The organism is Tamlana crocina (assembly GCF_012037625.1).
Map to the genome: position 1 here is coordinate 1 of NZ_JAAVJS010000021.1, position 57,310 is coordinate 57,310.

The following is a 57,310-nucleotide window of genomic DNA, read 5'->3' on the forward strand; positions in this document are numbered from 1 at the left end:
TTGCCATAATCCTTTAGCTCCTTACGCCAGCGGTAAAGTACTGATGGAAATATATCCAGGTCTTCACATACTTGTTTTACATTGCCTCTGGCATAACTCAACTCGACGGCTTTTTGTTTAAATTCTAGGGTGTAATGTTTAGATTTTCTTCTCATAATTGCTAAAATAAAAACTAGCAAACATATGCTCTCATCTTTATGTCCAGTCTAATGTAGTAATTCCAGTAATTAATTGCTTAATTTTTAGTCAACCTATTTCAGGAAAGTTCATTGGGTTAATGCAGTACAACGTTGATGTATAAGATTAGTTGCGTGTTTTAAGCACTAAAATTAGCAAATAAATCACGGATAGAAAGTCCGCAAGGACTTTCGTAAATTGGCTACAACCAGCAATTAATTTTATACGGTGTTGTAAAACGTTTTTATAGATTTATTTTATTCAATAATTTCCCTTAAAACTTGTTCAGTTTCTAATCTGTTCAATCCTGATTTCATTTTTTTATTGTACAATAGTTTTATTAATTCCTTATCAAATTCTGAAAAATCCAACACAGTCTTTTTTGTGTCGTACTTAGCTTGATAGAAAACACTATTTGAGTATAAACCAGAGTCATTTCCAAAACCAAGTGATTGAGTTATTTCTTCGATAATTGCAGTTTTTTGAAATTCAATAGGTTTTGATGTATTAATAAAAATAGATGTGTTATAAATAATATTGTTCCTAAAATTATAGTTGAAAAAGCCAAAATTATTTATATCCACATTGTTAAATATTTTCTTGAAAGGTTCAGGGTAAGTTTTGAGTTTTTCATCTGAACATAAGAATAAATGACCATTTGCGTTTATAGAATCATTAGATATTGAAATTTTAAAATTATCAGAAACTAATTCATTTATTTTTTCAACTGACTCTCTTATAAAATTAATTTGTTCTTTATAATTTTTATCTTTTACGATATATAAATTTAGAGGTGTTTTCCATTTTCGAGTAATCTTTTTCGAATTTCCATATTCTGCTCCTAAACAAATATCATTGAAGTATAGTATTAATTCTTCTTTTGATTTATCTACAAATACTATTTTTTTATCAAATTGATATTTATAATAATTGTTTCCTAAAAAGATTAGTAATAAAAAGGAAATTATAAAATAGACATTTCGGAATATTTTCATTCAGTTAAATGTTTTACAACTTGTTTATATCTGTGATTGAAAAACCTATAAAATTCCAAAAGGGAAGGATAAGGATGTTTCTTAGCATAATTTCCATGTTTATCCCCAGGATTTTTTCAATCAGCACTAATATAAAAATAATTCTTACAAACTATTTGGGCAACGGACTAATAATCTTCACATCCTGAAAAGCAATAGCTCCACGTATAATCCCTGAAATAACATCTTGTAAGGCTTCGATAATCTGCATTTTCAGTTCGCTTTTGTGGTAAATAATACTTACTTCGCGGGCAGGCGAAGGCTCTGTGAAATAGTGTAGATTGGCTTGTTCATTTTCTTTAATATCTAGAGTATGCAGGTAGGGCAGTAGCGTCATGCCCAAACCTTCGTTAGAGAGTTTTATTAAAGTTTCAATACTGCCACTTTCCAACTGGAATTGCTCATCTGATTGGTTTTTAAACGCTTTGCACAGGTTTATCACGCCATCTCGGAAACAATGGCCGTCTTCGAGCAAAAGCATATCATCAATTTCGAGGTCGGTGACCTCAATTTTTTTGTTGGTGTGTAAGCGGTGCCCTTTTGGGATGTAGCTTACAAAAGGCTCGTAGTATAATACGCGTTCCTTTATGTTCTCCTGTTCTAAAGGGGTAGCGGCAATGGCGGCATCTAAATGCCCGTCTTTTATTCGAGCAATAATTTCTTCGGTGGTAAGTTCCTCTATTTTAAGCTTTACCTTGGGGTGTTTTTTTATAAAAGTTTTTAGGAACATGGGCAACAAAGTGGGCATTACCGTGGGGATAACGCCTAGTTTAAACTCGCCACCAATAAATCCCTTTTGTTGGTCTACAATATCTTGGATGCGGTACGATTCGTTAACTATATTTCGGGCTTGATTAACTATTTTTTTTCCTACTTCGGTAAGTTCGATGGGTTTTTTACTACGGTCGAAAATTTGAATATCCAATTCGTCTTCCAGCTTTTGTATTTGCATGCTTAACGTAGGTTGGGTAACAAAGCATTTTTCGGCGGCCTTGGTGAAATTCTGGTTTTCGGCAACGGCCAATACATAATATAATTGGGTAATCGTCATACATATAAATTTAGGCTATAAAAATATAAAAAGTATCAATAAAACTTATTGAATCAAAGGTTAATTATAAATTAAATTTGTAGTAAACAAAAAAACATAGTAAACATGACACTTAACAGTATAGGATTAGACTCGCAAAAAACAAAAGTTTTAGCCAACGATTTGAACACATTATTGGCCAATTTTCAGATTTATTATCAAAATTTACGAGGCATCCATTGGAATATAAAAGGAAAGCGTTTTTTCGATTTACACGAAAAATTTGAAGAACTGTATACCGATGCCAACGCTAAAGTAGATGAAATTGCCGAGCGTGTACTTACCCTGGGCGAAACACCGCTTCATACTTTTGAGGATTATGCTGCCAAAGCACAAGTGCCCGTTGGAAAGAATATTTCTGAAGACGAAAAAGCAGTAAAGCTGATTGTAGATTCTTTAACAGAACTTTTGAAAATTGAAAGACAGATTCTGGATGAATCGGATGATGCGAATGATGAAGGTACCAACTCGATGATGAGCGATTTTATAACGGAACAGGAAAAAACGGTTTGGATGATGAAAGCTTGGTTGGGCGAAACCGTTTAACCCAAGTGGGATTGATTGATAGCGATGAAAGGCGGCCTGGTTGGGTCGTCTTTTTTGTTTTACAACAACCCCCGCGCCTTGATTTCCAAATATTTGTTTATCGTATCAATGGTTAAATTTTCGGGCGTGGTTAATATGGAATGGATGCCGTGCTTTTTCAGTTCGTTGACGATAAGGCGCTTTTCAAAATCGAATTTTTCGGCAATAACCTTATCATAAACCTGCTGGATGGTTTTGGCGTCATCATGAATCAACGCATCCAATTCGGTATTTTTAAAGAAAATAACCACCAACAAATGACTTTTGGAAATGGCTTGCAAATACGCAAGCTGCCGTTCCAAACCATCTAAAGTTTCAAAGTTGGTGTACATTAAAATGAGGCTGCGTTGGGTAATGTGCCGCTTTACGTTGGCGTACAATCGGCTGAAATCGCTTTCAAAAAAATCGGTTTTCACGTTGTAAAGCGACTCTAAAATCAACTGCATTTGCGAACTTCGGCGTTCGGCAACTACTACATTTTCAATCTTTTTGGAGAAGGATAGCATCCCGGCTTTGTCGTGTTTTTTCAATACTACATTGCTGATTACCAATGCAGAATTTATAGCATAATCCAACAGGCTTAAACCTTCAAAGGGCATTTTCATGACACGCCCCTTATCGATGACCGAATACACGGGTTGCGATTTTTCATCCTGAAATTGATTTACCATCAATTGGTTTTTCTTGGCTGTGGCTTTCCAGTTTATGGTGCGGAGGTCGTCGCCCAAAACATAATCCTTTATTTGCTCAAATTCCATGGAGTGCCCCAAACGACGCACTTTTTTCAAACCATATTCCAAAGAATTTTGATTAATGTTTAAAAGCTCGAACTTTTTCAGTTGCTTAAAACTAGGGTAGGTGGGCACTATAGCTTTGTCGCTGAACGTGTAGCGCTTGGCGACAATGTTCAATACCGAATGGGCGTAAACGTTCAAGCTGCCAAAATAATATTCGCCGCGTTCGGTGGGGCGCAAATTATAGGTGATGGTTTTTTCTTTTCGTGGCGCAATACTGTTTTTCAATTTAAAATCCCGCTCTTGGAATTGTTCCGGTATTTCGTCAATGATTTCCAAATGAATGGTGAACGGGTAACGGTTTTCAATTTGTAAAGTCACCGCGTTTTTATCGCCGTTAGAAAATTTATCGGGCACTATCCGTTTGGCCTGTATTTTGTTTTTTCCGAGGAAAACAATTAATACGTCCAAAATAAAAAGCACCATCAAAATCAAGATGGAAAGTTGCGCCACATTAAACAACAACGGAATAAAATAACTTATGGCAAACAGCACCACAATGCCAATTCCAGCATGGAAAAAACGGGGCTGTATGTAAAACGGTTTAAGGAATTTCAATCTTTGTTAGAAGTTAGAAGTTGCCACGAATTCACGAATATTTTTGTTTTTTTACTGAATACTGTTGACTGCCTACTGCCAACTGAGTACTGCGACTACCTCGGAATTTCCACAGTTTCAATAATCTGTTTAATGATTTGTTTGCTGGTAACCCCTTCCATTTCACGCTCTGGCGTAACAATAACGCGGTGATGCAACACGGGGATCGCGGCTCGTTTGATGTCTTCTGGCGTTACGAAATCGCGTCCGCCCATAGCGGCAAAGGCCTTGCTGGCTTTTAAAATAGCAATGGAAGCCCGTGGCGAAGCTCCCAAATACAAAAACGGATTACTTCGTGTAGCAACTATAATTTGTGCAATGTATTTTAGTAAGTGCTCCTCTACCAAAACTTGAGTGACCAACTGTTGGTATTCGGCTATTTGTTCGGCCGTTAAAAATGCTGTGATTGCATCGGTTTTGGCTTTATCTCTCAGTTGGTGCTCTCGGGTTAATATTTCAATTTCATCGACTAAATTGGGGTAATCCACATCAATTTTAAACAGAAAACGGTCTAATTGTGCTTCGGGCAAGCGGTAGGTGCCTTCTTGTTCAATGGGGTTTTGGGTGGCCAAAACCATAAATGGCGCGTCCAATATATATTTATGGCCGTCAATGGTAATTTGTTGCTCTTCCATCACCTCAAACAGTGCTGCTTGGGTTTTGGCGGGTGCCCGGTTTATTTCGTCAATTAAAATCATATTCGAAAAAATGGGGCCTTTTTTAAACTCGAATTCTGAATCTTTAAGGTTGAAAACCGAAGTTCCCAAAATATCGCTCGGCATTAAATCGGGGGTAAACTGAATGCGACTAAAACCCACGCTCAACGACTTCGCCAAAAGTTTGGCCGTAATGGTTTTCGCCACGCCGGGGACACCTTCAATAAGCGAGTGCCCCTTGGCCAATAGCGAGGCAATCAGCATATCGACCATGTCTTTTTGGCCCACAATCACTTTGCCGACTTCCTGCTTGATTTGGTTAACACTCTGTTGCAGTCCAGACAAGTCCAATCGGTTTTTAAATTCTAAAGTGCTGTTGTCGTTCAAGGCACTGCTGTCGATAGAATCGATGGTGTTTTCCTGTGTGTCTTCGGTGGCTGGATTTGGGTTTTGGGGTGCTTTATTGTCGTCCATAATTATGCGGTATAAAATGCTTCAATGTGGCGGTTTAGATTAATAAGGTTGTCTTCAAAAAATTCGTTTTTGCTTCGTAACCAATTAATATATCCGATGGTTTTTTTTACCAACTCTTTTTTTCTTCCGGATTTTGAACTCAGTTTTTCAATGAATTCATCGTTTAAATCCGAAGTGTCCAAATGGTAATCGGTTCTAATTTTTTCCAAAAAGTACGTTATTTTTTTATCAATGAGGTTTTTGTGGTCTTGCGTTTCAAAATACAGGTTCGAAACTGTCTTAACAAAATCTACCGTAGTATTGGGCAGTGGCTTGATAATTTTAATGATGCGCTGTCGGCGTTTGGCATTAAAAATCATAAAAAGAATACCGAAAATAATGGCGGTGTACCAAGCCCATCGGAACGGCAGTTGCTCTAAAAACCACCCGAGATTCGATTCTTTTTCAACATTGCCATCATAGCCCGTTTGAATTTTGGTGAACGAGTCAAAATACACATCGTTTTCTGGTAAATACGACAGCGCGCCTTCTACATATTGGTAGCGGTTTTCCTTTAAAATATTGTAATTGGTAAAGGCTTTGGGTTCGGTATGCAGGTAAATTTTGCCGCCTCCGAAAGGGATTTCAAGAAAATTAACATGCCAGTAATCGATTCTTGAATGCCCTAAAACGCGATAGTTTATCGAGTCGAAACGAGAAAAATAATTGTCGCCTTCATTGCGGTCAATTTCAATGGTGTTAATGTTGAAGTCTTCCAGTTTTTGAGTTGAAATGCTATCGGTTTTATTCGCGATATATTTTACGTCTATATGCAGGGTGTCGTGCAATTTCTGCGGAAAGGTGTAATCTGAAATAAACAAGGCGTTGCCTTTGTCCACAAAATTCAATAGTTCATCCACCGAGTCGTCTTCCAGGTAATTGGAATTGCCAATAATAATGTAACTCCCCACGGCCACATGGTCGCCGAAACCATCTTCGGAATGCGCCTGTAAATAACTGGCCGGTTGGTGGTAAACGGTTCGGATTTTATGGTTACTGAACAATTTGGGCAGTTCTTTGTAAAGCACACTAACGCCGTAAGGCTTGCTACTTTTTTCGTTGAACGATTCTTCCCAATCAACCGTTTTGGTGTGTTTGATGCCCACAAATATAGAGGCGGTTACCACCAAGGCAACGAGAATGAGCAGTATGGGCAAAACCTTTTTCATGCTTAACCGACCTGCTTTAAAAGGGTTGAAAAATGGGTTTTTGCCGTTTGGTACTGCTGTTGGTTTATGGCAAATTCGCCGTACCAAATGTAGTTGTAAAGGTAGGCCGTGTATTCAAAATTTTTGTTGAATGGTTTGTCGATTATTTCATTGAGGTACTCGCTGTTGGTTTTGTCTTCCTCAACTTTTATATAATTTTTTAGGCTTAAATGTTTTAAAACCAGTAAATAATAATAACGAATGGCGAGGCGATAATCTCCAGATTTTTCAGCATTTAAAATGAAGGTGTCGATGTCGGATTGTTCGATGTTTTCAGCTGTGATGTCTTCGTGTTTGCCAATGTTTCGGTGGTGGTTTCGCGAAAATAATCCGGAGCTGCCTTCGTTGATTAAAATATAGGCCAGAAATATTACTGCGCCAATAATAGCGATATAAAATAGCCAACTAATCGGTCTTAAATCCATGGAGAGGAACCCCTCGTTGTTGTCCTCTTTGCTTTTGATTTTGTCGTTTTTTTTATAGTCTTCGTAATTGCCCGAACCCATGGGTGTTTCACCAACGATGTCGTGCCCTTCGTAATTGTATTTGTTTCCGCTGTAGCGTTCCTTGAAATCGTCGTCGAACTGCCTGATGTTCTGTGGAACTTCAGAAAATGAAAGCGCCAATGAAGATTGAAAAAGAAAGCACATCAACAGCACGAAAGGGATAATATGTATTTTGGGGTTTTTCAAAGTTGTGACGGACTTAACACCGGCTGCTGCGTAATTTGCTTTTGGATTTTAAACGGATATATCAAATAGTAATAACTAATGATGCCTAAAGTAATTAAAATAATGCTCACCGAAAGCCAATGCGGCATAATGTTGGAATAGCGGGTTACAAAGCCCTCCAAAAAACCGGCGGCAAAGGTAAACGGCATGGTGCTGATTAAAATTTTAATACCCGTTTTAGCGCCCATTTTAAATGAGGTATATCGCGAATGGGTGCCCGGAAACAGAATGCTGGCTCCTAAAATGAGTCCGGCGGCACACTCGATAACAATGGCGAAGATTTCCATGCTACCGTGAATCCAAATACCACGAACGCTTTCCCAAAACACATTTTTTTCATAAAAGAAATACTGGAACGAGCCCAGCATAATACAGTTGTTGAACATGATGTAGAGCGTGCCAACCCCCAAAAATACGCCCATAACAAAAGCGATGATGCCCACCCGTAAATTGTTGATGGTAATGCCAATAAAACTGCCCCAATTGCTGCCGCTTTTATAAACAGCCACGGGGTCGCCTTTTTCAATGTTTTCCAACGACATGTTTACATAATTATCGCCCAAAACGGAGCGCACGAACTCGCCATCGTTGGCAGCAGAAATCACACCAATAAAAGTAAAGGCGAAAAAAATGATAAAGGCCACATAAATAAACTTTCGGAATTGATAGCAGATTAGTGGCACTTCGGTTTTCCAAAAACCTACCAATCGGTTGGTGTCGTGACGCTTCGTTTTATAAATTTTTTGAAAGGCTTTGGCGGCCAATTGGTTTAAATAAGTAATAACCTTGCTTTTGGGGTAGTAGGTTTGGGCATAAGCCAAATCGTTTATTAAATGGATGTACTGAGAGGCTAACTCATCGGGGTTTTTAAAATCGTTATTGAAAATGGCCTTTTCAAAACTCAGCCATTTTTCCTTATTTTGTTTGATGAATGAAACTTCCCTCATGTATTTTTCATAAATTTCAACCCGTGGTGCATTATGCACATTAATTTTGTTCAAACGTCAGTTCGAGTGATTTTGAGTGGTTGCTGAGCGTAGCCGAAGCGGAACGATAAATCGTATCGAGAACCTTTCTTTGGATTAAAATTCCTTTTCTCGATACAAATTTCACTCATTCTGTCGTGAAATTCACTCGAAATGACGAATTTTATCAAAATGTACGACAGGTAAATTAAAATATAAAATGTCAGAGTTACAAATTAACACGACCCAAAATGTAAAAATTGCCTTCCGTGCCAGTGGAGCGGGAGAGCGGTTATTGGCATTTCTAATTGATATGGCCATTAAAATTGGGTATTTAATGTTGATGAGTTATGGCTTTGGGGCTTTTGATAACATGGACCAATGGTCGCAAATCGCGATTAATACGGTGTTGAGTTTCCCGGTGATGTTTTACACTTTGGCATTAGAGTCACTTTTTGAAGGCCAAACCATTGGGAAACGGGTACTGAAAATTAAAGTGGTGAAAATTGATGGCTATCAAGCGTCGTTTGCCGATTATGTAGTGCGCTGGTTTTTCAGGATTGTGGATGTGTATATTTTCGGAATGGGCTTTTTCGTGATGTTATTCAGTAAGAAAACGCAGCGTATAGGGGATATGGCTGCCGGCACGGCTGTTATTGGGCTAAAGGACCGTGTTAACATCAGTCATACCATTCTTGAAAATTTACGCGACGATTACAAACCAACTTATCCGAATGTGATAAAGCTGTCGGATAACGATGCAAGAATTATAAAAGATACTTTTGGCGTAGCACGAGTGGCAAAAGATTACCAAACGCTAATAAAATTGAGAAGTAAAATTGTTGAAGTTGTGGGCATAAAAGAAGTGAAACAAAAAACAGATATGGAATTTATTGACGTGATTTTAAAAGATTATAATTATTACACCCAAGATATGTAAGCAGAGAACCGCCTTTTGCCGCGCAAAAGGTGTGTGAATCGCTTACCCTGAGCGGAGCCGAAGGGTCTTTTTAAAAGGTCGCCAAATTTTTCAAATGCAATGCAGAAAAATTTGTGCAGACTGCTTACCCTGAGCCTTTCGACTGCGCTCAAGGTAAACTATGGCCGAAGGGTCTTTTTTTAGTGAGCAAAACGTGTGTGAATCGCTTACCCTGAGCTTGACTCGGGGTCTCAAAAAAAAAAAGAAAAATTCTCTGAATCATTCATTCCGTCCCGATTGTTATCGGGATTGTCTCGAAATCTCAGAGAACCGTCATTGCTAAAGTAGTATAGCAATCTCATGAATTGAACCTAAAATTTAAACAGATTGCTTCGTCCCTCGCAATGACATATTAAAATTATAAGATGCTAAATTGTACTTCGACATTGCTCCTAACAATAGTTCAGCATGACGATTAACAAAGAAACGTATGTTCTATACCATAGATATTTTAGGGACCATAGCCTTTGCCATTTCGGGGGTGCTGGTAGCATTTAACAAACGGATGGATTTATTTGGCGTTTTGATTATCGCTTTTGTTACGGCCGTTGGTGGCGGTACGCTGCGCGATGTGCTTATTGGCGAAACCCCAGTGAGCTGGATGCGCGATATGACCTATACATACGTGATTTTGGCTTCGGCCATTTTTGCCATCATTTTTAGGAGTAAAATCAATTATTTGCGTACCTCCCTATTTTTATTCGATACCATTGGAATTGGGCTGTACACCCTAGTGGGAATTGAAAAAGGACTGAATGCTGGGTTAAACCCCATTATTTGTATTGCCTTGGGAACCATGACCGCCAGTTTTGGCGGGGTAACCCGCGATATTCTCTGCAATGAAATACCTGTTATTTTTAGAAAGGAAATTTATGCCACCGCCTGTATTTTGGGAGGTGTTATTTATTTCGTGCTCCGCGAATTCCCGATAAAGGACGATTTTGTTTTTGTCATTGCCGGACTCGTAGTCATCATCACCCGATTGCTGGCCGTAAAGTTTAAGATTGCCTTACCGAATATTTACAGGGGTGATGTGGATACCGATTAATACTCGGTAACCGACCCCCAATTTTCGCCCGTTTTTATGCGGTATAGCTGCATTTCCGAAATTCCAAACTGTTTAGCAATCATCTTTAATCGGGTCCGTCGGTTGGGGTCGTTAATTTTTCGTTTTATGAGTTTTACCTTAGTTTCCGTAAGTTTGGAATAAGTGCGCTTGCGGGGTTTATTCTTGTATTCGGGGTTGCTGAATTGATGCTGCTCCTTCTCGCGTTTTGTAGCCCATTTTAAGTTTTCTACGCGGTTGTTGGTTTTATCGTAATCCAAATGAATCACGAAAACCCCATCGTTTTGTTGTAAAAAATGCTGGGCGACCAGTTTGTGTACGTATCGGCTGGTCGATTTTCCGTTGTGTTTTTGTTTTACATGAAGGTTTCGGTAGCCGTTAATAAAAGATTCCTTTACTATAAATTCCTTTTCACCTTTGCAATTTATTATTCTACCGTAATTTGATATTTTGAATTTTTCGTTATCGGCAATGTTTTCATCAAATTTAATCCACTTCCATTCTTCATTCCTGTAATTCCTGATCATAATTAATTTTTTTGAGAGACTTTGTCAAATTACGAAAACTTGTGTTAAACCGCAAATGGCAGGGCGTGCCGTAATTTACAAGTGCAAAGATAATAGGTGCGTGGGATGTTTGGAAATGATTTTTAGTCACTTCTAGATAAGGTGAATGGAAGGATTTCCCGTTAGCTATAGTGAGAAGTCATCTGTTTAATGGCGCTATGGTTGACGTATGGCCGTCAAAAACAATAAACGCTCTTAAAATGGGGGTTTATATACCATGTTTTTAAAAAGTTATGGGGTTGTGTAACGGTTACCTTTGTTGTGTGTAGTAGTTTTAAACAACATATCCAGAAACATAATCATCAGGATAAACAATGGAATAATTACCAAAATTTAGATTATCGAATGAGTATATACAAATTTGTATAGCTGGTTTATAATCTAAATATTGTGGTTTCCCTAAATCAAATTTCAATTGATAGTTTGGTTTTAAATCTTTTGATTTTGAGTGAACACCATAAACACGAATAGCGTTATAATTAAATAATTTAAGAGTATTTTTCATATAGGACAGAACTCGTGCTACAGTTGTTTTTCTGTTCAACAACTTTTTTGACTTCATTAAATTAATACTTCTTTCAAAGTCAATCATATGTTCTGTTTTTCCCACAAGGTCGAAACAAGTGTCAGTGTGAAAATCAAAATTAGCCTCACAAATGACATAATTATCATTTAAACTTACTTTTCCCCACCAATGGGCATTGTCTACAAATGTATCCCAAAAGTAATATCCATTACCTAGCCAAGCATTATTTCTGGTACAAAGAAAAGGCCCTTCTTGTTCAATTTGGTCAGGGTTTTCTCTATCATCAAGAGTTTGATATATTGTTTTTCTATCCAAGAAAAGTCTCCTTTTTTAATTGCTTATTGAAGTATTTTCTTTTAAAGGTTGTTCTAATGAAATTAAGTTCATGGTAGGAAGAACTATAGGGGGAGTATTTGCTTGGTTGGTTACAATGCTTACGAACGCTCTTAAGTAAGGAAACAAAATAGCTATGCTATTGCGATAGAAGTAAGAAGGAATTTCCTCCAAAGAGTTTACATTTTCAAATTTGAAGAATCCGTTACATCTTATGTTTACAAAAGGTTGTGTGCCTTTTTGGTCATCTGTAAATGCCAAGAAGTCAAATGTTAACTTATATGTAGAGTCTTTGGAATCAAAAACGCCGGAAGGTTTAAAGTCAACGAAAAGTTTATCAGAAGTGTGGTTTTGTAAATCAATAATTACCTTGTCAAAATAATATCTTTGAATTGAAAAGCTTGCTTTTTGCATAAGTTTTGGTCAAAAAAAAATCCGAAGTAAAATTCGGATTTTTTATGTTATTAACAAAACTTTCTGGTTCTAATTCTGGTGGACTTTGGTCTAGCATAAAAAAACAGCTAGAATGCTCAATAAATTCCTCGATTGTAGGACTGTTAATATTATCTAATTCTGAAGTAGAATTCCAGTCTTTAGCAATCTGTTCATCAGAGGTATTATTGAAATAATCCTGCAATTTTTCAAAAATACTTTTCATCTTCTTATCCTTTCTTTTAATCATTTGGTCACTGCAAAAGTACAGTATTTGTTTATATCTTGTTTTTATTTCATCGAATAATCTATTATTTAGATTTGTTATAAATAACAAATTGAACTTTTCACATCGTTAAATATTAGACGAAATCACATGTTATAAGTTACAAAATTTGAGCCAAATTGTCTTATATTTATGTTAAAAGTTTGTTTTCCACTATTACGAACAACAATTGGCTAAATACAATTTAGTCCCATTATATTTATTTCCAAAAATTATTTCGCCAACTAAAATAGCAGAAATATTTTACAGGAGCAATTAAAGTGGTTATTGCGAATAGTTACTCAATAATCTCCACATTTCGGATGTAAATATTCCGTAATGGCCAATCGGCATCATCGGTTTCCACCTTGGCAATTTTGTCTATCACGTCCATACCGCGGGTAACATGGCCAAAAATGGTATAATCGCCATCTAAATAATGGGCGCCGCCGTGCTGTTGTACAATAAAAAACTCGTAGGGCGAGGCCAGTTTATGTGGGTTGTCAATTTCACTGCTGGGCATAGAAATCACGCCGCGGTCGTGCCTAAACCCGCGCTTGGTGTCGGGAGGCAACAGGTATTGCCCAATGGCATGGCGTTTGTCTAAAGTTTTTTGGTCGTCGCTATGGCCGGCTTGCACCATAAAATTATCAATTACGCGGTAAAATTGCGTGCCGTTAAAATACTTCTGTTTGGTAAGGAAAATAAAATTAGAGCGATGGAATTTGGTCTCATCATACAACAACACATCAAACGAGCCCATGTCGGTAGTAATGCGTACCTTATTTTCTTTGTGTTTTTTGTCGTATTGCAAGAAAAATTCCATAGCGTTTTTTTCGGTCAACAACGGAAATTCCCGCTCTGGCAATTCGTTCACTACCTTGGAATCTGATGCTGTTTTTAGTTCAGAACTATCTGCCTTTTCAGTTTTGGTTTTTGGGGTGCTTTTGTTTTTAGATTTTTTATCTTCACAATTCAAAAACACAGCAAACAAACAGAGTAATAAACACAGTCTCATTAATTAATATTTTAGTCGCCAATTAGGCTTTTTTATATGAATTTCGATTATATCCAATAGCTTACAATGGGTTGAACGTCTCTCTGAATTGTCACACTGAGCGGAGTCGAAGTGTTATTTCAGGGGGCACATTATAAGGTTTTGGTTTTTAGTTTTTTTTGAGATGCTGAAACAATCCCGATAATTATCGGGACAGCATGACGATAAAACTTTTTATGTTAAAAAAAACATTCCATGGATTTTGGTGAATTTCAGCAATCGCTTTCAAAAATAAAAAATATACCGCTTTTAGGCGAATCCTCGCATTTTAAAATGGTACCGCCTTTTAGGCAGGAGCTGGTAAAAAACCAGACGGAAGCCATAAAACGTGCCAAACATGCTGGGGTTATGGCTTTGTTTTACCCCAACGCCAACCAACAAACCCAATTGGTTTTAATATTGCGGAAAACCTACAAAGGGGTACATTCGGCGCAAGTTGGGTTTCCTGGAGGGAAGTTGGAAAAGCATGACCAATCGCTGGAAGAAGCGGCTTTACGCGAAACCGAAGAGGAAATTGGTGTGCCCGTTAAACAGATAAAGGTGATGAAAAAATTGTCGCAGGTGTATATTCCGCCAAGTAATTTTTATGTGCAGCCTTTTGTCGGAATTACCGCAACGACACCAAAATTCATAAAACAAGATGATGAAGTTGAGGATGTTATCGAGGTGGATTTGGAACATTTTTTAGATGATGCCGTTTTAATCACCAAACGATTGGCTACCTCGTACAGTGTTGAGGTTGAGGTGCCTGCGTTTAAACTGAACGGCCATGTGGTTTGGGGCGCTACCGCCATGATGCTCAGTGAGATTAAAGATATGCTGAAACAACTTTGGTAGTTTATTTTGTTTATTACATTTGTAGGCTCAATTTGGGCGGCTTTTGGCATATTTTGCTTAAATTGGTGTAGCTAACCAAACTATTTCAACTCGTATTCATGGGATTGTTTAAAAGAAATCCATTCGGACATATATTATTTGTTAAAAAATGGCTCATCAGAATTTTGGGGGCTTTAACGCATCAGCGGTTTCGTGGCTTCAACGAACTACAAATTGAAGGCTCTGAAATTATTAAGGACCTACCCGATACCAACGTGCTGTTCATTTCAAACCACCAAACTTATTTTGCCGATGTAGTGGCTATGTTCCACGTATTTAACGCCAGTTTAAGCGGGCGTGTAGATTCCATAAAAAATGTAGGTTACCTCTGGAATCCTAAATTGAATATTTATTACGTGGCCGCAAAGGAAACCATGAAAGCCGGATTGTTACCTAAAATTTTGGCCTACGTGGGGTCGGTGAGCATTGAACGGACGTGGCGCTCCGAAGGGAAAGATGTTAAGCGCCAGGTAAGAATGAGCGATATTTCCAATATTGGAAAAGCGTTGGACGATGGATGGGTTATAACTTTTCCACAGGGTACCACTACGCCTTTTAAGCCCATTAGAAAAGGAACCGCGCATATTATAAAAAAATACAAACCGGTTGTTATACCTATTGTTATTGATGGTTTCCGAAGGTCGTTCGATAAAAAGGGTTTGCGTATTAAAAAGAAAAATATTCTCCAAAGCATGGAGATTAAGGCGCCTTTAGAGATTGATTACGATAACGAAACCACCGCCGAAATTGTTAAGAAAATTGAATATGCCATAGAGCAGCATCCGTCATTCTTAAAGGTGATTCCTCAAAAAGAACTCGAAGCCCAAGAAGAGCTCAATAAGAAGCGGGAGTGGTAACGGATTTATTTCCCATGTATTTTCTAAATCTAATAAAAATCTGTATATTTAAGGTTTTGTGTTAATCAGTAAAACTTTTTTTATGAACGTCAAAAAATGTCTTGTTTTTTCAATATTAATGTTTGTATTGGCCGTTTGCCAAGGTCAAAATTCACGAAATTCCGAAGTCTCCATTAAGGGCGAGCAGTTTTTTGTAAACCACAGCATTACTTACAAAGACCGCTATTGGAACGGGAATAAAATTGAAGGCCTATTGTTCAATTCCCGAATGGTGCAGGGTGTTTTTGACGATTCGAACCCCGAAACCCGAAAAGGCTTTGTGTATCCCGATACCAAAACTTGGGATGCAGAACGAAATACACGGGAGTTCGTAGCGGCCATGCCCAGTTGGAAAGCGCACGGTTTGTTGGCTTTTACACTAAATCTTCAGGGCGGAAGCCCCATTGGTTACGGCAATAAAGATTGGATGAATTCTGCCTTTGATGCCAAAGGCAACCTAAAACCAGACTATATCAATCGGTTGGAACGGATATTGGATAAGGCCGACGAGCTCAACATGGTGGTGATATTGGGCTATTTCTATTTTGGACAGGACGAGGTTTTAGAAAACGAAACCGCTGTAATAAATGCGGTAGATAATATTACCAACTGGATCGTTTCAAAAGGCTATAAAAACATTTTAATCGAAATAAACAACGAATGCGATATTAAGTACGACCATGCCATATTAAACCCAGAGCGCGTGGATGAACTCATTAAACGCGTGCAAAAGTTGAGTAACCACTCCCTTTTGGTAAGCACCAGTTTTAAGGGCAATAAATTGCCAACGGATAATGTTATTGCAAGTTCAGATTTTGTGCTGCTCCACGGCAATGGCATAAAAGATCCTGAAAGAATAAAAATTTTGGTTGATGAGGTTCGGCAATCTGAAGCTTATACGCCAAAACCCATTGTGTATAACGAAGATGACCATTATGATTTTGATAAAGATTCGTACAATTTAAAGTATGCTGTTGAATCTTATGCCTCATGGGGCTATTTCGATTTTAGAAGAAAAGATGAGCCTTTCGAAGAGGGATTCCAAACTGTTCCCGTAAATTGGGAAATCAGTTCCAAACGGAAAAAAGCGTTTTTTGAAAAAATAAAGGAAATTACAGCTTATTGATTACTTTCAGTTTTTACCGTCTCCGAGATTTTAAATTCTCCATCGGTTACAATGGCTCTAAATACATAGGTTCCTTTTTTGGGTAAAGTAATTACGGGTGTTTTGGTATTAGGGTTGTTGTTTTCAAAAATGGCGATTTCTGGCCCTTTTTTCATTTCCCAAGTAATTTCGGGATAAATGTTGTCAGAATCATCATCAATAATTTCGGCAGTTAAATGCAGTGTCTTGCCATTTTTTGATAATTGATGCTTTACGGAAACTACGGGCGGTAAGTTAGTGCCTTTGTTTTGTGTGGATTCCTTTTTAATTAAATCATTGTTTTCCTTTCTAGCGGCCCAAAGCATGATGCGCTGCGTAAATTCTCGGTTGTTGGAATGCGAAAGCTGTGTGCCGTCGCCAGCATTCCAAAACATATTTCTGTCGAAAAGCCCCAAAATACGTCCTTCTTTAAAGTGGGCAATAGCCAAAGTGGCATCGGTTTCAAGATTTATTTCGCCATCAATTTTATTCACTTTTAGTTTGCCACCCAAGCCGTTGCTTTGCGCTTTTGCTAACACTTTTGCGGGTGCTGAGGTACGGACAAAACTAACACCCTCGCCCCTAAAAATAACGCCCCCGTTTTTGTTGTAATTGTTTATAAAATGGTCTTCAGTGTAATCTTTAATGAGGTAGTTGCCACCGCCATTATCGGTTAAAAAATACATGCCAAATGGTTCGGTAATCAGGTTGTTGGAGTCCCTGCCAGCCGTATTGTCCAGTCCCACGTGCTTGTAATGTCCGCCAAAAGCACTATCGGACCAAGCCACCAATCCGCCACCATTCGCTACCCAACTTTTAATGTTCGAAGCTTCCTCTTTTGAAAATGTTTTTTGGTTCGATGCTAATATCAAAACATCAATATTTTTCAAAAATGTATTGTTGAATTCGGTTTCAGCATCGTAAACTTCGGTGATTGTTAAGCCCGTTTCTTCAATCGCTGCCTTGAATTGGCTCATGCCGTACCGACCCGTATCGTTCAGTCGCATTTGGTGGAAGGCGGGTTTGTTTCCCGATGGAACATCGCCATCTGCTGATACGTCACCATACACATACACCACATTTTGGGCAGAGGTGATTACGATTGAAGTAAAAAATGTGATGATTAAAAACTGAAGTTTATTGTGGGTGTTCATATTGAAAGGCGATAAGTCCATTTGATTGTATTATCATCAAAAATACTAAAAATAGAATTTGATTTCAGTAAAAACCTAAAAGGTTAATAACTCCTAAAAACTTCGCTTCAGAAAACGCATCAGAATCTTTATTTTGCAGGACTTTTTTAAACCGTTTTAAATGAAGGTCTGTATTGCCGAAAAACCCAGTGTTGCCCGCGAAATTGCCTCTGTATTAGGAGCCAATACCAAACGTGATGGTTATTTTGAAGGCAATGGCTATGCGGTAACCTACACTTATGGGCATCTTTGTACATTAAAAGAACCCAACGATTACAAACCGTATTGGAAAAGTTGGGATTTAAACAATTTGCCCATGCTGCCCGAAAAGTTCGAAACCAAAGTGGTGGCCAATTCGGGCATTCAAAAACAATTTAAAATTGTAAAAAGTCTGTTCGATAAAGCCGAAGTTGTTATAAACTGCGGTGATGCCGGACAGGAGGGAGAGCTTATCCAGCGGTGGGTAATGAACGAGGCGCATTATAAAGGTGACGTAAAACGCTTATGGATTTCGTCATTAACGACCGAAGCCATAAAAGAAGGCTTTGAAAACCTAAAACCAGCCACTGATTACGATAATTTGTACTATGCTGGTTTTTCCCGTGCCATTGGCGATTGGCTCCTCGGTATGAATGCCACCCGATTGTACACGGTAAAGCACGGCGGTTATAAACAAGTGCTGTCGGTGGGGCGTGTGCAAACCCCCACTTTGGCGATGGTGGTGAACCGGTTTAAGGAAATCGAAAATTTTAAGCCACAACCCTATTGGGAACTTCAAACGCTATATCGCGAAACGCTTTTTAGTTACGAAGAAGGCCGTTTTTTAAAGAAGGAAGATGGAGAGGCTTTGGCCAATAAGGTAAAGGAAGCAGATTTTGAAATTACATCTATAAAAAAGAAAAAGGGCAAGGATTATGCGCCCAAATTGTTCGATTTAACAGGGCTGCAGGTGTATTGCAACACCAAGTTTGGGTTTTCGGCGGAAGAAACTTTAAAGATAGTCCAAACGCTATATGAACGGAAAGTGGTGACTTACCCCAGAGTGGATACTACCTTTTTACCAAACGATATGTATCCGAAAGTATCGGGCATTCTTCAAAAACTGACGCAATATTCGGGATTGACGCAACCGCTTTTAGGAAAGAAAATTAAAAAGTCGAAGCGTGTTTTTGACGATAAAAAAGTGACCGATCACCACGCCATTATTCCTACGGGTATGCAAACCCAGCTCAACCCCGCACAACAGCAGGTTTACGATATAGTTGTTCGCCGTTTTATAGCTGTGTTTTATGACGATTGTACGGTATCGAATACCACGGTTTTGGGTAGTGCAGCCGAAGTCACTTTTAAAGCCACTGGTAAAGAAATTTTAGATAAAGGTTGGCGCATCGTATTTGAAAATCCTAATAAAAAAGACAAGGAATCGGGTATTTTGCCCACCTTCGAAAAAGGCGAAAAAGGTCCACACGAACCCTCTTTTTTAGAAAAGGAAACCAAACCGCCCAACCAGTACACAGAAGCTTCGTTACTGCGAGCCATGGAAACAGCCGGAAAACAGGTAGACGACGAAGAGCTGCGTGATTTAATGAAAGAAAATGGTATTGGCCGTCCTTCAACACGTGCCAATATTATTGAAACGCTGTTTAAACGGAAATATATAAAACGGAATAAAAAGCAAGTACTGCCTACGGTTACGGGTATTCAGTTGATAGAAACCATTCAGAACGATTTGCTGAAATCGGCCGAGCTCACTGGAAAGTGGGAAAAGCAGTTAAAAGATATTGAAAAGGGCGAATATAGTGCTGCTGCCTTTATAAAAAATATGAAGCGCATGGTTGATGCCCTTGTGTACGAAGTGCGCAGTGAAACCAAACGAGCCAATATATCGCAGGCCAATGTGATAAAAAGTAGGCAGGCCAAAGCGGCCGAAAAAAAGCAAAAAGGCCTATTGGCTGAAACTTGCCCAAAGTGTAAAAAAGGCACTTTAATAAAAGGAAAATCGGCTTACGGCTGCAGTAATTTCAAGTCGGGATGCCGCTTTCTACTTCCGTTTAAGTTTGCTGAAAAGAAAATTTCAGAAAAGCAGTTTGTCCGTTTGTTGCAAAAGGGGAGTACCGTAAACTTAAAAGGATTTAAAACTGAAGCTGGGAAAGTAGAGGGACTGTTGCGTTTTGATGATGATTTCAATTTAAAACTGGAGCCTAAAAAAACGGCAGCCAAAACAAAGCCCGACGAACTGAAATGCCCAAAATGTAAAAAAGGCACCATTATAAAGGGCAAAACAGCTTACGGCTGCACCGAGTATAAGTCGGGCTGCGATTTTAAAGTGACTTTTGAAACGGTAAAAGCCAAAATAAACGGACAGAAACCAACAAAGGAATTAGTGTATAAAATATTAAGTGAAGATGCTTAGTTCGGAACACAAACACTTTGTCATTTTTAAACCATTTCGAGTTTTAAGTCAGTTTAAAAGCAATTCCACGAAACAGCAATCCAAACGGTTTTTGGGCGAGTTTTATGATTTTCCCGATGGAATTATGGCGATTGGGCGCTTGGACGAAACTTCGGAAGGTTTACTGCTGCTTACTACAGATGGCAAAACCAGTGCTTTTATAAACAGTCAAAAAGTTGAAAAGGAATATTATGCACAGGTGGATGGTGTTATCACCGAAGAAGCTGTTGAAAAGCTGAAAGCAGGGATTGAAATTAGTATCAACGGGAAACCATATACTACCAAACCGTGCCAAGTTTTTAAATTGGAAGACGAACCCCATTTGCCGGAACGTGCTAAAAAGATACGCGACGAACGCCACGGCCCCACCAGTTGGGTATCGATAACCTTAACCGAAGGGAAATTTAGGCAGGTACGAAAAATGACTTCGGCTGTTGGATTCCCGACGCTGCGTTTGGTGCGTGTTCAGATAGGGCCAATTAAAATGGGCTCTATGCAGCCCGGCGATGTTCTGGAGTTGGCGGATTTGTGCGTTAGGGATTGAAGTGGAAAGCCCACAGTAAGGCACGAGCGAGGACTTGAAACGTAAAGCTCGACCCGGTGGGCCTTGAGCGTGGCCGAAGGGAGGGTAACGCCCGAAATTATTCTTTAAACCACTGGAATAAAAAATAGTTAGGGCGTCAGTTCGAGTGATTTTGAGGCACGAAAAATTGTATCGAGAACTTTTTGGTTGCTAAAAATTCTAATTCTCGATACAAATTTTTCTCATTTCAATCAAAAAATCCACTCGAATTGACGAATTTTTTTCAAATGAACATCATGTTGTTTTACTGAAAACGAATGGCCTTTACCGGCGATATTTTAGTGATGATGTACGAGGGCACCAAAAGCATGAGCAGGCACAATACCAAAGTACCGATGTTGAGCGCCAAAATGTAGCCGAAATTGATGTAAACCGGGGCTTCTGTAACGTAATACACGCTGGGGTCGAGCGGGAATAATTTAAAATATTTTTGGGCAAAGAGTAGCCCCAAACCGATGAGGTTGCCCCAAAACAGCCCGAGTAAAATTAAATAGGAGGCGTTGAACAAAAACAGTTTACGAATGCTCCAATTGCTGCTGCCCAAGGCTTTTAAAATTCCGATCATTTGGGTGCGCTCCAAGATTAAAACGAGCAGGGCGGTAATCATGTTAATGCCCGCTACGAGTATCATGATGCCAATAATGCCGTAAATGTTTTTGTCGAAAATTTTAACCCATTCAAAAATGGAGTAGTATTTGTCGGTAACGGTTTGGGTATTAAAAGTAGATGGGGTGTTTTTGTAAATTTCACGCCCTTTTTGTTCCAGATCGTTGTAATTGTCAATAAACACCTCGAAGTTTCCAATTTGGTCGTCTTCCCAACGGTTGATACGTTGTAAATGCCTAATGTCGCCCAAAATATATTGTGCATCTAAATCTTGAAACCCGGAACTGTAAATGCCCACCACGTTGTAAGTAATCATATTGGGCAGTTTTTCAGGGTCGTCTTTGGCAAATACCATTTGGAATTTATCGCCTACCTTAAACTGCAAGCGGTTGGCCAAATATTCGGAAATTAAAACCTCTTCGTTACGTTTTTTCGAGTAATCGGGCAATCGGCCGTCGATTAAAAATTCCTTAAAATAATCCCAGTTATAATCACTGCCAACACCTTTTAAATATACGCCTTCAAAGTCAGTTTCAGTGCGTATCACTCCAAATTTTGAAGCCACGCCCTGAACGTGTTTTATGCCATCAACCGATTTGAATTCCGGATAAAATTCCTGATTATTCGAAATAGGAATAATGCTTTCCTGAGAATTGTTACTATCGTAATTGGTGATGGTAACGTGGCCGTTAAAAGCCACCACCTTATCGCGAATTTTTTGCTGAAGCCCAATACCCGTAGCAATAGCGACCATCATCACCACAATACCAATGGCAATCGCGGCAATGCCAATTTTTATTATTGGTGCTGAAACACTACTTTTATACGCTTTACTGCCAATAATGCGTTTAGCTATAAAAAACTCGTAATTCAATTTTTAAATGAGGTTTAGTGTGTTCAAAAATACAGTTTTATTCCCGATAGTTATCGGGATTGTTTTGTTAATTTCTTGTGGGAACTTGTCGAAGTCTGAAGTACGAAGCTTGAAGCCCGAAGTTTATGAAACAACGGAAAATAATCCTGTCATTGTTGGCGCCAACCAAACGGAACTGTATTTGCCGCTATTAAAAGGCAAACGCGTTGGTGTCGTGGCGAACCAAACTTCGGTGGTTTTTAAAGCTGGAAGTTTGGAGCCTGAAGCACGAAGTTTTTCGCATCTTGTTGATTCTTTATTGGCTCTTCAAGTTAATGTTAAAAAAGTATTCGCGCCCGAACACGGTTTCCGGGGTCAGGCTGATGCGGGCGAAGTGATAAAAGATGGTGTCGATACACGCACCAACTTGCCTATTGTATCGCTTTACGGCAATAACAAAAAGCCTTCAAAAGAGCAGTTGCAGGATTTGGATATTGTGGTTTTCGATATTCAGGATGTGGGCGCTCGGTTTTACACGTACATTTCTACGTTGCACTATGTGATGGAAGCTTGTGCTGAGCAAAACATTCCGGTATTGATTTTAGACCGACCCAATCCTAACGGACATTATATTGATGGCCCAATTTTGGAAATGGAGCACCAAAGTTTTGTGGGTATGCACCTGATTCCGATAGTACACGGCATGACCATTGGCGAATATGCAAAAATGATTAATGGTGAAAAGTGGTTGAAAAACGGCGTGCAATGTGAGTTGTCCGTAATTCCAATTAAAAATTACGACCATAAAAAAACTTACAGTTTGCCCATTAAACCGAGTCCGAATCTGCCCAACGATAAATCAATTAATCTGTATCCGAGTTTGTGTTTTTTTGAAGGCACCAATGTTAGTGCTGGACGTGGAACGGATTCACAATTTCAAATTTTCGGAAGTCCGTTTTTAAATGCTGAGGTGTTTCCTTATGAATTTACTCCGAAACCGAACGACGGCGCAAAACACCCAAAACACAAAAACCAATTGTGCTTCGGAAAAGATTTGCAGCAAACTAAAAATTTAAGCACACTAAACTTAAATTGGCTCATTGAAGCTTATAAAAACACAGCGGATAAGTCTCAATTTTTCAATAACTTTTTTGTGAAGCTCGCTGGGACACAAACGTTGCAACAGCAAATTGAGCAAGGCTTGACTGAAAAAGAAATTAAAGCTACTTGGAGTGAAGGTTTGGAGAAGTTTAAGGAAATCCGTGAAAAATACTTGGTTTATCCGTAATAGGTTAAATAGTATTGTTTTATAGAAGTTAAATACGGTGTTTCAGGTTGATCGGAGTCGAAACCAAATTGAAATCCCAGCTGCTTAAGGCCTTTCGACTCTAGTTTATCTTGAGCGAAGCCGAAAGGATTAGGGTGACAGTTGTCAACTTTATTTGAATACAGGCGTAACTACGGAATTCTTATATCTAATTTAATTAATCAAAGCAAAAAGCACCCAGTTGCAAGGTTGCAACCAAGTGCTTCATCAAACAAAAACCCAAAATCAAACACTTCAAACGGGTTTTTTAACCAAACAAACCATGTTATAGTGCTTTAACTTCCTTGGTCGTTAAGGGGCCGAGTTCAAAGCTGCTTTCCAGTAATTCTTTTTTTAGTTTTTTTACATTTTCCAGGTTGTTGTTGGCTTTATAGATTTTGGCCAAATGAAACAATACATCGGGTTCAGAAGTTTTACCAACCACATGTTCTTCCATAACTTTTAAAGCTTCTTTTGTGTCGCCATGGTTGTAATGTGTCCACGCCAACAAATCGTACGATTGTGGGGTAGGTCGGTTTTGAATTTCCTCAATTGCTATTTTTAAAGCTTCTGTAGTTTGGGTAGCGTTTTCGGCGTATAAAAGGGTGTTGTGCTTGTTGTACATATCGCCATAAAGCGGATTTTTCACAGCATCGAAATAACGGTCCAATTCTTCTTCTTTTAAGTTTTGATTACCCATAAAATCGGCAATTTCTGCTTTTAGTAAATGGTAATCTGGAGCATTGTATGTTTTCGAAATGGCATTCAAAATACGCATGGCTTCATTAGCATTATTTTCGTATGAATACACAATCCAGGCAATGCCCTTTTTTGCATAGGCATCAGTGGGTTCAAGTTCCAAAGCTTTTAAATAATGTTGATAGGAATCGTTTATTCTTCCGGCGTGACCGTAATAATCGGCCAAGTTAGTGTAAACCCATTGTTTGGTTGAAGGTATATTTGAAGACTCAGCAATGGCTTTGGCCTGTTCCATGTATTTTATGGCGGCCTCCAAATTTCCGCGATTGTCGGACCATTTTGACAAGCGGATTACATAATCGAAATCGCCTTCTTTTCTTGTTTTTTCCAAATAGGTTTTGGCTATTTCAAAATTTCCCAATTCCATATGGACGTCGAACAGCATTTTTTGTGTGCCTTTTAAATTTTCGCCATTGGTTTCTGCTTTTTCCAAAAGTGCCAAAGCGTCCTTAAAACGGTGTTGCGAAATGTAGTTTCTGGCTAAAGACCTCAGATATCCAGCATGGTTGTAATGGGTGCGTTTGTTGGCTTCAACCAAATAATTTTCGGCATCAATAAGTGTTTCAATTTGTCCGGTGTGTTGAAAAATTTGAGATTGAGAGGCAGCGGCTTTGGCAAAGTAGGGGAACTGATTGGGTTCTTTTTCTAGCTTTTTTTTCCAAAATGCATAATCAGATTTTACCAAATCCAGCCTCTCGTTCTCTGTGTTTTCTAAATAGGCATTATAGTCTTTCTTTTGGGTAATTTGTTTTTCGTTTTTGCCACAGCTTACAGTAATAATTAGTAAAAGCAAAATGGCTATAAGTTTAAATGGTTTCATGTTGTGTTGTTTTTTGAGTTTTTGTTTGGTAGTAACCCTAAAACAAGGCATAGCCAAGTTTTAGGGTTGTGTAGGTGTTCATTTTTACCAAGGCGAAGCTAGGTAAGGGAAGGAGCTCAAAAAGGCTTTGTCGTTGGCATCTACATTGTCGTTAGACAATCCAGGGTTTTCGCTAAAATCTTCACCGCCGAAAATGAGCAGTAATTCTACGGTAATGACATCGTCTGCCAAGGCTCTACCTGTTAAAACGTTGGTGCCATCGTAAAAGGTAGTGGTGCCGTCCAGCGATACGTTTAATACATCGGTAGCCAAAAGACCGGTAAACGTAGCAGCATCTAAACCTAAAGCGTTTTCGTCACCAGTATTGGCATAAGCTGGGCTCAGGGCTATTAGGTTGGCCTCAAATTTACTTTGAAATGCTGCATTTTGCGCCGTTGGTACGGTTACGTTAAACATATCTTTATCTTCACTGGCCACAAAAACCGTGTTTACGGCCGGCCTACCCATTTGGTCCTCTTGGGTGTAGGTTCCAGTAAAGTCCGGTCCCATGGGTTGCATGGTATTATCATCATCGTTTGAACAGTTGAAGGCCATTAAGGAAACGGCACATGCCACTGTAAATAGTTTTATATTTTTTATAGTTTTCATTTTCTTGATTTTTATTATGAACTCTTTGTTCAGTTATTTAATTGTCTTAATGGAGTATGCCCATTTTTTTGTCAATTGCCCATTATGGGCTTTCATAATTCTAAAAGTTTAAAAAGTTGCGTTGTTTTATTTTCTTTTTGAAGCTACCCAAGTATTGATGGTACCAGAGCCACCAATCATACTTTTGGGCACTTCTACGACGATAGACATCACATTAGTACCTGCAAAGGTGTCGGCACCAGGATTGTTAAAGCTGGTGGCATTACCGGCAATAATTTCTGAGTATTGCGCAAAATCCATAAAGAAGGGGTCGTCGCGTGGGCCAGCAAAAAAGCTCATGTCACCGTAAGAAGCTATTTTGGCATTTTCGCCATAAGCAGTAATATCTACCACGCCACCAACAGTAGCGTTGGTTTGAATGGTGCTGTTCAATCCGGTTTGCGATGGTGCTACAGGACCGAAAAAGTACATTTTACCATCTCTTGGAATAGCTTGAATGACTAAGTCCTCTACATTGTCGTTGGTAGTATCAATATTAAATTCAACCAACACGTTTTCGTTAAATGTGGCACTGCCCGTTGCACTGGGGCTAAGTAAGCCTTGCAGGTTGGCTACAAATACAATGTTGTCTGTGTTTTCACCTTGAAAGGCGTAAAAATCGGTAATATCACTATTACCACCTTGAACGGCTGGAGCATCGATATGATCGGCCGCGATAATAAAGAAACTAGCTACGGCTAAGATTCCAATTCCAAATACAATTGTTAATTTTTTCATGATTTTGAGATTTTGTTGTTAATATGTTTTTGACTCTCATCCATACCTACGCAAAAAAGGAAATAGCGGTTTTGTTAAAATTTTGTTAAAGCAAAAGTTGTGGTGATAAAGCGTTAAAAACACTATTTTTACACCCTAAATATTCAGTGGATAGTTATGAACCCATCTTCGGCAGGTTGGATAAAAAAGTTGGTTAGGGAGGTTGAAAAGAACAACCGTTTTTTGGTGTACGATGAAGAAAGCTTTTACGATGCTTTGCGCTCTTGCGGGTTTATTTATGGTAGCAATTTTAGTGTGGTGGCGCAGGTTTTTCCAAAAAAAGATTTTTCGGAAGAGGAACTGTGCAAAACCAATTTCTGTTTAGCTTTTTTGTACGCCCACGCCCAATCTAAAACCAGTGTACCCTTTGTAGAGAGTGTTATTACGTTTTACACGGCCATTAATGAAATAAAAACCTCGTTTTTTAAAGGGCTTTTAGGTGGGAAAAAATCGAATGAGCAATTGGAGGATATCATCCATAAACGTATTCAGATAGATGCTAATGTGCTCACAAAAAACTTCAATTATTTTATTATAAATGCCTTGTTGTACGTTGATGTTTTGGCGTATATGGAATATTTGAAAAATGAAAGCATCAGTATTGATTATATTAAAAATTTGGAAGCTTCGATAGTTGCCATTTCATTGGATGTTTTAAATTCAAAAGCCTTAAAAAATCAGTACGACGAAAGTTTGATGAGGTTGTTCGAATCGTCATTGCGCTACAGCGATAACAAAAACCAAACCTATAAAAAAGCTGTGAGACATTTAAAGTCGCCACTGGAGAAATATTATGTTTTGGATATTTCGTGCATGGCCACGTGGAGCGACCAAATGATAGATGTAAAGGAAGAACAGTTTTTGGAAAAATTGGGGCGCGATTTAGATTTGAGCCTTTCCCGAATACACCAATCCATAAAAACGGTCAACCATTTTTATACTGAACATAAAGACAATATTGCGCTTTTAAGTTCTAAAAATATGGTGAAGAGTTTTTACGATAATTCCAGTAAAATGGTGTACAAGCTCATTAGGAGAAATAGCAAGCGCTTGTATAGGGAACTAAAGGATAGCAAAGAGTTGATGGTGCTGCTAACCCAATCTACCGTTCGGGATTTAACCCCGGCCGAACAAAAAAAAGTACAGGAACAGCTTCTGGATATTTTTAAATCCATACCCAGTTTAGCTATTTTTTTATTGCCCGGAGGCGCCATACTGCTGCCTTTGGTAGTTAAATTTATTCCTAAATTATTGCCTTCGGCTTTCGACGAAAACAGAATTGAAGAATAAAAACGGTTGATATTTGTCTTTTTTCTAGTAGATTTACGCAACTACTAACTTAAAGACAACTATAATGGCATCATACACTGTTGAAGAAATTAATAACCTGTTAAAGGGTGAATTAGTCGGAAATACCACCCAAAAGATTGAAGGCCCTGAGCAGCTTCGAAAAGCAAAACCGCATCACATCACGTTTATTGGTAGTACCAAATACCTAAAATATTGGGATGAATCGGAAGCCAGTGCCGTGCTGGTTAACGATATTTTGTCGTTAGAACCTGGTGAAAACCGAGCCATCATAAAAGTAAAAAATGCCGATTTGGCCATGGCCCAAGTGTTGGAGCTTTTCAATCCGCCAGCACCTGTGTTTGAAAGTGATATCCACCCCACGGCGGTAATCCACGACACGGCAAAAATTGGCGAAGGCTGTAAAATTGGACCCAACTGTTACGTGGGTAAAGATGTTGTGCTTGGCAACGGCGTGGTGTTGTACCCCAATGTTTGCATTTTTGATGAAACCATCATTGGCGATCATACCGTAGCGTGGTCGGGAACCGTAATTCGTGAGCGTTGCATTATTGGCAGTCACTGTATTTTCCACACCAATGTAAGTATTGGGGCCGATGGTTTTGGCTACCGCCCAAGCGATGATGGCCAAGGTTTGGTGAAAATTCCCCAAATAGGAAATGTAATTATTGGTCACTATGTAGAAATCGGTGCTAATTCCTGTGTGGACCGGGCTAAGTTTAGCTCAACCATCATTGGCGATGGCAGTAAAATTGATAATTTGGTGCAAATAGGCCACAACAGCGTTATGGGTCGCTCGTGTATCATGGCGGGGCACAGCGGACTGGCCGGTTCGGTTACTTTGGGCGATGGCGTTATTATTGGTGGTGCCGCCTCAATAAAAGACCATACTACGATTCATTCGGGAGCTACCGTTGGAGCAGGCTCGGGAGTTGTTGGTGATGTGGAAGCCGGAAAAACCGTATTGGGTTACCCAGCGCAAGATTCGCGCGACATGCTAAAGCAGTGGGTGGCTATGCGCCGATTGACCAAGAAATAATTTTTTCACAGTGATTTGTTAAAAGGAATATTCATGAAAAGGGTGTTTTTCTTATTCGGATTTTTTGTTTGTTATATTAACACGGTTTTAAGTCAAAGTCACACTTTTCAAGCTGTAAAATATCCAGAAAATTACACCGCTAAATTAGATGAAGTTTATGTTGAGGTGCAGGGGTGGGAAGGCCGAATGGATATTTATGCAAACCTATCTGCAACCCAGCCTACACCCGTAGTTTTGAATATTCATGGCGGTGGATGGAACCATGGCGAAAAGGAATCGCAAACTGGTTTTGGGAGCTTTTTTAAAAATGGTTTTGCTGTGGCCAATGTAGAGTATCGGTTAGCCAATGTAGCAAAGGCTCCTGCTGCGATTGAAGACATTCGTTGCGCTTTTATTTACTTATTTAAACATGCCGAGGAATTGAATATTGATACCGATAAAGTGGTTTTAATGGGAAGCTCGGCAGGTGGACATTTAGCTTTAATGGCAGGGCTGTTAGAAAATAATAGGATGTTTGATGCCAACTGTAAAGCTTATGAAGGCGAAATAAAAGTTGCTGCCATTATCGATAAGTTTGGTCCGACAGATTTAACCATGGCCACTCAAAACAAAACCGTTATCCGTTGGGTTGGGCACCAAGTATCAAATAATCGTTTTATGAGAGCCATATCTCCTGTTTTTCAGGTTTCTGAAGATAGCCCTCCCGTGTTTATTGTGCATGGGGATAAAGATCCGATTGTGCCTTATTCGCAGTCGAAATTACTTTACAATAAATTAAAGGATTATGGAGTAAAAGTGAAGCTGGTTACCGTTGAAAATGGAAAACACGGCCGTTTTTCAGAAAAGGACAATTTGGTTGTTATGGATGAAATCTGGACCTTTTTAAAGGAGCTGGGGTTGTAAACGTAATGGTGTTATTGTTCCAACCATAATTTAAAATCCTTAACGCGTTCACGGGCAACAATAACCTCCTGTACATTAAACGAATTCAGTTTTATTTGTAAACGTGAGTTGGTGTAGCTTACCATATCTTTTATGGCATTGATGTTTACAAAGAATTTTCTGTTGATTCGGAAAAAAGTTTGGGGTTCCAGTTCGTTTTCCAAATGCTCTAAAGTGGTATCCAAAAGGTAATTCCGTCCCTCGGTGGTGTGCAGGTAAGTGCCTTTGTTTTCACTGTAAAAGCATTCAATGTCATCGATATTTATCAGTTTTAAATGCTGACCCACTTTTACCGAAAAACGCTTTTTGTATTCGCGGTCTATGGGGTTAACGAGCAACTTTTTTATATCGTTAAAATCTAAAGTGACGGCTTGGTTATGGTGGGTGCGCTCTTTGTATTTGTTTACTGAGGTAGCTAAATCTTCATCATCAATAGGTTTTAAAAGGTAATCGATGCTGTTCAGTTTAAAGGCTTGCAGGGCATATTCGTCGTAGGCCGTGGTGAAAATGACCGCCGATTTTATTTCGAGAGTTTCAAAAATTTCGAAGGATAGCCCATCGCTGAGTTGAATATCGAGGAAAATTAAATCGGGGTGCGTATGGTTTTGAAACCAATCGATGGATTCTTTAACGGAATGCAGCATAGTTTCAGCGTTGAGTCCTAAGTTTTGAAGCATGCGTTGCAGCCTTCTTGCCGATGGTTTTTCGTCTTCTATGATAATAATGTTCATTTGGTCGATTTTATTGGTTTGTGTAAAATTTCAACGTGTTTGATAGAAAATACTATTCCCATCGTTTGGTGTTTTCTTTGTTGAGGTACTCTTTCATTTTCCGGGTTTCCCATTCTTTTTTGAAAACAATTCGGCCTTTAAAAACGTGCCAACCATGGATGATGATAAAAACCGTCCAACCGACAAGAATGATAATATCGAACCAAAAGAAGAAATCGGCATGCGGCCCTTCCATGATATACAAATTATAGAGCAAAAGTGCCACTACGATAAAGTATCCCACCAAATGAATGTAAAATACTTTTAGGTGATAGACCTTCTTTTTAGCTTTTAAATAGTCTTTTTCGGTGTTTTTTTCGGCACTCATTGTTATTCGAATTTACGTTTGTTTTGCTCTTTTTCCATGAACTCTTTTGTTTTGCGTTCTTCCCAGTTTTTTCCAAAAAGGAAATCGGGGCCAAAAACGCTTAAAAAGTGAAACAGTAAGCCAATGCCCCAAAAAATAGCCGTGGCAAAGGTGCCGAAGCTAAAAAGGGTTCCGCCGTTTGAAACGATGACGATAATTATAAATAGGTTGACGATGACGTAACTGGCAACATGCCAATAAAAGCCTAGTAATTTTTTTACCTTTTCTTTGGCTCTGAGGTAAGCTTCCTCTCTGGAATATTGTTCCTCTCGGGAAGCTTGGTTGTTATAGGGTTCTAAATCGTGATTTTTCATGTGCCTTATATTTAATACATTAAATGGGTGTAGAGAGGTAATTTAAAAAGTTGTCATTCCGAACTACGTGAAGGAATCTTTAAAAATGAAGTTTCAAATTGTGAGATTGCTTCACTTCGACTGCGCTCAGTACAGGCTGTGTCTTCTACATCGATGACGTTTGTTTTTTTACTTTTTAGATAGATTCATGTTTTAATAAATTATTTCCAACGGTTTTTCTCTTCCTCGCGCATAAACTGTTCTATTTTGCGTTGCTCCCAACTGTTGCCTAAAACGCTATTATTTACAAAAACGCGATAGGCTTGTATGGCCAGTCCAAGCCCCCAACCAAACATAGGGAACCAAAACCATTGGAAGCCCCAAAAGGTTTTGTAGTTCACAAAAATGAGGAAGGGAATAACAACACAATAGGAGATAAGGCTGTAATAAAAGCCTTTTAATTCTTCAACGTGTTTACGAGCGCGTACGTAACGGTCGTCTAATCTTGATGGTAATTCTGTTTGTTTCATGATTGATATTTGTTTTGTAAGCATTGGTAATGCCACGGCAAAACGTTTTGCTTCTTGATTGATGTTTACTTTTTTGTTGGTTAATAAATCGTAGCGCTGCTTGATGTTACTAAGCCCAACTCCGCTACTCTTTTTTACAATTTGTTTGGGCTGTAGATTGTTTTCTACCACCAAATGGCCATGGTCTTCAAGTATGATAATGTGCAAAGGTTTGTTTGGGGTGACCATGTTGTGCTTTACGGCATTTTCCAGAAGCAGTTGTAACGATAGCGGCACCACTTTACTTTCGGGGTTTGTGGCACGCTCGGGCATGGTAAATACAATACTGTCTTCAAAACGCATTTTTATTAATGTCATATACGTTTTTGCGAATTGCAATTCTTCATCCACGCTTACCAATTCCTTGTTTTTTTGCTCCAACACGTAGCGATATACTTTTGAAAGCGATGTGGTGAACTTTTGGGCTTTGTCTGGGTTTTCTTCAATTAAACTGGTGAGCACGTTTAAGCTGTTGAATAAAAAATGCGGATCCAACTGATTTTTCAATGCATCGAATTTGGCACTGGCCGTACCAGCAATAACCTTTTGTTCCTTTATCTTGTTTTGCTGGTACTTGTTATAAAAATAGATAACATGAAAAATGGCCACAATGGTTAGGGTAATCCAAAGTCCGAATTGGTAGTAACGGAATTTTTCGTTCATTAAAAAATCACTGAACGTTACGCCATTCATAAGTAAGGCTGTGGCTGCTCTTAATAAGAACAATCCTATCAATGTAATAATCGTGGCTCCTATAATACCAACACTAATACGCTTTAAGGTGTCGGTTTTTTTCCAATGGCGCTTTTCTAAATAGTCGAAAAAAAACATGTTGGAATATCCTAAAACAAAGGTGTAAATTTGGTAAAACACAAAGTTGGTAACAAGCTTGCCAATACTTTCAAAATCGAATCCGCCAGATAACAGATTGCCAACTACAAAAATGGCGCAACCAATTAAAAAGGTAATGATGATATTTTTGATGGATTTTGTCATGTTAGGCGAATAGTTGTGAAATTAATTTTTACAGGATTCCAATAGCATTTCAACGCGGTCTTTGCCCCAATTGGGGTGGAAAGCTGTTTCTGGTTTAAAGTTAGTAAAAAGTTCTAATGCCCTTTCTAAGTCTTTGCAAAATGGTGCGGTATCTTGACCAAAATATCGCGCCCCACCAATGTTCCATTCGGCTTTGCAATACACGACTCTGGGGTTTTTCGGGTTGATGGTTTCGGCTTTTTCATAAAGCTCCACGACCTTCCCCGACAGTGTCATACCGTATGTGGCACCATCATAAGCAACCCAAGCGGTATGAAGCAAGGCTTGTAAAACCAAAATTTCTGGGTTCTCCTTTGAAATGGCCGTGGCATCGTTAATTAATTCCTGACCTTTTTTTAACTGAGCTGTCAATTTTTTTTCATCTTTTTCGCCAAAACTGTACAGAATATTAATCTGAGCGGCGTAGTAAGGTGGCAACCAATTATCTGGCTCGGCGGCGGCAATACGTTCAAATAAATTGGCCGCTTCAATAGGTTGGTTGTTTTTCCAAAGGTCGAAGGCTTTGTCCATGCCTTTTTCGTATTTGGTTTGCGAAACGGATAACGTCGAAACCATAAGTGCTGCAATAAATAATAGTTGTTTCATTTGTTTTTGTTTTTTCTGAATTCGAATTCAGATTAGATTATGGCACAAATATCTTCGAGAATACCCGTTGTTAAAAAAGTGATGTTCCGAATTGTAGTTTTTGGGGGATGAAGTGTTGTGTGTTAAGATTTCGACTTGAAAAATAAGCAAAAGAAACCCCCGATGAGACTATCGGGGGGTAAAAAGGGATTGGTTATTGAATTTAGAATTATATATCGGCTAGTTTAAAAAAGATGGGCACCGCATAAGATACTTTTACTGGTTTTCCTCGTTGCTTACCTGGTTTCATTTGTGGCAACGAACCTATAATGCGTTCGGCTTCTGTTTCTAAAATTCTGTCCGGTCCACGAGAACGAACATTGGTGGTAATACCGTTGTTGTCGATAATGAATACTACAGAAACCCTTCCTTGAATGCCCATGTCCAGTGCAGTTTGTGGATAGTTGAAATTCTTTATGACGTGTTCTTGCACCTTTCTTTCAAAGCATGCTTTGGTTTCTGGTTTTGTTAGTCCCTCACAGCCTGGAAAAATGGGCACTTGTTCTATAACGGCGAAAGCCACTTGCACATCTTCAACATAATCTTCAACGTGTATGTCGCTAACATCAACAATTCTTTCAACAATGGCATCTTCTTGGTTGGTTTCTGTGCTTTCAATTACAGTTTCTTCAATATCCTCAACATCCTCAACAATTTCTATGTTGGTTTGCACAACGGCAGGAGGTGGAGGTGGAGGTGGAGGTGGGGTGTTTATAGGAACTATTGGAATGTCTTCTTCAGCTTCGGCTTCAATTTGCACAACATCGATTTCTGTTTCACTTTTTTCGTAAGTTCGGTATTCTAAAGCTTGCCATGAAAGAAGTAGCATTAAATTTAAACCAATAGCAAAATAGATGCTGCTATTTCTTCCTATTTCGAGTTGCGGGTTCTTTTTAGCTTCCATGATCTCTTAAATTTATGTGGTATTTATCTTTTTTGGTGTTATAAAATTACCCAATAGATGAGGTTTTAACTATGATAAATGTCATGTTGCAAACCCCGGCGGCTAAGTTTTAATCCACAAAAAAAGCCCGCATTTTAGCAGGCTTGTTAAATTGTTTTTTCTGAAGTGTTTTAGCTTAAGAAACTTTGATGCTTCTCGCTGGCTTTTGTTTGGCTTCTTCTTTTTTGGGAAGGTGAATATTCAAGATGCCTTCGTTGTATTTCGCGTTAATTTTCGAGTCTTCAACGGTTTCTGGCAACGTGAAAATTCGTTTAAATGAAGAATAGCCAAATTCGCGTCGGGTGTATCCTTCATCTTTTTCTTCGTTGTTTTCCTTCAGTTCAGCAGAAATGGACAGGGTGTTATTGTCTAAATTAATGTTGAAATCTGATTTTTTTAACCCTGGAACAGCCATTTCTACAATAAAGGCATCGGCCTCTTCTTTTATATTTACTTTAGGAGTAGACATGCCTGTGTTGAAATTCGACGAAAACAATGATGGGAACTCGCCCATTGAAAAGTCATCAAACCAGTTCGATAGCGATGGAAAGCCCGACAACGTTTTTTTATTTGCTAAACCTCCATTTTTCGGTAATGTTGCTAAATCGCTCATAATTAAAAAATTTAAGTTAAACATTTGTTTTTCAGTTTAATAAAGGCAAAATGAGTGCCAATTTTAAAAAGTGATCTTTAAAGTGTTTTTTTGGGTTGAAAAGTGGCAATTTTTCATTTTTTAATGGCTACAATCGTGTCAAAATTTCGGTGTTGGTATAAAACAAAAAAGGCCTGAACAGGGGAGTTCAAGCCTTTTTTTGATTAATAACTGTAGGTTAAATATTAAAACTTAATGATATTGTAATGTTGTTGTTTACTCGGTCTATCGCTGCTGTGTCAATTAGCCCAATATTGTATAAAGGTGTGGCATTGGTGCGTTCGGAACGGTCGTAGGTTAAATCCAGTTTCGTGTTTCCGAAATTATAACCCAATCCTAAAGAGTAGCCGCTTAAATCGCCAACGGTAATGCCATCGGCATACGGACTTTCCTCAAAACGATAACCGCCTCTAAAACTAAATTGCTTGTGTTTGTACTCGCCACCCAAACGGTAGGTTGAGGCATCGGTTAGTATATTGGCTATACCTTCGTTTAAATCTACATAATCGCCTTCGGGCTTAAACTCAGTTTTGCCGTAATCCTTTCTGGAATAATCAAAACTTATCAATCCTTTTTGTCCAAACACATAAGCCAAACTACCTGTTATTTTTCCTGGGGTTTGTAGTTTGTATCTGGGGTAAACATTTACCGCATCGGGGTTGATTATTTGCGTGGCGTTAGCGCCGTTGTCGTCACGAACGGTGGCAATATATTGTGTGGTTTCTTCTTCTATGGTGTACCAAGTTGGAGAATCGTAAGTAACACCCAATCTTAATTCGGGGCTCAGTTTCATGATGCCTCCCAATTGAAATGAAAAGCCGCTACCTGTTGTTGATAGGTTGTTTTCAAATTCTACACCATTTACTATTGAACCAGCATTGATGTTGTTTTCGAACAATAAAGTAGACTTTTGGTAATCGATGAAATGTGAATTTAAGTTCAGTCCTAAATATAGGTTGTCTTTATATTGTGTTGCCACGTTAAACGTGATTTTTCCGTTGTAACCTGTGGCTATATAGGAATAATCGTGACTGAAATTGCCTGGTGCTACATTGGCAAAATATGTAGTGTTGGCGTCATTGTCTATATCCTCGGGTTCCAAAATAAAGGATTCAAAACCTAAGAAAGCTTGTTGGTGGCCAAAACCGTAAGTCGAGCCAATGTCTAAATAAGCATCGCTAAGTGATTCACCATCGAAAGCTGAAATTTCATCTAGTCTTAAACCATTGGCATTAAGGAAAAAGTAACCTGCAATTGAATTTGCTGGAGAGCGTTCTATGTTGTTTTGGTCTACAAAAACCTCATTATTAGTGTTTAGGCCTCGTGCATTCCAGTGGTCGTCATGATTGCCCGTGCGTTCGTAGGCTACAGCTATAGATACTTTTCGCCACGGTGAATTGTTTCGCGTAGCAAACACAAAAGCGGCACCACCTTGGTTAATGTCGAAACTAGAGTGGTCTGTTATTACTGAATTTCCAAAATAATTTGTGTTGTTTTCTACAGAAACATTCGATCCGGTAAAAGCGGCATGGCTTCTGTTGAACACAGCCGAACCGGCCGGGTTAATGCTTACGGCACTCATATCGCCACCAAGGGCACCAAAGGCACCACTTAAGGCCCTAAACCGGGCGGTTCCTTGAATGTTATCCTGAGAATACCTTAGTGCGTCGCTTATATCTTGGGCGTAAACTGTAGACATAGATAGCATACCTATGCATAGTAACTTTAACTTTTTCATGTGCGTTTTGTTTCTTTAAAATTTGGGTTGGAATTAGCGTCTTCGTCCTCCGCCACCACTGCTTGATGATCTTGTTCCAGAGCTACTGCTTCTGCTGCTACTTGACGATCTAGAGTAGTTTCCACTGGAATTTGAATTCGAGCTACGGCTAGGTGTGTAGGTAGAGTTTCTATAATTTGAAGGTGTTCTGTAGGTGTTGTTTCCTGAGTTAGAGCTACTGCTTGTAGGCTGCCTGTAAACAGTACTAGAACTTCTTCTTGTGGAATATGACGAGTTTCTCGAATTTGAATTTGTTGAAGGCGTTCTGGTAACCGTGCTTCTTCGGGTAACGCCAGAGTTGGTACGTGTTCCATTGCTGTTATAGGTTCTTCTATTTACAGTGGTTGACGAAGAGTTCCTATTAACGCTGCTTCTTCTCGCGGTATTGTATTTAGACGATGTGCCACGGTTTAAGGTGCTTACGCTGCTTCTTCTGCTGGTGTTCGCAGAGCGGTTTGAATAATCTGTAGCGTAGTTGCCCCTTCTGGTAGCGCTGTATGCTGGGCTTCTTCGGCTGTAATATCGGTTGCCATAGTAACCATAATCGTTGTAGCCATAATATCTTCCGTATCGGTAAGGGTAGCCGTAGAAACCACCGTGCCATGGATTGTAGGCCCATCCGCCATAAAATCCACCGCCATAAAATGGATCATAGTAACCCCAGTTATTCCAACCCCAATTGTTCCATCGCCAACGGTTATATCTCCAATCGTTCCATCCCCAATTGTTCCAACCCCAGCCAAAACCAGCGTTCCAGCCCCAGTTGTTCCAGCCGTTATCAATATAGTTGATGGTTACACTGTTGCTGTCTTGTCCCCATCCGGCATAACCTTCGTAGTTGTTGGCAATGGTGTCGTTTTCAAAATTGTTGCTTTCGTAAGCATCAATATCGGTGAAAATCGCATCTTCAGGATTATAACTGTCGGCCTCAATAGCCTTGGTTTTAAAGTAGTTTTTGTAATAATTACTGTTGTTTTGGTTAGGCACTTCAACAACTGCATCCTCATAAACTGCGTACCTTTCGGTTTCTCCATAAATACCATCGTCGTTCCCGCCAATATATTGGTACGAACCACATGACACTAAGCCAAATAGAAGCCCGAAAAGCCCCCAAGTTGGCATTTTTCTTTTTATGTAGTGGTTAAGTTGCATATCTGTTTAATTTTATTGTTGAACATAACAAAAATAGTTAGTTTTGCTGAACTATTTTTTTATTTAACAAAGTCACAACATTTGTGCCAAAACTAAAATATGAGCAAAAAACTTACCAGTAGAGCAGAAGATTATTCCAAATGGTATAACGAATTGGTTGTAAAGGCCGATTTAGCCGAAAACTCGGCCGTTAGAGGTTGTATGGTTATAAAACCTTATGGCTACGCGATTTGGGAAAAAATGCAGGCAGAATTGGATAAAATGTTTAAGGAAACGGGGCATCAAAATGCTTATTTTCCGTTGTTTGTTCCCAAAAGTTTATTTGAGGCCGAAGAGAAAAATGCCGAAGGTTTTGCCAAGGAATGTGCTGTAGTAACACACTACAGATTACAGAACGACCCTGATAAGCCTGGTAAGTTACGCGTTGATCCAGAGGCGAGGTTGGAAGAAGAATTAGTGGTGAGGCCAACCAGTGAGGCAATCATTTGGAACACCTATAGAAACTGGATCCAATCGTATAGAGATCTACCTATTTTAGTGAACCAATGGGCCAATGTCGTGCGTTGGGAAATGCGTACCAGATTGTTTTTACGTACCGCCGAATTCTTATGGCAGGAAGGGCACACGGCACACGAAACTAAAGAGGAAGCTTTGGCTGAAGCGGAACAAATGAACAACGTTTATGCCACGTTCGTTGAAAAGTTTATGGCCATTCCCGTTGTGCAAGGTTTAAAAACAGAAAGTGAGCGTTTTGCAGGAGCAGATGAAACTTATTGTATTGAAGCCTTAATGCAAGATGGCAAAGCGCTGCAGGCAGGAACGTCGCATTTCTTGGGGCAGAATTTTGCAAAAGCTTTCGATGTTAAGTTTGCTAATAAAGAAGGGAAGCAAGATTATGTTTGGGCTACATCTTGGGGTGTGTCTACCCGATTAATGGGTGCGTTGATTATGACCCATAGCGATGATAATGGTTTGGTGCTTCCGCCAAGTTTGGCGCCTAACCAAGTGGTTATTGTTCCTATTTATAAGAGTGAAGAGGACTTAGACGCAATTACCGAAGTTTCCAATAGTATTATGAGTGATTTAAGAGGAAAGAACATTACCGTTAAGTTTGATAACCGAACTACGCATAGACCAGGTGCAAAGTTTGCTCAACACGAATTGCAAGGGGTGCCTTTAAGAATAGCTATTGGTCCGAAAGATATAGCAAATGGTACTGTTGAATTGGCTAGGAGAGATACATTGACCAAAGAAGTGATTGCCTTAGATAATATAAACGATAAGGTGGAAAGCCTATTGGCTGAAATTCAGGATACCTTATTTGCCAAGGCGTTAAAGTTTAGAGATGAGCATATAACCGAGGTGGATACTTTTGAGGAGTTTAAAACCGTTCTTGAAACAAAAACCGGATTTATTTCGGCGCATTGGGACGGTACCAATGAAACTGAAGACAAAATAAAGGAGCTAACCAAGGCAACCATTAGATGTATTCCTTTGGATGCGAAAGAAGAAGGCGGCGTTTGTGTGTATTCGGGAAAGCCTTCAAAACGTAGGGTTTTGTTCGCTAAAGCCTACTAATACAGCGGGTTGAAAAACCTGGTGAAAAAATTTTTAGAAAAATTTTAAATAGGTCTTGCAGCATTTAAAAATAGTTGTATTTTTGCATCCGCAATGGAAACATTGTTGTTCATTAAAAAAGTTTAAAAAAAGTGTTGCAGGTTAAATTAAAAGTTTTAAATTTGCGCACTCAAAACAAAATGGCCCGTTCGTCTATCGGCTAGGACGCCAGGTTTTCATCCTGGTAAGAGGGGTTCGATTCCCCTACGGGCTACAATATTTTATAATAAAAAAGCAAAATGGCAAATCATAAGTCAGCATTAAAGAGAATTAGAAGAAACGAAGCAAGACGTGTGGTGAACAAGTATCAGCACAAAACGACTCGTAATGCGATTAAGAAATTACGTGAGTTGACTGATAAGAAAGAAGCTGAAGCGTTGTTTCCTTCTGTGGTGTCTATGTTAGATAAGTTAGCAAAGAAAAACATTATTCATGCTAACAAAGCTGCCAACCTTAAATCTGGTTTAGCAAAACACGTTGCTGCCCTTTGATAATTAAGGTTTTTAAAAAATTAAAAAGCTTCTCGGAAACGGGAAGCTTTTTTTGTTTATACAGGTTCGTTATTAAAATATAGAAACTCTCCTTAATCCAAGTCCAGAACGATATTTTTCAGTTCCTTTAAAGAAATAGGCTTTACAATATAATTGCTATCCATATTGTATTTTTTAGCCTTTTCAATATCTTCTTCATTATTAGAGCTGGTTAATATGTAAATGGTGATTTTTTGTTCTGTTGGAATCGTTTTAAAGGCATCTAAAAACTGCCAACCATCCCAAACCGGCATGTTTAAATCCAGTAAAATTAATTCGGGTAGCTTGTCGCCGTTTACAATGATAGCTTTTAGTTTGTCAAAGGCATCTTTTCCGTCATGGCAAATTAATATGGACTCAACAACTCCAGTTAAATCTAGAAAGCGTTTGGTGATGTAAACGTGGGTGGAATCATCGTCAATAATACAAGCTAAGTTAATCTTTTTCATTTCTTAAAAATACTTTAAAAGTGGTTCCTTTGTTTATTTCACTACTTACTTCAACTTTTCCGCCTAAAGTCTCAATCTGATTTTTCGTGATGAATAGCCCAATGCCTCGGGCATCTTTGTTTTTATGAAATGTTTTGTACATTCCAAATAGCTTTTTACTGTGCAAGTCGAGGTTGATGCCAACGCCGTTGTCTATAAATTCTATAATGGTGTACTTCCCGTTTTTTAATGAATTTATTTCTAAAAAGCTGTTTCGGTCTTTAGACCGGTATTTTATGGCGTTGGTTATAAAGTTGAGGGCAATACTTTCGAGGTAAGCCTGTATAGCTAAAACTTTCGTGTCTTGGTCAATATTGTTGATGATGTTTACCTTGTTTTTTTCTGCCAGTGGTAATATTGAGGTAATTTGTTTGTCTACAATCGGTTTTATTGGGAGTAAAGAGAAATTTTCTTTTGAAGAAAGGTTGATTTTTACTACTTCAGATAAATGCTCTATGGTTTCATTTAAATTATCAGAAGACGATTCGAGAAGCTTTACAATTTCGTTTTCGAAATAATCGGGTTCATCTTCCTTTAAAATGGATAATAGTGCCGATAGGCCACCCGAGTGCGAGCGCAAATTATGCGATACAATATGCGCAAAGTTTTTTAGTCGTTCGTTTTGGTCTTGCGTGAGTTCAATGATACGCTGAAGCTTCTGCTCTTGTTCCTTTTGCTGGGTGATATCGATAATTTGCGATATAAAATAGAGTACATCGCCTTTATCGTCCCTAACAACCGATACGGCAAGGTGGATATAAACCAAGTACCCCTTTTTATGGAAATAACGTTTATCCATTCTATAGTGTTCGCGCTTCTTCTCCATGACTTCTTGCAATAGCGACAAATCTAGGTCTAAATCATCGGGGTGTGTGATGTCCTGAAAGGTAAGTTGGTAAAATTCTTCTGATGTATAACCAACAATATCGCATAAGGTTTGGTTAACTTTTAACCATTTGCCGTACTTGTCTAACAGCGCCATGCCTATGGCTGCATTTTCAAAGTTCCCTCTAAACGCTTGTTCGCTTTCTTCGAGTTTTAGTTGATATGTTTTAAGGGCGTCTATGTCTTGCATGGTCCCATAAACCCTATTAATTGTATTTTGATGATTTTTTTCTGGAATACCGAGTACTTTAACCCATTTCGTTTTTCCTTGTTGCGTTACAATTTGTAGTTCTTCGTTAAACCCTTCTCCCTTATTTAAGGCATTAAAAACCAAATCGGTTATTCTGTCTTGACTATGCCCTTTTTTATAAAAATTAATTCCGGTCTCCAAATTTGGTTGGTAGTCTGGGTCTACGCCATGTATCTTTTTGGTTACATCACTCCAGATAATGGTTTGGGTACTTACATTCATGTCCCAGAAACCAATATTAGCTTCTTCGTTACAATGCTTAAGTACGTTCTCACTTTGTTTAAGCTGGGTAACATCTTGATGTGACCCTAGCATTCTAGTGGGGACGCCCTCAGCATTTCTAATGGCCAAACCTTTGCATCGTATCCAAATGGTTTGTCCATTCTTATGGGTGTATCTTACCGTTTGGTCATAGGGGTGGTTGGGGTCTTCCAGGTGTTGTTTTACATTATTGGCAGCTAAGGCGAGGTCGTCTTTATTGATAATGTCTTGCCATGCCGAAGCCTTGTGCGGCATATCTTTGGGGTCGTAACCGAGTACCTCCCAAAACCTTTCGTTCATCCATTCATTTTCGGGTTTTTCTAAATCCCAATACCACAAACCGTCGAGCGAATTGTTCTGGATAAATTCGAAAATGGCATTGTCGGTTTTTATAAGCTCATATAGCTCTTTTTGAAGATAGTTCATTTTTAGGTTAGGAAGGGTTGCTATTAATGTTTTTATTAAGATAGGGGACGAAATAATGTGTTAGTGAGGGAAGGCTAAACAAAATATCGTGTTTAACTGCAAATATATACTTTTTGTTGAATATGTTATGCGTGTATAATATTTGGAAACTATATGTGTTCATTCTAATTTTTCGCAGTTTTATTGGTACTGCCAGCTATAATTTCGCTCTAAAATACAAATTTGTTTACATTGTACTAATCTTCTGCGTTAAAAAACACTTTGTAGTAGTGCATTTTCTTTTCTTCGTCGTAGCCGCGCTCCAAGTATTCGGTTGAAGCATCCGGTGCGTCAATATCCAGTTTTATTTGAATGTGCGTATCGAGTTTTATGTCGGTTTTAATTTTACGCTTTTCTTTGTTTACAACAGCTTCAGCTACATCAAATTGGTTTCTGATTACCAAATTCTGTTCGCCTTCAAATTCTTTTTTAAAGCTGTCGAACTCCTGTTTGTGTTTGTCCTCCTCAAAAATTTCATCTTTAAAGCGCTCAATGTTTACCACTTCGTTTTCTTTAAAGAAATCGATGGTTTTGGTTAAAAAGGTGTTTTTCTCTTGGGCGCCGTAAGTGGTTTTGATGATTTCGGTTGAAAAATCTTTGCACAATTCGATGTATTGCTGGGTATGGTTGTTGGCATCGTCGGCATATTTGATGTTCAAAAAATGATTCAGCCAGTATTGGGTATCGTAACTGTTATTGTCAACGCTAAAAACAATGGGGCCTTCGGTGTCGTTTTGGTTTAATATGAGACAGCCTTTGTCTACCTTTTTCGAACTGATGCCTTTTTGCACCAAAACATCGTAACTGTTGTTTTCCAGATAGGTTTGAAAAAAGTTGACTTTGTTCTCAATTTTAAAAATACCAATGGCGTTGGTAGTGATGTCGTTAAATTCAATACCCTCGAACATGACCACCAAAACATCGCCGGTTTTGATGTTGGCCGAATTAGATTGTTCGTACAAATGCATAACAATATGTTTCGAGACTTCAATAAAATCGGTGTTGTCTTCATCAAACATTTGTGTGCTGTAGTTGTTAATTTCGTTCAGTGCAATATTGGCATGGTGGTTAAACCGGTAGCTTTGCACCACACTGCCAAACGGGCGTAGCAAAAATGGCAGCATTAAATCGTAGCTGGCTTCATCAAAATCAACCAGATTTTCCGAAAAGGCGTTTTTAGTATCGTTGAATTTGTTTCCAACTTTATGAATTATAAATTTTGAAATTGTGGCGTTTTTTCTTGAAATCATCTGCTGTAAATTAGTAGTGCAATAGTACTATTTCAAAAGAAAAAAACCTAAAAAAGAATGCCAAAGCATAGAGCTTTGGCATTCAAGATTCGAGGACTTGCGATTTGGTTATCGTTAAATTTTATAGAGGTTGTACGTTATAGATAGGCAGAGACATTTAATGTGTAAAATGAATGTGGATTCTAAATATTAATAGTTTGTAACTGTTTGGTTAATAGCGAGGTTAAATGTATAAATTAGTTTTTTATCTGCAAATTATTTCCATTAAGTTTGCTGTATTCCTTTAATTGATTTGATAAAGGAGTACAGAGTTGCTTTCACCTTTGGTGACAAACTCTAAATTCCGGTCTTTGTCAATATTGTCGAGCTCAATGGGCGAATTTCCATAAACCGGAAAATTAGGAATGGATTCTGATTGACTATCGAACAGATAAATTTTATGAGCCTGTTGGTCGGTGGTCGATACATAAATTTTATCATAAATATAAAATATGCTGGGCTGCGAATAGTTCCCAAAATCCAGTTCGGTAGTTCTGTTTTTAATCGATAATTTATTATCACTCTGTGTAACCAGCGTTTTACTGGTGGTTTGTAAAAAATGGTTTTCTGAAAGTTTTAGGTCGGCACTTGAGGTGTTGCCTTTGGTATCGACCGAAAATAATTTACCGTTTTCAGTAGTGGTGGTGAATTTATTGTTGTATAAAAATAGGGGCTGGTTGGAAAAATCAGCTTGATTTTTTGGCGTCACACGGGTTTTGCCCGTGCGGTCTAAAATGTAAAGTTTATCTTTTGTTTTTAAAACAATGTAATCTTTGCTGCCAATTCTAAAGTGTTTCGGTTGTGAAATAATAGTGCCGTTGGCAGATTTAAACGTAAAACCTTTTACAATATTCCCTTTTACATTGTACATCAACACATTTTTTCCTTGGGTAACCAACAATCGGTAGTTTTTTCGTTTGTCGTAATCAAACACCGATAGCGGTTGGGTAATTTTATCGTTGAATTTTAATGGAAACGGACTCACCGCTTTTCCGTTTCTGTCTAAAACATACACACGGTTTGGTGTTGCAAAAATGAGTTGTAGTCGCCCGTTTTTATAAATGTCAATTTGCTGGATGTTGCCTAATACTGGGCCTTGAAGTTGTTTTTTCCAAAGGATTTTTCCAGTATTGGAAATCAGGTAAAGGTTGTTTTTTACATCTTGAACCACAATATCTTTTTGGCCGGAAATATGATTTTTTACTAATTGCGGACGGTTAAGAATATCGTTATCTAGTTTTATATTCAATTCTTCCGAAACTGAATGCTGGGCCGCACGGGCTTTATTTTTACTAATAATACCATTAACGTGCGCAAAGTTCGTATCGAAAATAAACTGAACGGCCGAAATATTGTCGCTGTTAAGGTTGAAATCACTATCATCTTTCAAGTTTTTTCGCAAAATGGACTTTAAGGCTGAAGCATCGCCTACTTGTAAAAAAGACGCCGCCGAGCTCAATTTTTCGGTTATGGCATTAAAATATTCACGTTGGCTTAAAGTGGTTTCGTTTTGGTAACTCGCAATTATATTTTGAAGCGTCTCCATATTATTGGCAAACACAAAAAAGTAGTCTAAAATGCAATACATGTTGGCATCAGTACCCGAAATAAACGGTGAAAACACGTTGGCAAATAAATCAGGTTGGCTAAAGCTGTAAATATCCACTTCCCTGTAGGTGTCCAGTTTGCTTTGTTCAGCTAAAAGTGCATCCTGGGTAGCGATAACATCGTTAGAGTATAATGCCACCGCACGATTTTGTCCTTCGTAAATCACTCCAATTTCAGAAATGTTTTTAAACAGTGAAGAACTGGTAACCGAATCTTTTGATTTGAATTGGTTCAAATTCTTTTCAAAAGTTTTAAAATCATTAAAGGTGATGCTAGAAAAACCATCCGCATTGCCCGGAGTGATGTGCTGTAACTGATTTTCTTGCGGTATGGTGCTTTTAAATACATTTACCAAACTTTTTGTGCTATCGGTAGCTTTGGTAATGCCGTTAAAATACATTTCGTTTTGCTCCAACTCCACATCGGCTGCGAAATATTCCGTAAATATTTCAAACGAAAGCGAATCTTCAATAAAAATTGAATTTAGGGGAGATTTGGCGTTAGCCGTTAAGGTTACTGAAGCTGTCTTGTCGTTGTCTGTCGTGCCGAAAACTTTTTTCAATGTGCCGTTATGGGGTCTTTCATTAAAAGCGCTGGTTGTAAATTGTTGTGCCGATGATGCAAAAAACACGCTGTCGATAACCGCACTGTAAAAAGTGTTTTGGTTAATTGTAGATTTGGTGATCTGTCTGTTTTTTATGGTTAGGGTTTCTTCAATATAATTTTTTAATGAATCGGTTTTAAAAAGGTTTTGGTTGAATTTTGTTATTAAGGTGTATTGTAATGAATCGTTGCCGTCTGAAGAAAAACATAGAATAATGTTACTCGAAGGGGTAAAGTGGGGCAAGTGTTCCAGTTTTTTTTGAAGATTTAAATAGCCTTCCGTATCATCCAATTGCTGTAAAAAGCGACTGTTTTTTATGCTGCTCTTTAAGCTTTCTAAATTGGAAGTTCTTAAAATTACCGAGGTGTTTTCGGGAACATAATCGATAAGTTCGGTTCTTTTTTTTGCTGGATTGCTGCAAGCGAATACCGTAAAAAGTAGAAAGGACAAGCAAATTATTCTCATGGATGCATTAATTTTTACTCGTTATTTGAGGTGGTTTTAGTGAACTATTCTTAAAAGGCGTCAAGGTCATGCAAACCTAATATTTTTTTAACGCATTAAAAATATCGGTTTAAACTAAAGTTCTAAGCTTAATTGGTCGGGTAATAGCCTAAACGATTTGCGGTGGTATTTTGTTATACCGTACTTTTTAATAGCCTCGCGATGCTGTTTGGTCGGGTAGCCTTTATTTTTTTTCCAATTATACATGGGGAACTCTTCGTGTATTTGGTCCATGTAAGCATCGCGGTAGGTTTTAGCCAATACCGATGCAGCGGCAATACTAATATATTTTCCGTCTCCTTTTATAATGGTTTCAAACGGGACATTATTATATGGTTTGAATTTATTGCCATCTACAATAATATATTCGGGCTGCGGATTCAGTTTTTCAATAGATTGGTGCATGGCCAAAATCGATGCATTCAAAATGTTTATACTGTCAATTTCCTCTTGAAAAATATGGGCCACTCCAAAACACAAAGCGTCTTGCTCGATAATGGGTTTTAAACCGAACCTGTTTTTTTCGCTGAGTTGTTTGGAGTCGTTTAGCACCGTGTTTTTAAAATCCTTTGGAAGAATAACAGCCGCTGCGGTAACAGGACCAGCCAAACAACCACGACCGGCTTCATCGGTACCGCATTCTAAAGTGAATTTTGAGTGGTAGTTTAACAGCATAGAATAATGTTTTGGTAAAAGTAACATCAATGTTATAAAGCTCCAAATGCTAATTGTTTTTGAATAAAATGAAGGCATTCTGTAATAATGCTGAATATTTTTTTGTTAAACTTTTGTTTTATTAAGATAATATTAAGAAATTGGCTTTGGACTAACTCAAATAATTAATTTATGAAATTAAATTACTCTGGGTTGATGGTGTTTCTCCTGACACTTTCAATCCAATTTTCTTTTGGCCAAGTGAAGCGAATTACTGGTGCCGTTTTTGATGCCAACGGCGTGCCCTTGCCGGGGGTAACCATTGTGGTTGAAGGAACCAGCAAAGGGGCGACTTCAAATTTTGATGGCGAATACCAAATTACGGGTGCCACTGGCGACGTTTTAAGGTTTAGCTATGTAGGGATGGAAACCCAGCGTGTTACCGTGGGGGAAAGCAACGAGGTTAACGTTACCATGGTAGAAGACGTTGAAAGTTTAGATGCCGTTGTAGTAACGGGCTACCAAAATGTCAGACGGGAGCTCTTTACAGGGGCGTCGCAAACCATTAAGGCGGCCGATGTAAAGCTAGATGGTGTTGCCGATGTATCGCGGGCGCTGGAAGGTAGGGCTGCCGGGGTTAGCGTGCAAAACGTTACCGGAACTTTTGGTGCGGCTCCAAGAATTACCATCCGTGGGTCGTCATCTATTTTGGGCGATACCAAGCCCATTTGGATTATTGACGGTGTTATTCAAGAAGAAATTGTAAATCTTTCGGTTTCCGATTTGGTTTCTGGTGATGCCAATACCTTACTAAGTTCGGCAGTGGCGGGCTTAAATGCTTCAGATATTGAAAGTTTTGAAATTCTAAAAGATGCTTCGGCTACAGCATTGTATGGGGCGAGAGCGCTTAATGGGGTTGTGGTTATCACCACTAAAACGGGTAAGAAGAACCAAAAACCAACTTTTAATTATTCTGCGGAATATGCCGTTAGGGACATACCAAGATACGGTAATTACGATTTACTCAACTCGCAGGAAACTGTTTCGGTTTACAGAGAAATGGAGTCTAAGGGGTTTTTGGATATGCCCTCGTCGTTTCAAGGGCGTTACGGCGGTATATACAATATTATGTATCGGGCCATTGATAATTACGACGAAAACACTGGAACTTTCGAGCTTGAGAACACGCCTGAAGCGCGTGCTCAATTTTTACAACAGTACGAATTAGCCAACAGCGACTGGTTTAAAACCTTGTTTAATACAGCGCCAACACAAACGCATACGCTTAGTTTTTCTAGTGGTGGCGAAAATGCTACATCGTACGCTTCCTTAGGTTATTATACCGATGGCGGCTGGAGCGTTGCCGATAGAGTGAGACGTATTACGGGTAATTTGCGGAATACCTATTATATGGCTGACGACAAACTGAAAGTAACCGTGCAAATGCAAGGGTCTATTAGAAACCAGCTCGCTCCGGGTACATTTGCCCGAGAGGAAGATTTGGTTAGTGGGTCGTATACCCGCGATTTCGATATCAACCCGTTTAGTTACGCCATTAATACGAGTCGTGCTTTACGCCCAAGAGACAACGACGGAAATTTGGAATATTCCAGATACAATTGGGCGCCTTTCAATATTTTGGATGAATTGGATAACAATGGGATAGAACTAAATGTATCGGATATAAAATTCCAAGGGCAGGGAGAGTACAAAATTAACGACAACCTTACTTATAATTTCTTGGGGTCGGCCCGGTACGTAACTTCCAATGGAGAGCATTCTATCACAGAAAACTCGAATGTGGCGGCGGCCTATAGATCAAACGAAACCACTATTGTGCAGGATGCTAATGTGTTTTTGTTTACCGATCCAGATAAACCAAATTCTAGGCCATATGTGGTGCTGCCAGTTGGGGGGATTTTAAAAACATCGAAAAATACCTTGGTAACCTACACGCTTAGAAATACGCTGGATTACATAAAACGTTTTAAAGATGACGTTCATGGTTTACGAATCTACGGCGGACAAGAGTTTCGTTATACAGATAGAACATCAAGCGAAAATACTGGCTATGGCTATCAGTTTAATAGAGGTGGTACGGTGTTTACGCACCCCGATATTTTGAGAAAGGCCATTTTAGAGGGCAATCCATATTTTGCCTCGACTGAAACTAGGCAGCGTGAGGTTTCGTTTTTTGCTAATGCAACTTACGATTACGACAAAAAGTATGTACTAAACTTAACGGGAAATTATGAAGGCTCCAACCGGGCAGGAAAATCGTCAGACTCTAGATGGTTGCCTACATACACCATAGGTGGTAAATGGAATGTGCATAGAGAGGACTTTTTAAGTGACTCCGATGTGATTTCAAATTTAGCTTTTAGACCTAGTTACGGACTTGTAGGGCTCTTGGCCGATAACGCCACGAATAACCTTGCTGTTTTTAGAAGCCAAATTACCGACCGTTTTAATAGTAACGACCGTGAAAACTATATTGATATTGAAGATCTTCAGAACTCAGAGTTGACTTGGGAAAAAACACTCGAACTTAACTTAGGGGTAGATCTTGGTCTTTTCAATAATAGGATAACAATGAATTTTGATGCCTACTTTAGAAAAGGAAAAGACCTGATAGATTTAATTCGAACTACCGGTATAGGTGGAGAATCCACTAAATTGGGTAACAATTCTGAAATGACCACAAACGGTATAGAATTTCAATTGAATACCGTAAATATCGATTCAGAAAAATTTAAGTGGCGCACAGGCTTTAATATTTCACACTTCAATCAAGAGGTGACTTCACTAAAACAAGAAGCTAATGTATTCGATTTAGTGACTGGAACAGGAAGGGGTAATGCGGTAGGCTACCCTAAAGGCTCGCTTTTCTCATTTAATTTTGAAGGACTTAACGAATATGGGTTGCCTACATTTTTAACCGAAGACCCCGATTTTAATCCGGCGAAACCTTATGATTTGATTGACTTTCAAGATACGGACAATGTGTTGGATTACTTAGTTTATGAAGGCGCAACCGAACCAAATATATCAGGAGGACTTTCAAATAACTTTAAGTACAAAAACTGGGATTTGAGTTTCTTCATTTCTTTTTCGGCAGGAAATAAAGTGAGATTGGCGCCTGCCTACAAATCGGAATATACCGATTTGGACGTTTTTCCTCGTGAGTTTGTTAACCGTTGGCTTGTTCCTGGCGACGAAGCCATTACCGATGTGCCGGCAATAGCCTCGTTAAGCGTTTTGCAATCTTTTGGAGATAACGAAGTAGAAAGGGCTTATAATGCATACAATTATTCTACCGCAAGAACAGCTGACGGCGATTTTATACGAATGAAAAACATATCGCTGGGCTATACGTTCGATCCAGCTACAACCAGCCGATTGGGTATTTCTAATTTTAGGTTGAGTTTGCAAAGCACCAACCCCTTCTTGATCTATTCAGATTCTAAGTTGGGCGGTCAAGACCCCGAATTTTTCCGCTCTGGTGGTGTGGCTTACCCTATTTCGAGGCTGTTTACTTTTTCACTTAACATTGGGTTTTAAAAAAATAAAGCATGAAACATATAAAGTTTAATATAATAAGAGTTTTGGCCGTGGCATTGCTAGCCTTTTCCTGTAGCAATGTTTTGGACGAAACGCCAGATAACAGAATTGAGAATATCGATTCGACCGATAAAATAGCGGAACTCCTAGTGGGCGCATATCCAGAGGCTGCTTATGTTAGCTTCCTCGAACCCATGTCTGATAATGCAGGCGATAAAGGCCCAAGTGCCGATACAGGCATCGATTTTGTAACCACCCTTAACCAGCGGATGTATTTTTGGGAAGATATAAATGACGTAGACGAAGACACCCCAACCAATTACTGGAATAGTGCTTACAAAGCTATTGCCCAGGTTAATCAGGCTTTGGCATCGATAGAAGCTTTAGGTGGGGGGGCTGAGTACGACTATTTAAAAGGGGAAGCACTATTGTGTCGTGCCTATGCCCATTTTATGTTGGTTAGTATATTTTCAAAGTCGTACAACCCTTCAACGGCTGATACCGATATGGGCATTCCTTATATTGTTGAGCCAGAAACCGTTCTGCTGGGAGATTATGAAAGAGGAAGTGTTGCTAGCGTATATCAGAATATTAAGGCAGATATAGAAAACGGTTTGCCCTTAATCGAAAATGAGGGTTACAATGTAGAGGCATTCCATTTTAACACAAAAGCGGCCAATGCATTTGCTTCACGTTTTTATTTGCATACCGGAGAATGGGAAAAAGTGATTACACACAGTAATTTAGCTTTAAATAATGGTGGGGCGTTGGTTTTGCGCGATTGGGAGAACGAGTATAGTCCAAGAACCTATAGCGAGCAAACGTTTCGTTATACCTCCTCAACACAAGAACCTGCCAACTTGTTGTTGGTTTCGGCCGAATCTTTGTACAATAGATACCATTTTTCGGCAAGATATCAGTTAAATAGTACTTTGGCTGGTCAGCTGTTCTTTGGAGGAAATATTTTAGGTAAAGCTTGGTCTTTTGATGTTTACGGGAGTGGTGATTTGTTTTACAATGTTCCCAAGTATCAAGAATACTTTAAGGTTACCAATCAAGCGGCCGGAACAGGTAATGCTTTTGTAACTTTTGTGTTGTTGTCGACAGATGAAGTTTTGCTTAATAGAGCAGAGGCTTATGCCATGTTGGGACAATTTGAAAGTGCTACGGCCGATATCAATTTGTCCTTATCGGTAAAAACCGCAGGATATAACCCAGAAGAGGATGAGTTGACGGCGGCCGATATTGCACAAATATATCAAGGTTTTCCGGCGTCAGTTTACACGCCGTTTTACCCAATACCAGAAACGTCCTTACCGTTTGTGGCTGCTATTCTAGATATTAAAAGAACTGTTTTTTATAATGACGGCCTTAGGTGGTTCGATGTAAAAAGACATCAAATGGAAGTGAGGCACTCCGATATTTTGGGCAATGTTTATACTTTGACTAAAGACGATAACCGAAGACAATTGCAAATACCAGAGGCGGCGCAGTCGTTTGGTATTACTCCAAACCCTAGATAGAAATGCAAATTTTAAAATTTTACAACATGAAAAAGAATATAATCTCTACACTGGTGTGCGTTGTCGTGCTTGTGGCAATATCGTGCAACACTGGGGAGGAGTCTGTGGGCGAGAGCCAAATTGACACCAATCCGCCTATTTTAAACGATTTGGATATTTGGTTGCGCAGTAATTTTGTTCAACCTTATAATATAGAGGTACTATATAAGTGGGACATAAACGATACCGATGTCGATAGGTTTTTGCACCCACCATTCGAGGCCAGTGTGCAGCCCGTTGCAGAAGCATTACAAAAAGCTTGGATTGAACCTTATACTCAAGTAGGCGGCGAAGATTTTATAAAAAAAATAGCGCCCCGGCAGTTTACCTTTGCGGGAAGTTTTAATTATAATCCCAATAGCCCGACGATTACATTAGGGGTGGCCGAGGCTGGTACTAAAATCACTTTATTCAATATAGATTATTTAGATTTTACCAATATTAATAGTATTAAGCAACCCTTAAAAACAGTACATCACGAATACGGTCATATTCTCAACCAAAATGTACCGATAGACCCGGCCTATGGGCAGGTTAACCCAGAAAACTATACGGCCCAATGGTTTAACATAACAGATGAACAAGCTAGAGAATTAGGTTATATTACCGCATATGGCTCTAGCCAAGAAAGCGAAGATTTTGTTGAAATGGTTTCAGAAATGCTTACCAATTCAAAAGAAGACTTCGATGCTATGGTCGAAAGTATTCAAAATGAAGAAGCAAAGGCATTTATTAGAATAAAAGAAGCGATGGTTGCCGAATACTTCCAGGTCAATTTCGATATCGATATCTACGAGCTTCAGGCTTTAACAGCGGCAGCAACTCAAGAACTTGTAAACTAAAAAAACTATGAAAAATATATATAAATACAGTTGGTTAATCTGTTTTGCATTGTTTTTGGCCATAACGTCTTGTAATAAAGATAATGGCGAAGAACTGTTTTCAGAAAGTCCGGCAGATAGAATAGCCAATCAAAATAGCGAGCTTTTAGAATTATTGCTGTCTGAAAACCAAGGCTATAAAGCGGTTTACTTTTCTAAAAATGATGAGTTTGGAGGGTTTACCTATTATATGAACTTTAATGAAGATGGTACGGTGAGGATGACATCTGATTTTGATGACGATACCGATATACAAACTTCATCATACGAAGTGCGTACCGGAACCACTACAGATTTGGTGTTCACCACCCGTAACCACATCCAAAAAGTAAGCAATCCAGACCACCCTGGTTTAATTGGGACAGGTTTTAAGGGAACGTCGGTTTTCCAGTTTTTTGGTTACGAAAATGGAGCCTTAGTATTTCGGGATGTTAGAAATAAAGACACCGCACAACTTACTTTAGTGCCCACTAATTTTTCTAATTTCGAAATAGAAAGTGTGGCCAGTGCCGAAACATCGTTACAACAACGCCAAAACATATTGCCTACAGCCTCTAGCTCGGTGTTTCAAATATTAAAAATTGAAAACGGAAACGAGGTATCCAACTTCAATTTAAATTACGATGCCTTAAAGCTGCATGCTAAGCCTAGTGTTATTGTTGAAGAAAACGGGGTGAACGCCATAAAGGAATTTAATTTCGGACTGGCTTTTACAGAAAGCGGATTGATAATTAGTCCTGCTCTTGAATTTGGAGGAGAGGTTTACGAGGTGTTTGCTTATAACGAAGCTAACAATAGTTACGTGGCTAATGTAAATGGAACTACGGCCACCATTTTATTCGATTCGGCTCCCGCCATTATTAAAGAGGACGTTAATGCGCTTGGTACTCCGGGGCATCAAGTGTTTGGTTATTTTCCGGTAGATGGAGCAAACCCATTAACATCTCCTGGTTTTGATACATTGGTAGAAACCTTAAATTCAAACTTGCAAAACGACCCTGCTACCTCAAATTGGAGCTTCTATGGATTTCAATATTATGCGACACCAGATTCCGATGGCAATGTATTGCTTGTTGTGTTTTTACTTAACCCCACCTTGGGAAGACTGGAGCAAGCAGCATATTGGTTTACCCCAGAGATAACAGATAACAAATTGTATTTGAGTTTTACGGGTTTTACAAACGGAACGGGAAACAGCGTATTTAATTCAATGCTACCTATATTGATATTTTTCAATAGCCAAGAAGGGCTATATTTTACAGATGAAGGTTCTTTTTCGTCTGATTTGTTTAGTTACTCCAACTTGTCATCAACCTTTACTAGTGCCGATCAGCCTAATTTAAGGGTTTATGGCTTGTGGTATAATTAAAGGTATCTTGTAAGGAACTAGCTTTGGGGTGCCGGTGCACTTTTAAAGAAAACAGATGGCATAAAAAACCTAAATCGCCTTTTATAGAGAGGGTGGTTTAGGTTTTTTTTATGGAATATTTATCCCAATAAATAATTTATCCGCATTTTAGCGTTATCATATTTTGTGTTTACATTTGCAACTTCAAAAGGCATTATAAAAGCCCATAATGGGCATTTAATAAAATAGGGCAATAATAACCGATGTTAAAAATACCAAATCAATGATTTGTAATAATTTTGTAAAGATGAAAGAAGTCTTTTTATTTATCTTTTTATTGTCCGTTATACCAAGTCTTCAAGCGCAAGATAAAGAAGTTAGTAAGCCAGAACAACGGGGTGCAACGGTAAACCAAGATTCGTTAAAACGTTCTTCTAAAGAAAAAGATACGCTTAAAGTAGCAAGTGCCTTAAAAAGAATCACAGGAATTGACGAGGCTACCAATAAAGGGGCTAAAATTCAAGATTATCTTATCATTTCGCATGAAAAGGATACTACCTATGTAGATACTTCGCTCACCATTCAAAAAGATTATAAGTTCAACTATTTAAGGAAAGATAATTTTGGACTCATTCCATTCTCCAATTTAGGGCAAACGTACAATAGTTTAACCCGAGATTTTGAGAGTAGCGCACTGATGCCGAAATTTGGTGCACGCGCAAGGCATTTCAATTACAAAGAAATAGAAGATACTTATTATTATCGGGTGCCAACACCCTTAACCGAACTGTTTTTTAAAACCGCATTCGAGCAGGGGCAATTGGTCGAGTCGTTTTTTACGGTAAATACCTCGCCAAGATTCAATTTTTCAATAGCCTACAAAGGGTTGCGTTCCTTAGGGAAGTATCAGCATATATTAACCAGTACGGGCAATTTTAGTTTTACCTCAAATTATCAGTCCAGAAACGGACGATACAACGCGCAGGGCCATATTGTTACTCAAGATTTAATGAATCAGGAAAATGGTGGGTTGGCCGATGGTAGCGTTGAACCGTTTGAAACCGGTGAGCCCGAGTTTTTAGATCGTTCTATTTTAGATGTGAACTTTGAAAACGCCGAAAGCATGCTCAGAGGTAAACGTTTTTATTTAAACCACAGTTATAACATTTTTAATTATCGGGAGGAAATCGCCAGTGGAGCGCCCGAAGTTGATTCGTTAAACGATTCCATCCAAGCACCTAAACCCAGAAGAAAGTTCGCGGCAAAGAACAAGCTCGATTTAAGGCACGTTATTTCATTCGAAGATAAATATTTTCAATTCGACCAAACCACGGCTACAACCAGTTTTTTTGGCGAGTCGTTCAATTCGTCCAATTTAAAGGAGCGCGCCACGCTCGAAAACTTTTACAACAAACTTCAGTTGGAATATTACAATCACATATTGGGCGATTTTCAATTTAACATCAGTAGTAGCAACTATAATTACGGGTATAACAGGTTGGTTTTACTCGATGGCCAGTTAATTACCAGCCGATTGAAAGGCGATGTGTTTTCCGCAGGCGGGAAGTATCAAAAACAATATAAAGGATTTAATTTGCAGGGTGAGCTAGGGGTAAACGTGTCGGGCGATTTCGAGGGCAACTTTTTTAAAGCGGCGGCAAGTTTCAAACTCAACGACGACATTGCGGCACAGGCCTCACTAAATCACAGTGCGCATGCGCCCAATTACAATACCTTATTGTATCAAAGTAACTATACCAATTATAACTGGCAGAACAACTTTAATAATATAGAAACCCAACAACTGGCGTTCCAAGTAAAATTGAAGAATTGGGCAAAAGTCACTTTAGATTTTTCTACCATCAACGACCATGTATATTTTAAACAAGATACCACTACCATGCAGGTAAGGCCGTATCAAAACAACAATACCATAAATTATTTAAGGCTGAAGTTCGAAAACGAAATCAAGTTCGGCAAGTTTGCGCTGGCGAATACCATAATGTATCAAAACGTAAAAGACGATAATAACGTGTTAAACATGCCGGAGTTTAATACCAGAAATACGTTTTACTTTTCAAGTCATGTATTTCAAAAGGCACTATATATGCAAACCGGGGTAACCCTAAATTACTTTACAGAGTATTATATGGATGCATACAGTCCTTTGCTGGCAGAATTTTACACACAAACCGATACCAAATATGGTGGTTTTCCGAGATTGGACTTTTTCTTGAATGCAAAAATCCGTCAAACACGTATCTATTTTAAAGCCGAACACTTCAATTCAGCCTTTACCGGCTACAATTATTATTCGGCACCCAACTATCCGTATCGCGATTTCATCATTCGCTTCGGTGTGGTTTGGAACTTCTTCTTATAACATCTTATTATGTTAATGGCGTTCCCTGCGGGCCGGGCTTTCGCCAGTCGCTCCTTTCAGGGAGCTCCCACAATGGCTCAATCCCTAACGCGGGCTGTTCTGTGGTGTTGTTTGCAATCCATAATGGGTGTTAGTTCCCTCAGTCCATCCATTCACTCGATATAAAGAACATATTATATGCCGTTGGGTTATCTGCGGGGCATTTCGGGCGTTTCCGGCGCGGGCGTCACCAGGGCCCCAAAAAACTTCCGCCGTAACTCTTGCACGTTCAGTGTGTTGCGCCCGAAGCCAAAAAAAACCTGAAAAAAAAGCGCCAAAAAGTTTGTTTGGAAAAGAAAAAGGGTGGTATATTTGCAGCCGCTAAAAACGGCACATGCCAACAAGCGGAGTTCATAGAAATAA

At 38.9% G+C, this 57,310-nt stretch carries 52 protein-coding genes and 1 tRNA gene; 20 read left to right on the forward strand and 33 right to left on the reverse strand.

Annotated features, from left to right (window positions below):
- From HC176_RS13170 to HC176_RS13180, 3 genes are all read right to left on the reverse strand, one after another.
- Nucleotides 1-179: transposase (locus HC176_RS13170; protein ID WP_167919040.1), on the reverse strand; the 179-nt coding region annotated here is incomplete at its 3' end.
- 255 nt (nucleotides 180-434) lie between these two features.
- Nucleotides 435-1,172: a DUF2927 domain-containing protein gene (locus HC176_RS13175; protein ID WP_167919042.1), complete on the reverse strand. Its 738-nt coding sequence runs from the start codon at nucleotides 1,170-1,172 to the stop codon at nucleotides 435-437.
- 151 nt (nucleotides 1,173-1,323) lie between these two features.
- Nucleotides 1,324-2,262: a hydrogen peroxide-inducible genes activator gene (locus HC176_RS13180; RefSeq protein WP_167919043.1), complete on the reverse strand. Its 939-nt coding sequence runs from the start codon at nucleotides 2,260-2,262 to the stop codon at nucleotides 1,324-1,326.
- 105 nt (nucleotides 2,263-2,367) lie between these two features.
- Between HC176_RS13180 and HC176_RS13185 the strand changes: the two genes are divergently transcribed.
- Nucleotides 2,368-2,847, forward strand: coding sequence for a Dps family protein (locus HC176_RS13185; RefSeq protein WP_167919044.1), 480 nt, complete (start codon nucleotides 2,368-2,370; stop codon nucleotides 2,845-2,847).
- A 59-nt stretch (nucleotides 2,848-2,906) separates the two neighbouring features.
- Here HC176_RS13185 and HC176_RS13190 read toward each other — a convergent pair whose 3' ends face one another.
- The 5 genes from HC176_RS13190 to HC176_RS13210 all read right to left on the reverse strand — a co-directional run bounded on the left by HC176_RS13190 (nucleotide 2,907) and on the right by HC176_RS13210 (nucleotide 8,332).
- Nucleotides 2,907-4,238, reverse strand: a complete 1,332-nt coding sequence (locus HC176_RS13190; protein WP_167919045.1) for a DUF58 domain-containing protein — start codon at nucleotides 4,236-4,238, stop codon at nucleotides 2,907-2,909.
- 95 nt (nucleotides 4,239-4,333) lie between these two features.
- Nucleotides 4,334-5,407, reverse strand: a complete 1,074-nt coding sequence (locus HC176_RS13195; RefSeq protein ID WP_167919046.1) for an AAA family ATPase — start codon at nucleotides 5,405-5,407, stop codon at nucleotides 4,334-4,336.
- Nucleotides 5,408-5,409: 2 nt separating this feature from the next.
- Nucleotides 5,410-6,615 (reverse strand): DUF4350 domain-containing protein, encoded by a 1,206-nt coding sequence (locus HC176_RS13200; protein ID WP_167919047.1) that lies wholly within the window; start codon nucleotides 6,613-6,615, stop codon nucleotides 5,410-5,412.
- Nucleotides 6,616-6,617: 2 nt separating this feature from the next.
- Nucleotides 6,618-7,346 (reverse strand): hypothetical protein, encoded by a 729-nt coding sequence (locus HC176_RS13205; RefSeq protein WP_167919048.1) that lies wholly within the window; start codon nucleotides 7,344-7,346, stop codon nucleotides 6,618-6,620.
- The gene (locus HC176_RS13210) at nucleotides 7,343-8,332 is read right to left on the reverse strand and encodes a stage II sporulation protein M (RefSeq protein ID WP_167919127.1); all 990 of its coding nucleotides are present in this window, start codon (nucleotides 8,330-8,332) and stop codon (nucleotides 7,343-7,345) included. Before HC176_RS13210 ends, HC176_RS13205 begins: the two co-directional genes overlap by 4 nt.
- A 238-nt stretch (nucleotides 8,333-8,570) precedes the next feature.
- On the opposite strand from HC176_RS13210, the gene HC176_RS13215 reads away from it, so the two are divergent.
- Nucleotides 8,571-9,290 (forward strand): RDD family protein, encoded by a 720-nt coding sequence (locus HC176_RS13215; RefSeq protein ID WP_167919049.1) that lies wholly within the window; start codon nucleotides 8,571-8,573, stop codon nucleotides 9,288-9,290.
- Between the two features lie 469 nt (nucleotides 9,291-9,759).
- Nucleotides 9,760-10,377 carry a trimeric intracellular cation channel family protein gene (locus tag HC176_RS13220; protein ID WP_167919051.1) on the forward strand — a complete coding sequence of 206 codons (618 nt, stop codon included), beginning with the start codon at nucleotides 9,760-9,762 and terminating at the stop codon, nucleotides 10,375-10,377.
- Here the strand turns inward: HC176_RS13220 and HC176_RS13225 are convergent.
- The 5 genes from HC176_RS13225 to HC176_RS13245 form a co-directional block, all read right to left on the reverse strand.
- Nucleotides 10,374-10,922 (reverse strand): HNH endonuclease, encoded by a 549-nt coding sequence (locus HC176_RS13225; protein ID WP_167919053.1) that lies wholly within the window; start codon nucleotides 10,920-10,922, stop codon nucleotides 10,374-10,376. The genes HC176_RS13220 and HC176_RS13225 overlap by 4 nt on opposite strands.
- Nucleotides 10,923-11,235: 313 nt before the next feature.
- The gene (locus HC176_RS13230; RefSeq protein WP_167919055.1) at nucleotides 11,236-11,802 is read right to left on the reverse strand and encodes a hypothetical protein; all 567 of its coding nucleotides are present in this window, start codon (nucleotides 11,800-11,802) and stop codon (nucleotides 11,236-11,238) included.
- A gap of 15 nt (nucleotides 11,803-11,817) precedes the next feature.
- Nucleotides 11,818-12,234: a protein-export chaperone SecB gene (locus tag HC176_RS13235; protein ID WP_167919057.1), complete on the reverse strand. Its 417-nt coding sequence runs from the start codon at nucleotides 12,232-12,234 to the stop codon at nucleotides 11,818-11,820.
- Complete coding sequence (locus HC176_RS13240) at nucleotides 12,194-12,478, reverse strand: hypothetical protein (RefSeq protein ID WP_167919059.1); 285 nt, start codon at nucleotides 12,476-12,478, stop codon at nucleotides 12,194-12,196. Before HC176_RS13240 ends, HC176_RS13235 begins: the two co-directional genes overlap by 41 nt.
- A 337-nt stretch (nucleotides 12,479-12,815) precedes the next feature.
- A complete protein-coding gene (locus HC176_RS13245) occupies nucleotides 12,816-13,535 on the reverse strand; it encodes a peptidylprolyl isomerase (RefSeq protein WP_167919061.1) in 720 nt (239 codons plus the stop codon).
- Nucleotides 13,536-13,769: 234 nt separating this feature from the next.
- On the opposite strand from HC176_RS13245, the gene HC176_RS13250 reads away from it, so the two are divergent.
- The 3 genes from HC176_RS13250 to HC176_RS13260 all read left to right on the forward strand — a co-directional run bounded on the left by HC176_RS13250 (nucleotide 13,770) and on the right by HC176_RS13260 (nucleotide 16,472).
- On the forward strand, nucleotides 13,770-14,411 hold the full coding sequence (locus HC176_RS13250) for an NUDIX hydrolase (protein WP_167919063.1): 642 nt from the start codon (nucleotides 13,770-13,772) through the stop codon (nucleotides 14,409-14,411).
- A gap of 98 nt (nucleotides 14,412-14,509) precedes the next feature.
- The gene (locus HC176_RS13255) at nucleotides 14,510-15,307 is read left to right on the forward strand and encodes a lysophospholipid acyltransferase family protein (RefSeq protein WP_167919065.1); all 798 of its coding nucleotides are present in this window, start codon (nucleotides 14,510-14,512) and stop codon (nucleotides 15,305-15,307) included.
- A gap of 82 nt (nucleotides 15,308-15,389) precedes the next feature.
- Nucleotides 15,390-16,472 carry a hypothetical protein gene (locus HC176_RS13260; RefSeq protein WP_167919067.1) on the forward strand — a complete coding sequence of 361 codons (1,083 nt, stop codon included), beginning with the start codon at nucleotides 15,390-15,392 and terminating at the stop codon, nucleotides 16,470-16,472.
- On the opposite strand, the gene HC176_RS13265 is transcribed toward HC176_RS13260, so the two are convergent.
- The gene (locus HC176_RS13265; protein WP_167919069.1) at nucleotides 16,466-17,665 is read right to left on the reverse strand and encodes a DUF4350 domain-containing protein; all 1,200 of its coding nucleotides are present in this window, start codon (nucleotides 17,663-17,665) and stop codon (nucleotides 16,466-16,468) included. The two genes, HC176_RS13260 and HC176_RS13265, sit on opposite strands and share 7 nt — an antisense overlap.
- Nucleotides 17,666-17,804: 139 nt before the next feature.
- On the opposite strand from HC176_RS13265, the gene HC176_RS13270 reads away from it, so the two are divergent.
- A complete protein-coding gene (locus HC176_RS13270; RefSeq protein WP_167919071.1) occupies nucleotides 17,805-20,096 on the forward strand; it encodes a type IA DNA topoisomerase in 2,292 nt (763 codons plus the stop codon).
- Nucleotides 20,089-20,679, forward strand: coding sequence for a pseudouridine synthase (locus tag HC176_RS13275; protein WP_167919073.1), 591 nt, complete (start codon nucleotides 20,089-20,091; stop codon nucleotides 20,677-20,679). Before HC176_RS13270 ends, HC176_RS13275 begins: the two co-directional genes overlap by 8 nt.
- A 283-nt stretch (nucleotides 20,680-20,962) precedes the next feature.
- Here the strand turns inward: HC176_RS13275 and HC176_RS13280 are convergent, their stop codons facing one another.
- Entirely contained in the window at nucleotides 20,963-22,198 is a 1,236-nt protein-coding gene (locus tag HC176_RS13280) for an ABC transporter permease (protein WP_167919075.1), read from the reverse strand.
- Nucleotides 22,199-22,205: 7 nt separating this feature from the next.
- Here HC176_RS13280 and HC176_RS13285 point away from each other — a divergent pair, with 7 nt between their 5' ends.
- Nucleotides 22,206-23,465: an exo-beta-N-acetylmuramidase NamZ family protein gene (locus HC176_RS13285; RefSeq protein WP_167919077.1), complete on the forward strand. Its 1,260-nt coding sequence runs from the start codon at nucleotides 22,206-22,208 to the stop codon at nucleotides 23,463-23,465.
- Between the two features lie 304 nt (nucleotides 23,466-23,769).
- Here HC176_RS13285 and HC176_RS13290 read toward each other — a convergent pair whose 3' ends face one another.
- The 3 genes from HC176_RS13290 to HC176_RS13300 all read right to left on the reverse strand — a co-directional run bounded on the left by HC176_RS13290 (nucleotide 23,770) and on the right by HC176_RS13300 (nucleotide 26,487).
- A complete protein-coding gene (locus HC176_RS13290; protein ID WP_167919079.1) occupies nucleotides 23,770-25,062 on the reverse strand; it encodes a tetratricopeptide repeat protein in 1,293 nt (430 codons plus the stop codon).
- Between the two features lie 84 nt (nucleotides 25,063-25,146).
- A complete protein-coding gene (locus tag HC176_RS13295) occupies nucleotides 25,147-25,656 on the reverse strand; it encodes a DUF4331 family protein (RefSeq protein WP_425338204.1) in 510 nt (169 codons plus the stop codon).
- A 180-nt stretch (nucleotides 25,657-25,836) separates the two neighbouring features.
- Complete coding sequence (locus tag HC176_RS13300) at nucleotides 25,837-26,487, reverse strand: DUF4331 family protein (protein WP_167919083.1); 651 nt, start codon at nucleotides 26,485-26,487, stop codon at nucleotides 25,837-25,839.
- Between the two features lie 156 nt (nucleotides 26,488-26,643).
- Between HC176_RS13300 and HC176_RS13305 the strand changes: the two genes are divergently transcribed.
- From HC176_RS13305 to HC176_RS13315, 3 genes are all read left to right on the forward strand, one after another.
- On the forward strand, nucleotides 26,644-27,816 hold the full coding sequence (locus HC176_RS13305) for an LETM1-related biofilm-associated protein (protein WP_167919085.1): 1,173 nt from the start codon (nucleotides 26,644-26,646) through the stop codon (nucleotides 27,814-27,816).
- 64 nt (nucleotides 27,817-27,880) lie between these two features.
- On the forward strand, nucleotides 27,881-28,873 hold the full coding sequence (gene lpxD / locus HC176_RS13310; RefSeq protein WP_167919087.1) for a UDP-3-O-(3-hydroxymyristoyl)glucosamine N-acyltransferase: 993 nt from the start codon (nucleotides 27,881-27,883) through the stop codon (nucleotides 28,871-28,873).
- 33 nt (nucleotides 28,874-28,906) lie between these two features.
- Nucleotides 28,907-29,776 carry an alpha/beta hydrolase gene (locus tag HC176_RS13315; RefSeq protein WP_167919089.1) on the forward strand — a complete coding sequence of 290 codons (870 nt, stop codon included), beginning with the start codon at nucleotides 28,907-28,909 and terminating at the stop codon, nucleotides 29,774-29,776.
- 11 nt (nucleotides 29,777-29,787) lie between these two features.
- Here HC176_RS13315 and HC176_RS13320 read toward each other — a convergent pair whose 3' ends face one another.
- The 9 genes from HC176_RS13320 to HC176_RS13360 all read right to left on the reverse strand — a co-directional run bounded on the left by HC176_RS13320 (nucleotide 29,788) and on the right by HC176_RS13360 (nucleotide 38,018).
- A complete protein-coding gene (locus HC176_RS13320) occupies nucleotides 29,788-30,546 on the reverse strand; it encodes a LytR/AlgR family response regulator transcription factor (protein ID WP_167919091.1) in 759 nt (252 codons plus the stop codon).
- 52 nt (nucleotides 30,547-30,598) lie between these two features.
- Nucleotides 30,599-30,913 carry a 2TM domain-containing protein gene (locus tag HC176_RS13325; protein WP_167919093.1) on the reverse strand — a complete coding sequence of 105 codons (315 nt, stop codon included), beginning with the start codon at nucleotides 30,911-30,913 and terminating at the stop codon, nucleotides 30,599-30,601.
- 2 nt (nucleotides 30,914-30,915) lie between these two features.
- Nucleotides 30,916-31,266: a 2TM domain-containing protein gene (locus HC176_RS13330; RefSeq protein ID WP_167919095.1), complete on the reverse strand. Its 351-nt coding sequence runs from the start codon at nucleotides 31,264-31,266 to the stop codon at nucleotides 30,916-30,918.
- Nucleotides 31,267-31,466: 200 nt separating this feature from the next.
- Complete coding sequence (locus HC176_RS13335; RefSeq protein WP_167919097.1) at nucleotides 31,467-32,810, reverse strand: histidine kinase; 1,344 nt, start codon at nucleotides 32,808-32,810, stop codon at nucleotides 31,467-31,469.
- A 21-nt stretch (nucleotides 32,811-32,831) separates the two neighbouring features.
- A complete protein-coding gene (locus tag HC176_RS13340) occupies nucleotides 32,832-33,455 on the reverse strand; it encodes a tetratricopeptide repeat protein (protein ID WP_167919099.1) in 624 nt (207 codons plus the stop codon).
- A 208-nt stretch (nucleotides 33,456-33,663) separates the two neighbouring features.
- Nucleotides 33,664-34,398, reverse strand: a complete 735-nt coding sequence (locus tag HC176_RS13345) for an energy transducer TonB (protein ID WP_167919101.1) — start codon at nucleotides 34,396-34,398, stop codon at nucleotides 33,664-33,666.
- Between the two features lie 175 nt (nucleotides 34,399-34,573).
- Complete coding sequence (locus HC176_RS13350; protein WP_167919103.1) at nucleotides 34,574-35,050, reverse strand: Hsp20/alpha crystallin family protein; 477 nt, start codon at nucleotides 35,048-35,050, stop codon at nucleotides 34,574-34,576.
- Between the two features lie 217 nt (nucleotides 35,051-35,267).
- Nucleotides 35,268-36,827: an OmpP1/FadL family transporter gene (locus tag HC176_RS13355; RefSeq protein ID WP_167919105.1), complete on the reverse strand. Its 1,560-nt coding sequence runs from the start codon at nucleotides 36,825-36,827 to the stop codon at nucleotides 35,268-35,270.
- 33 nt (nucleotides 36,828-36,860) lie between these two features.
- Complete coding sequence (locus HC176_RS13360) at nucleotides 36,861-38,018, reverse strand: hypothetical protein (RefSeq protein WP_167919107.1); 1,158 nt, start codon at nucleotides 38,016-38,018, stop codon at nucleotides 36,861-36,863.
- A 99-nt stretch (nucleotides 38,019-38,117) separates the two neighbouring features.
- Here HC176_RS13360 and proS point away from each other — a divergent pair, with 99 nt between their 5' ends.
- The 3 genes from proS to rpsT all read left to right on the forward strand — a co-directional run bounded on the left by proS (nucleotide 38,118) and on the right by rpsT (nucleotide 40,126).
- Nucleotides 38,118-39,596, forward strand: a complete 1,479-nt coding sequence (gene proS / locus HC176_RS13365; RefSeq protein ID WP_167919108.1) for a proline--tRNA ligase — start codon at nucleotides 38,118-38,120, stop codon at nucleotides 39,594-39,596.
- 181 nt (nucleotides 39,597-39,777) lie between these two features.
- A tRNA-Glu gene (locus HC176_RS13370) sits at nucleotides 39,778-39,849 on the forward strand.
- A gap of 25 nt (nucleotides 39,850-39,874) precedes the next feature.
- Nucleotides 39,875-40,126: a 30S ribosomal protein S20 gene (rpsT, locus tag HC176_RS13375; protein ID WP_167919110.1), complete on the forward strand. Its 252-nt coding sequence runs from the start codon at nucleotides 39,875-39,877 to the stop codon at nucleotides 40,124-40,126.
- 92 nt (nucleotides 40,127-40,218) lie between these two features.
- On the opposite strand, the gene HC176_RS13380 is transcribed toward rpsT, so the two are convergent.
- The 5 genes from HC176_RS13380 to HC176_RS13400 form a co-directional block, all read right to left on the reverse strand.
- Nucleotides 40,219-40,614 carry a response regulator gene (locus tag HC176_RS13380; protein WP_167919111.1) on the reverse strand — a complete coding sequence of 132 codons (396 nt, stop codon included), beginning with the start codon at nucleotides 40,612-40,614 and terminating at the stop codon, nucleotides 40,219-40,221.
- Nucleotides 40,601-42,475, reverse strand: coding sequence for a sensor histidine kinase (locus tag HC176_RS13385; protein ID WP_167919112.1), 1,875 nt, complete (start codon nucleotides 42,473-42,475; stop codon nucleotides 40,601-40,603). Before HC176_RS13385 ends, HC176_RS13380 begins: the two co-directional genes overlap by 14 nt.
- A 236-nt stretch (nucleotides 42,476-42,711) precedes the next feature.
- Nucleotides 42,712-43,764 carry a nucleoid-associated protein gene (locus HC176_RS13390; protein WP_167919114.1) on the reverse strand — a complete coding sequence of 351 codons (1,053 nt, stop codon included), beginning with the start codon at nucleotides 43,762-43,764 and terminating at the stop codon, nucleotides 42,712-42,714.
- A 283-nt stretch (nucleotides 43,765-44,047) separates the two neighbouring features.
- Complete coding sequence (locus tag HC176_RS13395; RefSeq protein WP_167919116.1) at nucleotides 44,048-46,480, reverse strand: PQQ-binding-like beta-propeller repeat protein; 2,433 nt, start codon at nucleotides 46,478-46,480, stop codon at nucleotides 44,048-44,050.
- A 114-nt stretch (nucleotides 46,481-46,594) separates the two neighbouring features.
- On the reverse strand, nucleotides 46,595-47,194 hold the full coding sequence (locus HC176_RS13400; RefSeq protein WP_209309714.1) for a ribonuclease HII: 600 nt from the start codon (nucleotides 47,192-47,194) through the stop codon (nucleotides 46,595-46,597).
- Nucleotides 47,195-47,365: 171 nt separating this feature from the next.
- On the opposite strand from HC176_RS13400, the gene HC176_RS13405 reads away from it, so the two are divergent.
- The 5 genes from HC176_RS13405 (at nucleotide 47,366) to HC176_RS13425 (ending at nucleotide 56,908) form a co-directional block, all read left to right on the forward strand.
- Complete coding sequence (locus tag HC176_RS13405) at nucleotides 47,366-50,734, forward strand: SusC/RagA family TonB-linked outer membrane protein (protein WP_167919119.1); 3,369 nt, start codon at nucleotides 47,366-47,368, stop codon at nucleotides 50,732-50,734.
- Between the two features lie 11 nt (nucleotides 50,735-50,745).
- Nucleotides 50,746-52,257: a RagB/SusD family nutrient uptake outer membrane protein gene (locus HC176_RS13410; RefSeq protein WP_167919121.1), complete on the forward strand. Its 1,512-nt coding sequence runs from the start codon at nucleotides 50,746-50,748 to the stop codon at nucleotides 52,255-52,257.
- Nucleotides 52,258-52,283: 26 nt separating this feature from the next.
- Nucleotides 52,284-53,138: a zinc-binding metallopeptidase gene (locus HC176_RS13415; protein WP_167919123.1), complete on the forward strand. Its 855-nt coding sequence runs from the start codon at nucleotides 52,284-52,286 to the stop codon at nucleotides 53,136-53,138.
- A gap of 7 nt (nucleotides 53,139-53,145) precedes the next feature.
- A complete protein-coding gene (locus HC176_RS13420; RefSeq protein ID WP_167919125.1) occupies nucleotides 53,146-54,546 on the forward strand; it encodes a DUF4302 domain-containing protein in 1,401 nt (466 codons plus the stop codon).
- A 262-nt stretch (nucleotides 54,547-54,808) separates the two neighbouring features.
- Nucleotides 54,809-56,908, forward strand: coding sequence for a putative porin (locus HC176_RS13425; RefSeq protein WP_245234898.1), 2,100 nt, complete (start codon nucleotides 54,809-54,811; stop codon nucleotides 56,906-56,908).
- Between the two features lie 188 nt (nucleotides 56,909-57,096).
- Here the strand turns inward: HC176_RS13425 and HC176_RS19635 are convergent.
- On the reverse strand, nucleotides 57,097-57,310 hold a 214-nt coding region (locus HC176_RS19635), incomplete at its 5' end, for a hypothetical protein (RefSeq protein WP_209309715.1).

Excerpts from the sequence above, each read along its gene's own strand:
- HC176_RS13335 (WP_167919097.1), bottom strand. The coding sequence starts at position 32,810 with ATGACAAAATCCATCAAAAATATCATCATTACCTTTTTAATTGGTTGC.
- HC176_RS13175 (WP_167919042.1), bottom strand. The coding sequence starts at position 1,172 with ATGAAAATATTCCGAAATGTCTATTTTATAATTTCCTTTTTATTACTA.
- HC176_RS13400 (WP_209309714.1), bottom strand. The coding sequence starts at position 47,194 with ATGCTGTTAAACTACCACTCAAAATTCACTTTAGAATGCGGTACCGAT.
- HC176_RS13185 (WP_167919044.1), top strand. The coding sequence starts at position 2,368 with ATGACACTTAACAGTATAGGATTAGACTCGCAAAAAACAAAAGTTTTA.
- HC176_RS13275 (WP_167919073.1), top strand. The coding sequence starts at position 20,089 with ATGCTTAGTTCGGAACACAAACACTTTGTCATTTTTAAACCATTTCGA.
- HC176_RS13340 (WP_167919099.1), bottom strand. The coding sequence starts at position 33,455 with ATGAAACAACTATTATTTATTGCAGCACTTATGGTTTCGACGTTATCC.
- HC176_RS13200 (WP_167919047.1), bottom strand. The coding sequence starts at position 6,615 with ATGAAAAAGGTTTTGCCCATACTGCTCATTCTCGTTGCCTTGGTGGTA.
- HC176_RS13360 (WP_167919107.1), bottom strand. The coding sequence starts at position 38,018 with ATGCAACTTAACCACTACATAAAAAGAAAAATGCCAACTTGGGGGCTT.
- HC176_RS13410 (WP_167919121.1), top strand. The coding sequence starts at position 50,746 with ATGAAACATATAAAGTTTAATATAATAAGAGTTTTGGCCGTGGCATTG.
- HC176_RS13295 (WP_425338204.1), bottom strand. The coding sequence starts at position 25,656 with ATGGCCTTCAACTGTTCAAACGATGATGATAATACCATGCAACCCATG.
- HC176_RS13330 (WP_167919095.1), bottom strand. The coding sequence starts at position 31,266 with ATGAAAAATCACGATTTAGAACCCTATAACAACCAAGCTTCCCGAGAG.
- HC176_RS13195 (WP_167919046.1), bottom strand. The coding sequence starts at position 5,407 with ATGGACGACAATAAAGCACCCCAAAACCCAAATCCAGCCACCGAAGAC.
- HC176_RS13265 (WP_167919069.1), bottom strand. The coding sequence starts at position 17,665 with ATGGACTTATCGCCTTTCAATATGAACACCCACAATAAACTTCAGTTT.
- HC176_RS13220 (WP_167919051.1), top strand. The coding sequence starts at position 9,760 with ATGTTCTATACCATAGATATTTTAGGGACCATAGCCTTTGCCATTTCG.
- HC176_RS13225 (WP_167919053.1), bottom strand. The coding sequence starts at position 10,922 with ATGATCAGGAATTACAGGAATGAAGAATGGAAGTGGATTAAATTTGAT.
- HC176_RS13300 (WP_167919083.1), bottom strand. The coding sequence starts at position 26,487 with ATGAAAAAATTAACAATTGTATTTGGAATTGGAATCTTAGCCGTAGCT.
- HC176_RS13405 (WP_167919119.1), top strand. The coding sequence starts at position 47,366 with ATGAAATTAAATTACTCTGGGTTGATGGTGTTTCTCCTGACACTTTCA.
- HC176_RS13395 (WP_167919116.1), bottom strand. The coding sequence starts at position 46,480 with ATGAGAATAATTTGCTTGTCCTTTCTACTTTTTACGGTATTCGCTTGC.
- HC176_RS13380 (WP_167919111.1), bottom strand. The coding sequence starts at position 40,614 with ATGAAAAAGATTAACTTAGCTTGTATTATTGACGATGATTCCACCCAC.
- HC176_RS13355 (WP_167919105.1), bottom strand. The coding sequence starts at position 36,827 with ATGAAAAAGTTAAAGTTACTATGCATAGGTATGCTATCTATGTCTACA.
- HC176_RS13270 (WP_167919071.1), top strand. The coding sequence starts at position 17,805 with ATGAAGGTCTGTATTGCCGAAAAACCCAGTGTTGCCCGCGAAATTGCC.
- HC176_RS13420 (WP_167919125.1), top strand. The coding sequence starts at position 53,146 with ATGAAAAATATATATAAATACAGTTGGTTAATCTGTTTTGCATTGTTT.
- HC176_RS13325 (WP_167919093.1), bottom strand. The coding sequence starts at position 30,913 with ATGAGTGCCGAAAAAAACACCGAAAAAGACTATTTAAAAGCTAAAAAG.
- HC176_RS13305 (WP_167919085.1), top strand. The coding sequence starts at position 26,644 with ATGAACCCATCTTCGGCAGGTTGGATAAAAAAGTTGGTTAGGGAGGTT.
- HC176_RS13350 (WP_167919103.1), bottom strand. The coding sequence starts at position 35,050 with ATGAGCGATTTAGCAACATTACCGAAAAATGGAGGTTTAGCAAATAAA.
- proS (WP_167919108.1), top strand. The coding sequence starts at position 38,118 with ATGAGCAAAAAACTTACCAGTAGAGCAGAAGATTATTCCAAATGGTAT.
- HC176_RS13285 (WP_167919077.1), top strand. The coding sequence starts at position 22,206 with ATGAGGTTTAGTGTGTTCAAAAATACAGTTTTATTCCCGATAGTTATC.
- HC176_RS13260 (WP_167919067.1), top strand. The coding sequence starts at position 15,390 with ATGAACGTCAAAAAATGTCTTGTTTTTTCAATATTAATGTTTGTATTG.
- HC176_RS13245 (WP_167919061.1), bottom strand. The coding sequence starts at position 13,535 with ATGAGACTGTGTTTATTACTCTGTTTGTTTGCTGTGTTTTTGAATTGT.
- HC176_RS13315 (WP_167919089.1), top strand. The coding sequence starts at position 28,907 with ATGAAAAGGGTGTTTTTCTTATTCGGATTTTTTGTTTGTTATATTAAC.
- HC176_RS13240 (WP_167919059.1), bottom strand. The coding sequence starts at position 12,478 with ATGAAAAGTATTTTTGAAAAATTGCAGGATTATTTCAATAATACCTCT.
- HC176_RS13255 (WP_167919065.1), top strand. The coding sequence starts at position 14,510 with ATGGGATTGTTTAAAAGAAATCCATTCGGACATATATTATTTGTTAAA.
- HC176_RS13425 (WP_245234898.1), top strand. The coding sequence starts at position 54,809 with ATGATTTGTAATAATTTTGTAAAGATGAAAGAAGTCTTTTTATTTATC.
- HC176_RS13385 (WP_167919112.1), bottom strand. The coding sequence starts at position 42,475 with ATGAACTATCTTCAAAAAGAGCTATATGAGCTTATAAAAACCGACAAT.
- HC176_RS13320 (WP_167919091.1), bottom strand. The coding sequence starts at position 30,546 with ATGAACATTATTATCATAGAAGACGAAAAACCATCGGCAAGAAGGCTG.
- HC176_RS13235 (WP_167919057.1), bottom strand. The coding sequence starts at position 12,234 with ATGCAAAAAGCAAGCTTTTCAATTCAAAGATATTATTTTGACAAGGTA.
- HC176_RS13345 (WP_167919101.1), bottom strand. The coding sequence starts at position 34,398 with ATGGAAGCTAAAAAGAACCCGCAACTCGAAATAGGAAGAAATAGCAGC.
- HC176_RS13290 (WP_167919079.1), bottom strand. The coding sequence starts at position 25,062 with ATGAAACCATTTAAACTTATAGCCATTTTGCTTTTACTAATTATTACT.
- HC176_RS13180 (WP_167919043.1), bottom strand. The coding sequence starts at position 2,262 with ATGACGATTACCCAATTATATTATGTATTGGCCGTTGCCGAAAACCAG.
- lpxD (WP_167919087.1), top strand. The coding sequence starts at position 27,881 with ATGGCATCATACACTGTTGAAGAAATTAATAACCTGTTAAAGGGTGAA.
- HC176_RS13250 (WP_167919063.1), top strand. The coding sequence starts at position 13,770 with ATGGATTTTGGTGAATTTCAGCAATCGCTTTCAAAAATAAAAAATATA.
- HC176_RS13415 (WP_167919123.1), top strand. The coding sequence starts at position 52,284 with ATGAAAAAGAATATAATCTCTACACTGGTGTGCGTTGTCGTGCTTGTG.
- HC176_RS13210 (WP_167919127.1), bottom strand. The coding sequence starts at position 8,332 with ATGAGGGAAGTTTCATTCATCAAACAAAATAAGGAAAAATGGCTGAGT.
- rpsT (WP_167919110.1), top strand. The coding sequence starts at position 39,875 with ATGGCAAATCATAAGTCAGCATTAAAGAGAATTAGAAGAAACGAAGCA.
- HC176_RS13215 (WP_167919049.1), top strand. The coding sequence starts at position 8,571 with ATGTCAGAGTTACAAATTAACACGACCCAAAATGTAAAAATTGCCTTC.
- HC176_RS13390 (WP_167919114.1), bottom strand. The coding sequence starts at position 43,764 with ATGATTTCAAGAAAAAACGCCACAATTTCAAAATTTATAATTCATAAA.